Consider the following 53,590-nt stretch of genomic DNA (forward strand, 5'->3'; position numbering starts at 1 on the left):
CAACAGCCCGGTGCCGAACAGCGCCAGGACCGCGAGCAATGCGGTGACGGCGAAGGCGATCTGCAGGGCCGCGAGCCGGGACTCGGAGTTGACGGCGAGCACGGCGGTCGCGGTGGACTCGTCGATTCCGGCCTCGTCGAGCGCCGCCTCGAGTTGCCGGTCGGACAGGAACGGCACGCCGCCGGCCAAGTCGGTCGTGGCCTGCTGTTGCACCGCGGCCGGGACCGCCGGATTGTTCTCGATCCCCGCCACCACCGACGTCGTGAGGGTGGCGATCAGAATCGACCCGATGAGGGCGGTGCCGAGCGAGGCGCCGAGCGTGGTCGCGGTGTTCTGCAGCCCGCCGACCTCGGCGCTGCGGGAGTCCGGCACGGCGGAGACGGTGACGGCGCCGAGCTGGGACGCCAGCGCGCCGAGCCCGAGCCCCATCAGCACCATCGGGATCGCGATCACTTCGGCGTCGGCTCCGGGGTCCATGCCTGCCGCGAGCATGAGCACGCCGACGATCATCGCGAGCAGGCCCCACCGCACGACCCGGCGAGGGTTGGCGCGGGGCGCGAACTTCGGGATGCCCGCGGCGGCCAGGATGAGCGCGATCGACAGCGGCAGGATTCGCACGCCGGTGTCGACCGCGCTGAGTTCGAGCACGACCGACAGGAACAGCGGCACGGTGAAGAACACGCCCGCCTGCACGGCGAACTGCGCGAAGAACATGCTGGTCCCGCCGACGAGCTGCCGGTTGCGCAGCAGTGCCGGATCGATGAGCGGATCGCGGCCCCGCCGCACGAGCGCGCTCTGCCGGCGCAAGAACAGGAACAGGGTCAGCAGGCCGCCGGTCAGCAGCCAGAACACCGCGGACAGACCGAACAGGGCGGGACCGTCCGGTTCGGGGCGCACCCAGCCCCATTCGCTGGAGCGCAGTACCGCGAACACGATCGCGCCGAGTCCCACGGCGGACAGCACCGACCCGACGAGGTCGAGCCGGACCCGGGTGGCCGGCGTGTCCTCGATCCGGCGCAGCACGAGCAGGATGGCCACCACGATGACGACCTCGCCGAAGAAGACGTAGCGCCAGGACGCGAACGTGGTGACGGCGCCGCCGACGAGCGGGCCGACCGCGACGGCCATCGCTCCTGCCGCGGCGACGATGCCGTAAGCCGCGGAGCGGCGTTCGGGCGGGAAGTTCCCGGCCACGAGCGAGACGATCGCCGGCATGATCAGGGCGGCACCGATGCCTTCGAGCAGTGACCAGCCGAGCAGCAGCACCGTCAGATCGGGTGCCAGTCCGGTCACGAACGAGCCGACGCCGTATACGACGAGCCCGATCCCGAACACCCGGCGCCTGCCGATGATGGCACCGATCTTGCCGCCGGTGATCATCAACGACGCCATCACCAGGGTGTAGAGCGTGATGGCGGTCTGGATACCGGTGATCGTGGTGCCGAGATCCTGGGCGACGGTGGCCATCGACACGTTCATCACGGAACTGTCGAGCGTCATCAGGAACTGTCCAGAGGCCAGCACGAGCAGCACGACCGAACTCGACTTCGCCTGCGGTGCCGGCATCGCGTCTCCTCGGGTCAGTGGGTCAGGGCGATCTTGACGGTGACGACAATGGTGGCCGCGCTGATCCGCCCGGCGGCGGTGCGCCGGTCGAGTGGGGCCCTCCGGGAGAACAAGGGCCGGTGCAGCACATCGTGGGTGGGTTCCATCGTTGGTCGCCGTTCGTCGGCCCGACACGGGTTGCACTTCGGAAAGGGACTGCCGACTCCGAATATAGAACCCGAACCTGGTGCGGTGGGACGCTGCGCCCGCGGCAGACCGGGCCCGCGGCGACCGCGCCTTGGCCCGTCGGTGTCGTACCCCGGCGTTACCGTTGGCGCACAGCCCATATCGAGGAGGGTGGCCATGGCGGACAGTGTCGACGGTGTGCGGGAGCGAGCGCGATGCCCGGAGGATCTGGGCAGGCTCGTGGTCGAGCGGTTGAACGCCGGGGATGTGGACGGATTGGTGGAGCTGTACGAGGCCGAAGCGGTGCTCGCCCTGCCCGACGGGGTGGTCGCGACCGGCATCGAGGAGATCAGGGCCGCCTACACCAGGCTGGTCGCCGATCGCCCGGTGTTCCAGCCGGGCGCGCAGGCACCCGCGCTGCGGGCGGGTGATCTGGCGATGACCTCGACCCGGCTACCCGGCGGCACCGCCGCCACGGTGGAGGTGGCGCGCAGACAGCCCGACGGCAGCTGGCGGTGGATCCTGGATCAGCCGAACGTGCTCGGCTGAGCGAGACGGGGCCGCGGGGGAATTCGCGGGTCAGTTCTGGGTGAGCCCGGTCGAGAACACCACGACCACCTTCTCGTCGGTGACCTCGCTGACCCGCACGTCGGTGCCGTTGGACTCCTGGGTCTGGCCCACCGGCACCGTCAGGTTCTGGCCACCGATCTTCAGCGTGACCATGTCCCCGTCGACGGCGACCAGTTCGGCCTGGATCCCGAGTACCGAGGCCTGGGCGCTCACCCCGCGGTCGAAGGTGACGGTGCACCCGCTCACCGTGCACTCGGAGGTGTAGCCCTCGCCCGACATGGTGCAGGCAGCGGCGGCGAAGGGCAGCAGGAGGGCGAACGCGAGCAGCGTCATCAGCCGACGAACAGGCATGTCGGCCAGTGTAATGCGGTCGGGGCCGAGCGCGGCGCAGAGCATGACGCGGGATCGAAGGTGCAACGGAACGGTCTCGTCGTGTTGCGGGTCGGCCGCACCGGCAATACCGTCGCTGAGAGGTAACTGACATCGTGGCGTTGGTGCCGATCGTGTCCGGTCGCGTCGGGGTGACCAGGTCGGAATCGTCGATCCGGCGGTTCGGCCGGCCCGCCGGATGATCGCTCGGGCGGTGGCGGATGTGGGGAGGTGGACGATGATCGCGGGCGAGATGACGGTTGCCAGTCGCTGGTGGTGGCGGCCCGGATGGACCGAGGGACGATCCTTCTACGACTGGCAGGTCACGCCGACCCAGCCGGTCGCCGACAAACTGGTGGAGATCTTCGCGCCGACACTGTCCCGGCTGCCCTGGCTCGAACCGGTCGACGCCGCCCGGCTGCGGATCGGGTTGCAAGGCGTCGGTTTCGTCGACGGGGTGAAAGGCATGCACCTGGCGGCGCTGGTGCAGGGCGCGCGGGTGCGGCTGGCCGCGCACGCGCCGTTCCAGATCACGTTCGGCCCGCCGGTGATCGCCGCCGATTCGGTGCGCTTGCCGATCAGCATGCCCGCGCGGCTGCTCGATGTCAGGGCGGAGCTCACCGACGCGTTGACCGAGGTGTGGATTCGCGAACGCATCCCCGAATTCGGCGAGCCGCTGTGGCCGTATCTGACGCTGGCCCATGTGGTTACGCCGTCCCCGTCGCTGCAGCTGCGCGCGGCGCTGGTGGCCGATGGGCTCGCCGACTTCACCCTCGACGACACCGTCTCGGCCATTACATTGGCTGAATTGCAGCGTGCGAAAGGGCGTTACGATTTCGCCGAGGTGAGCTCCGCCGATCTGCTCCGGGTACCGGACCCGGTGCTGGAGCCGACCGTGTTCGACGATCCGCTGTTCGGCGCGCTCGGCCGTGCCGAGCGGGAGCTGGTACTGCGCGGTCAGTGAGCGGGCGCCGCGGCGACGCCGGGCGGTGTTCCCGCACGGGGCCGTTGGCGGTTCGCGATACCGGTCACGGTGCATTCGCCGAGCACGCCCGCCCGGTCGAAGAGGGTCGCCGAACTCACCGCGATCCCGTCGGCGGCTCGGTGGCTGTCGGCCTCCAGCCCGATCTCGTGTCCGGCCGGGAGCCGGGTCAGCGCGAGCGTGACGTCGCCGTTGATATAGCCGAGACCGCCGGTGCCCATATTGGTGACCAGGTTCGTCAGGTCCGCGGCCATGGCGGCCATGGCGAACGGTGTCGCCGGTTCGTCGTCGAGGACCGACCACCCGGTCGCCCACAGCCGTTTGCGGTGCGCGTTGTGCCAGGCGGGACCGTTGTGCGGCAGCGGAAGCCAATCTCCGTCGTCGCCGCTGGTGCCGAGCAGCCGGGCGCCCGGGTACGCGGTGCGCGGTGGTGGTTGCGGAACCCGGGTCCGGGTCCAGCGCGTACCGTCGGCATCGGCCGATGCCCGATAGTAGACGGCGCTCGCCCTGGCCACCGCCTCGCCCGCCTGGCACAGGTCGGCCTCGACGACCCGAATCCGGTTGCCCCACCGGATGATCCGGGTGGTGACGGTGACGTGGGCGAGGCGTACCGACCGGAACAGATCGGCGGTGAGACGGGTGGGGAAGAAGTCGCTGTCGCCGAACTCGGTATCGATGGTGCGGGCGAGCAACCCGAGTACCGCGGGCCCGGCCAGCATGTCCGGTCCCCAGGCGCTCGCGGCGGCCGCGGTGGGTGCGAAACCGGCACCGGCGCGGCGGAAGTACGGCCGCGCGATCGCGTACGGGCGCGGTGCCTCAGGCTCGTGGTCACCTGTCATCGCCGTGCTCTCCCTTCGCGCTTCGGCGATCCCGACGGCTCGACAGCGAGCTCAGCGGCCGCAACGTCGAATCGGGATGCGCCACTGTGCATACTGCCCGCCAGGTGCGATTCCCTCCACCGCGGGGGCGCCGGTGTCCGCCTGCGGCGGGTGCCTTGCGACCGGCGGCCACGCCGATTCCTCCTGGTCCCCGGGAATCCCGGCATAGGATCGCCCCTGCGTACCATCGGCCTGGCAGGGGCACGCACCGCCCCGATCGGATCGGTGCACCGCGCGATCGATCCGGGCGGATGGAACAAGATGGTCTACCGCCCTGGCGACGGCAGGCCCCTCACCCGGATGCTGTGGGCGAGTGCGTCCTTCCTGCTGCTGTTCCTAGGGTGGGGCTGGTGGGCGGTCGCCTGGGCCCGCGCGGGCGGGCGGCGGCGAGCTGGTCAGGATCGGCCGGAGCTCCGGCCGCGGTCGTAGAGGGCCGCGTAACGGCGCCAGCCGTAGAGGGTGAGCCCCATGGTGGTGGCGACGCCGAGGGCGGTCGGGACCCGCCGACGCCGCTGCGCCGCGACAATCGCTGCGCCGAGCGTGGCCAGGCCGACGGCGTTGAGCACGGTCATCGTGCGGTCCAGGGCGGGATCGGCCAGCCAGCGCTCCTCGCCGAGGATGGCGCGGGTGGCCAACGAGGTCCGATCGACCGGCTCCGGAGTGATGATCGGGTTGACCGCGAACCAGACCAGCACCGCGGCGGCCACATCCGCGCGCCTGGTCCAGAACGGGGCCACGACCAGCGGGGTGGTGAGCAGCCTGCTCCAGGCGCTGAGCGGGTGAGCGTGCCGGGCGAACATCCGGTGCCGCAAGTCCTGGTAGCGGTCCACGATCGTGCCCTTCACCTCGACGCCCGAAAGCCACCGCAGGAACCGCTGCGGCGTCGGTTCACTCGGCGGACGGTTCGGCACCGCGCGGCGCGCTGAGCCGGATCACCCCGGCGTCCAGATCGACCGCAAGGGTGGGGTCGTGGTCCTGGCCGTCGCTGTCCCCGCTGCCCTCGTTCTGCAGCTTCTTGCCGGGAAAGAGTTCGCCCATGATGCCCACGACTCCACGATAGCGAGCCGGGGCACGGACTCACCAGAACCGCGGGGTGAGGCCCCAGGCGGCGAACTCGGCGCGCAGCAGGTCCTGCAGGGCGGTGCGGGTGGGGAAACGGTCGGGGTCGCCGCCGGTGACCACCAGCGTCACGGTGTCGTCGTCGCAGGAGAAGGCCAGGTTGACGCCCACTTCGACCTGTCGGAACAACTCCACCGGACCCGGGTTCACGACCGGGCGCATGATCACGTCGCGGGCCCGATGCGGGCCGAGCACAGCGATGTTCTGGGCGGTCCGGCCCATATTGGTGCACAGGCATTCCGGCGCCTTGGCGGTGCGGGCGAACCGATGCAGTACCACCTTGGGCAGCAACATCTGCACCGGTTGCAGATGCTGGATCGGCGGAACGGTGGCCGGATCCTGATAGGCAAGACCCGCCGCTTTGAGTGCCGCGCGGATCGCGGGCAGGTCGGCGCGGGCACCGGCCCGGTAGGTGACGCTGATCGGCAGGCCGGTGGTGGCGTTGGCTCGCGGATCGTCGGGACGTCGCATCGAGTGCGGGATGTCGACCCGCACGTCGGCGCCGTCGGTGATCCGTCCGCTGCGCCCGAGCAGCCCCACCGCGACACCGACCAGCAGCCCGTTGGTGGTGCCGCCCGCGGCCGCGGCGACGGCGTCCCACTCGGCCAGCTCGAGCTGCACGATGGTCTCGGCCGCCTGCCACGTCGGCGCGTGCGGCAACCGCGGCTCGGCAGGGCGGGGATTGCGGGCCGGCTCACGTACGCCGCGGGCCCGCCGGGCCGCGCGCACACCCTGTGCCACGGCGCGCAGCTGGGCGCGAGCATCGCCGAGATCGGCGGCGAGCCGGCCGCCCGCGGCGACCGGACCGACCAGTCTGCCGGCGGACGCCGCCCGGTCGGGCTCGGCGCCGCGATTGAGCCGATCCAGCGCGTCGACGATCGCGTGCATCATCCCGCCACCGTCACACGCGACATGCGAGGCGACCAGGGTGACGACCGTGCCGCCCGAGGCGGTGTGCGCCCCGGCGAGCTGCCACACCAGGCCCCTGGCCGGATCGAATTCCACCGCGGCCTGTTCCAGGAACCAGGACAGGATCTCGCTGTCGGGCAGCGGCGTCGGCGACCACACCAGCGGCAGCGATTCGGTCGCCGGTTCCCAGTGGGCGCGCGCGAACGGGAACCGGGTGGTGCGGATCCTGCGGGCGATGAACCCGGTGGCCAGGTGTGCGTGCCAGCGGCGCAGCAGCTCCGGGTCGAGCCGTTCGTCGAACCGGTAGGCGAGCTGGTTGACCAGCGCGTTCGGGTACAGGCTGTGCAGTTTGAAGAACAGGTCGTCGTCGGCGGTGATCCGGTTCAGCGTGGTGGGCGCTGCCGCGACGGCGGGGGCGGTGACAGTCATCGACAGACTCCTCATCGGGAACGGAGAGTACGCACGGTCAAGGGCGCGAAGACGGCGACGACCGCCAGCGAGGCGACCAGCGACCAGCACGCATCGGCGCCGAGCGTGCCCTCGGCAGCCAGCGTGCGCACCGCCGAGACCAGGTAGGACACCGGATTGAGGTCCGACACGTGCCGCATCCAGGTCGGCATGGCCGACTCGGGAACCAGGGCGTTGGAGGCGAAGCCGAGGAAGGTGAGTACCAGCATGCACATGCCCTGCACGGCGGCGGGCCTGGCGACGGTGGCACCGATGAAGGCGAACAGCCAGCTGATCGCCGTCGTCGCGCACACCACCAGCGCCGCACCGGCCAGGAAGCCGCCGGGGTGCTCGGGCCGGTAGCCCATGCCGAACCCGACCAGTACCACGGTCGTCGCCGCGATCAGATAGCGCACGGTGCCTGCCAGCAACGCCCCGGCAACGGGGGCCGAGCGGGCGATCGGCAGGGCGACGAACCGGTCGAACACCCCGGAGTGGATGTCCTCGCACAGCTGGACACCCACCGCCACCGACGAGGTGAGCACGATCTGCACGAGCACGCCGGGAATCATCAGCGGCAGATAGGCTTCCATGCTGCCCGCGATGGCGGTGCCGAAGATGCTGCCGAACAGGATCGGCCCGACGATCGGCAGCGCGATGGCGTCGTAGAGCAGCTGCGGGCTGTGGCGGAAGGTGAGCAGGCCGCGCCAGGCCAGCAGCAGCGCGTGCCACAGGGCGGTGCCGGGGCCGACTCGTGTCACGCGCGGCGCGCGCGTGACACCGGTGGGAGCGGGTGCGGCGGTGAGGACGGTCATGACACCTCGACCCGGTCGCCGACACGGCCGGTGAGCGCGAGGAAGACCTCGTTGAGGTCGGGCCGTTCCACCGCGAATCCGCGCAGCTCGATACCCGCTGCCCGGCAGGCGGCCACGATCTCGGCCCCGACGGCGGTCTCGCGCAGCGCCACGGTGAGCGTTCCGGTGGCCGACCCGGTCGGCACGTCGCCGGTGAGGTCGACGATCAGCGCTTCGGCGCGCCGCAGGTCGACGCGATCGGGGATGTCGAGCCGCAGCACCTGCTCACCGACCGAGGACTTCAGCTCGCCCGCGGTCCCCTCGGCGACCAGCCCGCCACGGTCGATCACCGCGATCCGGTCGGCCAGCGCGTCGGCCTCCTCGAGGTATTGCGTGGTGAGCAGCACCGTCGCGCCACGCTCGACGAGTCCACGCACGATGCCCCACATCCGGTCCCTGGTGTGCGGGTCGAGACCGGTGGTCGGCTCGTCGAGAAAGATCAAGGGCGGCACCGTGATCAGCGTCGCGGCCAGATCGAGGCGCCTGCGCATCCCGCCGGAGAAGGTCGACACACTGCGCCGGGCGGCCGCCGTGAGCTCGAACTCCTCGAGCAGTTCCGCGCTGCGCAGCGCCGCGTCCCGGCGTGACAACCCGAGCAGGCGGCCGAACAGGCGCAGATTCTCCGCGGCGGTGAGGGTTTCGTCGACCGAGGCGTACTGCCCGGTGAGCCCGATCATCGACCGCACCGCGGTGGCCTCACGCACCACGTCGAACCCGAACACTTCGGCGTTGCCGCGATCGGGCCGCAACAGTGTCGCCAGCATCCGCACGGTCGTGGTCTTGCCCGCGCCGTTCGGGCCGAGCAGGGCGAACACCGAACCGGCGGCGATCTCCAGATCTATGGCGCCGACCGCGGTGAAGTCGCGGAAGGACTTGCCGAGTCCGCTGGTGCGGACGGCGAGGTCGGTGCTCACTGGAGCCTCCCGGCATGGTCGTAGCAGGAACTCGGAAAGGTCGCGAGGACAAGGGCTTCCACCTCGTCCGCGGCGCGGGCGAGCCCGTCGGTGGGGAACCGGCGGGCATACTCGGTGGCCCGCGCCGCCAGGGCAGGGTCGGCCACCCGGTCGAGCAGCGCGGACAGCTCGGCGGCGCGCAGGCCGTGGACGCGGCGAGTGACCGCCAGCCCGCGCCGTGCCAAGGCCTGTCCCCAGTACGGCTGATCGGCCTGCACCGAGCAGATCACCTGCGGCACCCCGGCGCGCAGCGCGGCCGCCGTGGTCCCGGCGCCGCCGTGATGCACGGCGGCCAGGCAGCGGGGCAGTACCGCGGCGTGGTCGACCTGGTCGACGATCGCCACCTGGGCCGACAGTTCCGGTGCGATCCCGGCCCAGCCCGCCGCGAGCAGTAGTCGCACGCCGCGTCGCTCGCACACCCCGCGCAGCATGCGCACCAGCGCGGCCGGGTCCTCGACGGCCATCGATCCGAAACCCACGTAGAGCGGCGCGGGACCCGCGGCGAGCCACCCGTCGAGCGCGGAATCGGCCGGGCAGGCGAGGATCGAGCCGGGATCGACGGCGAAGCCGGTGATCGGGTGCCGCCGCGGCAGCTCATCCGCCAGGCCGGGAAACAACCCGGCGTCGTAGGCCTGGATCGAGACCCGGCCCGGCAGTGGGTGTTCCACGATCCCGAAGTCGGCGAACGGCGCGGCCAGTGCGGCATCACGGGCTCGGCGCAGCCCGGACCAGATCCACCGGTTCAGGCCGCCGGGCACCCGGTGCCCCCACGGTGTCGGCAGCACCGGCACGGCACGATTCGGCACGATGGGGAAGAAGTGCACCGCCGCAAGCGGTATCCCGACCCGCCGCGCCACCTTCTCCGCGGCCTCCTCGCCGGCCATTCCGGTGACCAGCACGTCGTGGCCGGGTGCGAGGGTGAGCAGATCGCGCACCGCCTCGGCGACGCCACGCCGCTGCAGGTCGAGGACGGCTCGCCAGCGCTGCCGTGGACTCGGGCTGCGGAAGCGGCGATCGGCGTGCTGAGTGCGCAGCAGTTCGGCACTGTCGCAACCGAAGCCGACGGCGGGGATACCGTGCGCGGTGGCGAAGCCGACGAGGTTGGGTGCGAGCGCCAGCGTCACCGTGTGGCCGCGCGCGCGGAGTTCACGGGCCAGCAGCAGGCCGGGCTGGGCATCGCCGCGACTTCCCGTGAAGGCCAGCAGCACGCGCATGTTCAGCCCGCGCTCATGGCCGCCTGCGCGGCACCGGCGACCGGGACGGCGTCCTCGGCCGGTGCGGACAGCGCGGTGACCGCGTAGATGGCCCTGGCGAAGGCGAGCAGGAAGCGATCCATCACCTCGGCCGGCAGCCCGGCCGGATAGCGGGTGGAGACATAGAGTCCGTCGGGGCCGCGCACGACCCAGAAGTAGACCTCGTCGGTGGAGTACGAGACCGCGCGTAGGGTACGGCCGCGCAGGTCGGCGACCAGTTCGTAGTCCGGCAGCATGCGGATGTCGAGGAACGAGGCACCGAAGGTGGGGCCCTCGAGCGCACCCGCCATGGCCAGCGATCGCCCCCAGGAGGCGTCGTTGCACAGGTGGGCTCGTTTGAGCGCGGCTCTGGTGACCGCGAGCGCGGCGCCCATCTCGGCGTCGGCGGGCAGGGTGATGTCGACCGGAACCACATTCACGAACCAGCCCATCGATTCGAGCCAGCTCAGATCGGGCCTGGTGGCGATCGGCATGATGGTGCGGAACCGGTTGTCGCCGAACACCTCCCGTGACGCCATCGCGAGCGCGGCGAATACCGTCACCGAGAGCCGGTGTCGGTGGGTGTCCAGCGCCGCCTCGACCTCCTCGAGTTCGGCGAGGCTCAACAGCGTGCGCGAGACGCTGGGCTGGGCGTGCTCGCCGTCGAGCGGGACGACCAGCCCCTCGGCGAAGCGTGGCATCGGTGAGCCGGGCGTGCCGACGAAATCGCGCCAGACCGCGACCGCGGGGGAGTCGGGGGTGAGGTCCTCGGCGGCGGCGCGCTCGATGGCGGCGTAGTCGGCGGCGCTGCCGAAGGTCGCCGAATCACGGATCTCGCCGCCGGTGCGGACCGCGGTGTAGAGGGTGCGCAGTTCGAGGATGAGCACGGCCTGGGAGTAGGCGTCGAGCACGGAATGGTCCGCGCCGACCAGCACGGTGAAATCGTCGGTGTCGTGCGCGACGGTGGCCACCAGCAGATGCGGCCACACCAGCGGTGACAGGCGTAGTTCGAGTGTCTCGCAGAGGAACTCGTTGATCCGGTCGCCGTCGGTGAGGTCCTCGACCCCGACCGCAGCCAGTCGCACCGTGCCGGGATCGGTGGTGATGCGGTGGTACTCGCCGTCGCCGTTCGTCGAGACGGTGGTGCGGAACCCCTCGTGGCGGTCGTGCCAGAGTTCCAGCGTGCGGGCCCAATCCTGGTGGTCGAGCGGGGCGTCCATCTCGAACACGGTGCCGATCCAGCGGCCACGTCCCGGTCGCGGGTCCTCGGGGTCGAGGAAGCCGAGGTACTGGGAATGCACGCTGGCCAGCGGGCGCTCGTCGTCGTACCAGCGGCCGGGTCCGTCGATCTCGGGCGTCCAGACGGTGAGGGCGCCGTCGCGGATCTGGAAGTCGGAGAGATGGGTGTATTCCATCGGGTCACCTCGGGTGGGTACATGCCGGAACGGCGAACGGGAAGGGCGGTGCACGCGGGGGCGTCACCGGGTGTTGCTCTGGATCCCGCACCGGATGTAGCTGGCGAACCCTGGGCTACCGCCGAGTCTATTGCCTCGGCACTTTTCTGAAACAGCGGTTCTTCACAATTTGCCGATGTGAAGAACCTCACCCCATTTTGTCGGCGGATCGCCAGCGTAACCCGGTGCCCCTGAAGTAAGGGGCAGATCAGGCGCGAATCGCCTCGGGCTCGGCTGCCGGTGCCGACACCGGCAGCCGCGCGTCGATCACCAGGCCGACCAGGCCGAGCGAGAGGCAGACGGCCGACACGGTGATCGCGATCGGGTCGGTACCGCCCGCCAGGGACCCGGCCAGGACCACCGTCGCGATCGTGCCCGGCGCCGAGCCGGCGACCGTCGCGATCAGATAGGGCAGCACCCGCACCGACGACAGCCCGCAGCAGTAGTTGACGACCGAGAACGGTGCCATCGGGATCATCCGCAGCGCCGCGACCGCGAGCCAGCCCCGCTGCGCCAACCTGCTATCGATCGCGCGGACCGCCGGATGGTTCAGGTGCCCGGCGACCCGATCGCGGCCGAGCGCGCGAACACCGAGCAGGGCGATGGTCGCGCTCACCCCGCTCGCGCTCAGCGCGAGCACCGAACCGAGCACGGGACCGAACAACACCCCGCTGGTCACGGTGAGTACCGTGCGCGGCACCGGCGCGACGGCGACGAGGGCGTAGAAGACGAAGAACAGCACCGGAAGCAGCGGTCCAGCCCCACCGGCCCACTCCCGGATCTGCTGCGGACCCGGCAGCGGCGCGGTCGCCGCAACCGCGAACAGTGCGACGATCCCGGCCAGTGCCAGCAGCACGCGCGGGGAGCGGATCAGTCGGAGCACCGGGCAAGCGTACCGGCCGGTAGGGGATGGCCCGGGCGAGGTGACAGGCTGTCACAGTTAGCATCGACAATGGAACCGGACATCTCACCGGTTCGCCTGAGCACCCGCCCGGCTCGCTGAGCTGGGCGAACGCGTTGGAAGAGAGAACACCAGCTATGCCGATTGGTTCAGAGTCCGGGACGGGACTCGCACCGGATCCGGTGCCCGAGTACGCCGCCTGGCGCAAGGGTGTGGCAGGCGTGCTGGCCAAAGCGCGACGGGTCGATGCCGCCGAACTTCCCGACGAGCCCGAGCATCTGCTCGACGAGACCACCTACGACGGGCTGACCATCGCCCCGCTCTACACCCGCCGCGACGAGCTGCCGGAGCAGCCGCTGCCCGGCACCTTCCCCTATGTGCGTGGTGGCAGCGCCACCCGCGATCCACAGCGGGGCTGGTTCGTCGGCGCGTTCGCAGGTACCGGGGATGCCGAGGCCACCAACCGGACGATCCTGACCGGCCTGGAGAACGGCGTGAGCGCGGTCGCGCTCGGCGTCGGCGCCCACGGTGTCGCGGTCGCCGACATCCCGGTGGCGCTGCGCGGGCTGCTCTTCGAGCTCGCACCGCTCACCCTGGTCGCAGGCCCGGATGTCACCGCCGCGGCGGCGCGGGTGTACGAGGTGCTCGACGGCTACGCGCTCACCGATCGCGCGCAGATCCAGGTCGGTCTCGGCGCCGCCCCGCTCACCAGCGCTTTCAGCGGCGCAGCCGATATCGACCTGGATACCGCACTCGCCATGGCCGCCGGGTCGATCGCCAGGCCCGAGACCGTCCGGGCGATCACGGTGGACGGCATCGCCTTCCACAACGCGGGTGCCGCCGACGCGCAAGAGGTGGGCGCCGCCGTCGCGGCGGGCTTGGCCTACCTGCGCGCGCTGACCGCCGCCGGGGTCGACATCTCCGACGCCTTCGGCCAGCTCGAATTCCGCTTCGCCGCCACCGACGACCAGTTCGCCACCATCGCGAAATTCCGTGCCGCCCGGCGGCTCTGGGCCAGGGTCGCCCAGGTGTGCGGCGCGTCCGCGTTCGGTGCAGCACCGCAGCACGCCGTCACCTCGGCCGCCATGATGACCCAGCGCGACCCGTGGGTGAACCTGCTGCGCACCACGCTGGCCGCCTTCGGCGCCGGTGTCGGCGGCGCCGACTCGGTGACCGTGCTGCCGTTCGACTCCGCGCTACCCGTGGGCGAGCTCGGGGTGTCGGAGTCGTTCTCCGAGCGCATGGCACGCAATATCCAGCTGCTGCTGCTCGAGGAGTCCCGCCTCGGCCACGTCCAGGACCCGGCCGCGGGCTCCTGGTACGTCGACGCGCTGACCGACGAACTCGCCGCCAAGGCGTGGGAGTTCATGCAGGAGCTCGAGGCCGCAGGCGGCTACCAGGCCGCGCTGGAGTCGGGGCTGATCGCCGCGCGGATCGCCGAGACCGCTGCCGCGCGTGGCTCCGACATCGCCCACCGTAAGACCGCCGTCACCGGGGTCAACGAGTTCCCGAACCTGGCGGAGGCGCCGCTGTCGGAGCAGGCCCGCGCCGAGGCTTCGGCCGTGCGCTACGGCGCCGCGTTCGAGGCGCTGCGCAACCGGTCGGACGCGTTCCTCGCGGCCACCGGTGCCAGGCCCAAGGCCCTGATCGTGCCGCTCGGCCCGGTCGCCGAACACAACGCGCGCACCATCTTCGCCGCGAACGTGCTGGCCTCCGGCGGGATCGAGTCGGTGCATCCGGGGCCGCTCACCGTCGACGGGATCGCCGCCGCCGCTACCGATTCCGGTGCGCCGATCGCCGTGCTGTGCGGCGCGGACAAGCGCTACGGCGAGGAGGCGGGCGCCGCGGTCGACGCGCTGCGCGCCGCAGGCATCGCGACCGTGCTGCTGGCCGGACCGGAGAAGGCGGTCGCGCGGTACAGCGGGACCCAGCGTCCCGACGGATATCTGACCCTGCGCATCGACGCGGTCGCGGTGCTGTCACAGCTGCTGGAGAAGGTGGGAGCCTGATGACCAGATCCGAGATCGAGCACCGGATCGGCAGTTTCGCCGAGGTGCCGCTCACCGAGCACGCGCCCGCGGCCGCCGCGGTGGACGAGGCGCAGGTGCGCGAGTTCGTCGCGCAGGCCGCCACGGCCAACCAGACCACCGCCGACGAGCTCACCTGGGCCACCCCCGAGGGCATCGACGTGCCGCCGGTCTTCACCAAGGCCGACCGGGATGCCGTCGTCGCGCAGGGCTATCCGCTCGACACCGTGCCCGGTGTCGCACCGTTCCTGCGCGGTCCCTATCCCACCATGTACGTCAACCAGCCGTGGACCATCCGCCAGTACGCGGGCTTCTCCACCGCCGCGGACTCCAACGCCTTCTACCGCCGCAACCTGCAGGCCGGGCAGAAGGGCCTGTCGGTCGCCTTCGACCTGGCCACCCACCGTGGCTACGACTCCGACCATCCGCGTGTGCAGGGCGACGTCGGCATGGCGGGTGTGGCGATCGACTCGATCCTGGACATGCGCCAGCTCTTCGACCAGATCCCCCTGGATCAGGTGTCGGTGTCGATGACCATGAACGGCGCGGTGCTGCCCATCCTGGCGCTCTACGTGGTCGCCGCCGAGGAGCAGGGCGTGACGCCGGCACAGCTGGCCGGAACCATTCAGAACGACATTCTGAAGGAGTTCATGGTCCGCAACACCTACATCTACCCGCCCAAGCCCTCGATGCGGATCATCTCCGACATCTTCGCCTTCACCAGCGCCGAGATGCCGAAGTTCAACTCGATCTCCATCTCCGGCTACCACATCCAGGAAGCCGGAGCCACCGCCGATCTGGAACTGGCCTACACCCTCGCCGACGGTGTGGAGTACATCAGGGCCGGGATCGCGGCGGGTATGGACGTGGACAAGTTCGCCCCGCGCCTGTCGTTCTTCTGGGCCATCGGCATGAACTTCTTCATGGAGGTCGCCAAGCTGCGCGCCGGACGGCTGCTGTGGAGCGAGCTGGTGTCGAAGTTCGAGCCCAAGAGCGCGAAATCGCTGTCGCTGCGCACCCACTCACAGACCTCCGGCTGGTCGCTGACCGCGCAGGACGCCTACAACAATGTGGCGCGCACCTGCATCGAGGCGATGGCCGCGACCCAGGGACACACCCAGTCGCTGCACACCAACGCCCTCGACGAGGCCCTCGCGCTGCCGACGGACTTCTCCGCCCGCATCGCCCGCAACACCCAGCTGCTGATCCAGCAGGAGTCCAACACCACGCGCCCGATCGACCCGTGGGGCGGGTCGTACTACGTGGAGTGGCTCACCCACCAGCTCGCCGAGCGGGCGCGCGCCCACATCGCCGAGGTGGAGGCGCACGGCGGGATGGCGCAGGCGATTTCGGAGGGCATTCCGAAGCTGCGCATCGAAGAGGCCGCCGCTCGTACCCAGGCGCGCATCGACACCGGCCAGCAGCCGGTGATCGGCGTCAACAAGTACCAGGTCGAGGAGGACCACGAGGTCGAGGTCCTCAAGGTCGAGAACTCGCGGGTGCGCGCCGAGCAGATCGAGAAGCTGGAACGGCTTCGCGCGGAACGGGATCCGGCCGCCGTCGCGGCGGCGCTGGACAACCTGACCCGCGCCGCCGCCTCGTCCGAGGGCGGGATGGCGAACAACCTGCTCGCCCTCGCCATCGACGCCGCCCGCGCCAAGGCCACCGTCGGTGAGATCTCCGACGCACTGGAGAAGGTCTACGGCCGCCATCAGGCCGAGATCCGTACCCTCTCCGGTGTGTACCGTGACGAAGCAGGCAAGGCCTCCAATATCGGCGCCGCCATCGCGCTGGTCGAGGAGTTCGCCGAGGCCGAGGGCCGCCGCCCGCGCATCCTGGTCGCCAAGATGGGCCAGGACGGCCACGACCGCGGCCAGAAAGTGATCGCCACCGCCTTCGCCGACCTGGGTATGGACGTCGATGTGGGTCCGCTGTTCCAGACCCCCGAGGAGGTGGCGCGCCAGGCGGCCGACAACGACGTGCACATCGTCGGTGTGTCCTCGCTGGCCGCGGGTCACCTCACGCTGGTGCCCGCCCTGCGGCAGGCGCTGGCCGATGTCGGCCGCCCCGACATCATGGTCATCGTCGGCGGTGTCATCCCGCCCGGTGACTTCGACGAGCTGTACGAGGCGGGTGCCGCCGCGATCTTCCCGCCCGGCACCGTCATCGCCGACGCGGCCATCGACCTGCTGCGCAAGCTCGGCTCCTCGCTCGGGCACGAGATCGGCGGCGGCAGCCAGGGATGATCGGTCAGCGCCCGCAGCTCCGCGGCACCTCGGCGAGCGCCCGAGCACGCCGAGAGGGAACCGCATGAGTACCGCGGCCAGGGGAACCGGGGATGCCGCGGCGCATCCCCGGCTCGGCACCACCGCGGGCACCGGAGCGCCGCGCAACGACGGGCGGCCTGTCGCGCGTGCGGTGCGGACCATCGACGTCGACACGCTCGCCGACGACATCCGCGCCGGACAGCGTGCGGCGCTGGCCCGCGCCATCACCCTGGTGGAGTCGACCAGGGCCGATCATCGCGAGCTCGCCCAGCGCCTGCTGCTGCGGCTCGGGCCCGAACCCGGTGCGGTGGTGTCGAACCGGGTGGGTATCACCGGTGTGCCGGGGGTCGGCAAGTCGACCTTCATCGACGCGCTCGGGATGTACCTGCTCGGTAAGGGGCATCGGGTGGCGGTGCTGGCCGTCGACCCGTCCTCCACCCGCACCGGCGGGTCCATCCTCGGCGACAAGACCCGCATGGCCCGGCTGTCGCTGGAAGCCGACGCGTTCATCAGGCCGTCACCGACCGCGGGCACGCTCGGCGGTGTCGCCAAGGCCACCCGCGAGACCATCGTGCTGCTGGAGGCGGCGGGCTACGACGTGATCCTGGTGGAGACCGTCGGTGTCGGCCAGTCCGAGGTGACCGTCGCCGGTATGGTCGACGTGTTCTGCTTCTTGACGCTGGCCCGCACCGGTGACCAGCTGCAGGGGATCAAGAAGGGTGTGCTGGAACTGGCCGAGCTGGTCGCGGTGAACAAAGCCGATGGCAAGCACGAGATCGAGGCCAAGGCGGCGGCCAGGGAACTGTCCGGCGCGTTGCGCCTGATCCACCCGCACGACGCGCTCTGGCGGCCACCGGTGCTCACCATGAGTGGCCTCGAGGGTGTCGGCCTCGACAAGTTCTGGGACACCGTCCTCGAGCACCGCCGGGTGCTCACCGAGGCGGGGGAGTTCGCCGAGAAGCGGCGCCGTCAGCAGGTCGACTGGACCTGGACGATGGTGCACGACCAGATCCTGCGCCGCCTCACCGACAATCCGAACGTGAAATCCGTACGCGCCCAGGTGGAGTCGGCCGTGCGCGCGGGCACTCTCACCCCGGCCCTCGCCGCCGAACAGATCCTCGACGCCTTCGACGCCTGAGCCGCGTTCGCGGGTTGGTGGTCGGTGTGAGCGCAACCCTTCCGTAGCCCGCCCTTCGCGTGCTACGTTCGTTCCCAGATTAAGTTACCGGCCAGTAACAACGTGAGTGTTGTTGCTGGCCCGTGCTTCTGGGGACGGGGAGTGGACTGTGAGTACCGCGACAATCGCACTGGGGATCATCGGCATCGCCATCACCGCGTTCTGCTGGGGCACGCTACTGGTCGGAGTGACCCGGATGATCCGGGTGCTACGGGCGGGGCAGCCGGACCTGCCGCGGTGGCGTCCGGTACTGCCCCGGTTGCGGACCGTGGCGGTCGAGGTGGTGGCGCACACCAGGATGAACAAGTTCCGTACCGTCGGCTGGGCGCACTGGCTGGTGATGGCCGGGTTCCTGCTCGGGATGGTGTTCTACTTCGAATCCTATGGGCAGACCTTCGATCCGGGGTTCTCCTGGCCGCTGATCGGTGACACTTTCGGGTATCACCTGGCCGAGGAGGTACTCGGGCTCGGCACGGTGCTCGGAATCGTGACGCTGATCGTCATCCGGCAGCGCAACCATCCACGGCGGCCCGAGCGGTTGTCCCGGTTCGGCGGGTCGAATTTTCTGGCGGCGTACCTGATCGAGGGCATCGTGCTCGTCCACGGAATCGGTGATGTGCTGGTCAAGGCGGCCAAGATCGCCACCTACGGCGGTGGGCACCTGTCCAGCGATCTGGTGACCATGCAGGTCGCGAGGGTTCTGCCGGCGAGTCCGCTGCTGATCTCGGTCTTCGCGTTCGTGAAGATGCTCGCGGGAGCGGCGTTCCTGTACCTGCTCGGGAAGCGGCTCACCTGGGGTGTGGCCTGGCACCGGCTGTCGGCGTTCGTGAACATCTACTTCAAGCGTGCGGCCGACGGTGGCGTGGCCCTCGGCGCGGCCAAACCGATGATGTCGGGCGGCAAGATCCTCGATCTGGAGAATGTCGACCCCGATACCGACACTCTCGGTGCGGGCAGGGTGGAGGACTTCTCCTGGAAGGGCCTGCTGGATTTCACCACCTGCACCGAGTGCGGTCGCTGCCAGTCCCAGTGCCCGGCCTGGAACACCGGAAAACCGTTGTCGCCCAAGCTGTTGATCATGTCGCTGCGTGACCATACCTATGCGAAAGCGCCGTATCTGCTCGCCGGTGGAACCGAGATCTCCGAGGCCGCGCGGGCTGAGGCGGAGCGTCCGCTGGTCGGTGGTGAAGATGTCAACGGTGTGATCGATCCCGAGGTGCTGTGGTCGTGCACGAGTTGTGGTGCGTGTGTGGAGCAGTGTCCGGTCGATATCGAGCATGTGGACCACATCATCGATATGCGCCGCTATCAGGTGTTGATCGAGTCGGAGTTCCCGTCCGAGCTGGCCGGGTTGTTCAAGAACCTGGAGAACAAGGGCAATCCGTGGGGTCAGAACTCCAAGGACCGTTTGAACTGGATCTCCGAGGTCGATTTCGACATTCCGGTGTTCGGTAGGGACGCCGACAGTTTCGACGGCTACGAGTACCTGTTCTGGGTCGGTTGTGCCGGTGCGTATGAGGACCGTGCCAAGAAGACCACCAAGGCTGTGGCCGAGCTGCTGGCTACCGCGGGCACCAAGTTCATGGTGTTGGGTGCGGAGGAGACCTGCACCGGTGACTCGGCGCGGCGTGCGGGTAACGAGTTCTTGTTCCAGCAGTTGGCGATGCAGAACATCGAGGTGATCAACTCGGTGTTCGAGGGTGTGGAGCAGTCGCGCAAGAAGATCGTGGTGACCTGTGCGCATTGCTTCAACGCGCTCAACAACGAGTACCCGCAGGTCGGTGGCACTTACGAGGTGGTGCACCACACGCAGTTGCTGAACCGTTTGGTGCGGCAGAAGAAGCTGGTGCCGGTGGCGTCGGTGTCGCAGAACATCACCTACCACGATCCGTGCTATCTGGGTCGGCACAACAAGATCTACAACGCGCCGCGTGAGCTGATGGAAGCCTCCGGGTCGACGTTGGTCGAGATGCCGCGCCACGGCGAACGGTCGATGTGCTGTGGTGCCGGTGGCGCCCGGATGTGGATGGAAGAGCAGCTCGGTAAGCGCATCAACGTCGATCGTGTCGACGAGGCGCTCTCGACGAATCCGACCAAGATCGCGACCGGTTGCCCGTTCTGCCGGGTGATGCTCACCGATGGGGTGACCGCCCGTCAGGAGCAGGGTCAGGGCGAGGGTGTCGAGGTCGTCGATGTCGCGCAGTTGATGCTGGACTCGATCTCCCGGGTCGATGCGGCGGAGTTGTCGGCGAATCTGCTGGTGGTGCAGGAACCCAAGGCTGAACCCGCACCCGAACCCGAACCGGAGCCTGAGTCGGCGCCTGTGGCGCAGGCGGCTCCGGCTGCGGCGAAGGCGGCTCCGACCGGTGGCGGTTTGGGGATGAAGGGTGCCGCGAAGGCGCCCGGTGGTGGTCTCGGCATGAAGGGCGGCGCCAAGGCACCGGGTGCGAAGGCACCCGGGGCGGACGTCCCAGCCACGGCAGCGGCACCGGCCCAGACGCCTGCGGCCGCGTCGGAGTTCAAGCCGACGGTCGCGGCCAAGGGCCTGACCATGAAGTCGGGCCTCAAACGCCCCGGCGCCACGCCCTCCGGCCTCACTCCTGCGCGGCCGGACGAAATCTAGACAGGCCGGAGGAGGGTATCGCGTCTCATCCGGTGCGGCCGTGCAGCCAGCGCCGGTAGCGGCGCAGGGCGGTCCGCTGCAGGGTTTCACCCGCGAGATCTTCGAACGCGGTGGCATCGTTTCCTCGGTCTGCCACGGCTACTGCGGCCTGCTCAACACGAAGCTGTCCGACGGCTCCTACCTGGTCGCCGGACGCAAGCTCACCGGGTTCGCGTGGCAGGAGGAGGTCCTGGCCAGGGTCCACAAGCTCGTGCCCTACAACGTCGAAGCCGAGATGAAGAAGCGTGGCGCGCGATACGAGAAGGCCACGCTGCCGTTCGTCCCCTACGCCGTGGTCGACGGCAACCTCGTGACCGGGCAGAACCCGGGATCGGCCAAGAAGACGGCGAAGGAGATCGCCGCCCGGTTGTGACGAGTGCGGGTCGGCCGTTGACGTCGACGGGACGGCATCGACGACTGGCGCCGCGACCTCATCGTCCTCTCGGGGGTTGCGTTATCCGGGGTCGGCGTGAATACTTAGGTATGTGCCTAAGTATTCACGCGAAGTCGAGGAGGGTGGGTTGGACGCGGTGTTCCGCGCACTGGCCGACCCGACCCGGCGGGCGATCGTCGAGCGATTGGCCAGGGGTCCGGCTTCGGTGTCGGATCTCGCCGAGCCGTTCGGCGTGGCATTGCCCACGATCGTCCAGCATCTGAAAGCCCTGGAGGCGGGGCAGATCGTCAGCTCGGCCAAGCTCGGGCGCGTGCGCACCTATCAGCTGGCGGCGGGGGCCTTCGGGCCCGCGATCGCCTGGCTGAGCCGGCAGCGCCCGCACGCCGAGCGGCAGGTCGACCGGCTCACGGCACTACTCGAAAGAACCGCGAAAAACACCGAGGGAGAACAGCAATGACCGACACCACGACCCGTTCCATCAAGCACGCCCAGTTCACCATCGAGCGCGAGGTACCCGTTGCCCCCGCCGTCGCGTTCCAGGCGTTCGCCGACCCGGCGATCAAGGCCGAATGGTTCGGCGGCGAGGAAGGCTGGGAGCAGGGCGAGGTCGCCGTCGACTTCCGGGTCGGTGGCACCGAGGTCAACGAGGGCACCTTCCAGGGCACCGTGACCTCCCGATTCCTCGCCACCTACACCGATATCGTCGACGACGAGCGCATCGTCTACACCTACGACATGTGGCTCAACGGTGCCCACATCTCCACCTCGGTCGCCACCTGGGAATTCGAGCCGACCGCCGCCGGCACCAAGCTCACCCTCGTCGAATTCGGCGCCCACCTCGACGGCCACGACACCGGCGCACAGCGCGAGGAAGGCACCCGCGAGCTCGTCGACAACCTGGTGAACTACCTCAGCAGCAGGGCGTGACGGTCGCCGCGAACGTCCCGAACTCGCGGTGGCATCCGGGACGGCGGGTCACCGCGCCGGCCTGCTCCGGTCGGCGCGAATGATCGGCAGTGCGACGATCGCCAGCCCGGCGCCGATCACGCAGACCGAGGTCAGTGCCGCCCCGGCGGCGAGCGGGAGTGCGGCGAGCACCGGCGTGCCACTGATGCCGAGCTGGAACGCCGACACGGTGGTCGCTCCCGCCAGTGTCGGTGCCGCGCCCGCGATGGCGAACACCCGGCTGTAGAGCGCGGGATTGAGCACGAACGCCGCGATCCCGAGCAGGAACACGACGGGCACCACCCAGGCCGACGTCATCGTCACGGCGAGTACCAGCGACAGCAACGCGATCGCGCTCGCGCCCGCACCGAGTGCGAGATGCGGTCGCCGGTCGGCGATTCGCCCACCCATCCAGAGTCCGGCGAACGCGCCGATGCCGAACAGGGCGAGCACGGCCGGGATCCATACCCCGGCCAGGCCGGTGATGTCGGCGAGCATGGCCGCCAGGTAGTTGAAGGTGATCATGTACCCCGCGGTCGTCAGGATCGTGATCGCGTAGATGCCCCACAGTTTCGGGGTGCGCATCGTCCGGAGCTCGCCGCGCACATCCGGCTTCGCTGCCCCGCCGGAATCCGCTGCCGCCGCGGGGATTCCGAGCAGGCATCCGGCGATGCCGGCCAGCGTCAGCAGCACCACCACCCAGAATCCGCCGCGCCAGCCGGTGAAGTGGCTGAGCAGCGTGCCCGCCGGACCTCCCGCCACCATCGCGACGCTCAGTCCGCTCACCACCACCGCGGAGGCGCGCGCCGTACGGTCCGGCGTCACCATGCCGACGGCGGTGACGGTCGCGACCGCGAAGAACCCCGCGTAGGCGACACCCGAGACCACCCGGGAGATCAGGAGCACCTCGTAACCGCCGAACAGCCCGACCGCGATACTCGCCGCGAACACCGTCTGGGTGCCGAGCAGCGCGGTGCGCCGTGGCCAGCGCAGGCTCAGCACCGCCAGCGGTGGCCCACCGAACACCACGCCGAGCGCGAACGCGGTGATGAGCAGACCCGCCGCCGACAGCGGGACACCGAGGTCGGCGGCCACCTCCGGGAGCACGCCCGCGAGCAGGAATTCCGCTGTGCCCATGGCGAACAGGCTGAAGCCGAGCAGATACACCCCGGCGGGCAACCTGCCACCCCGGCTCGGCGCCGGTGTCGATCTCGTCGCAGTATCCGTTGTTTCGGTCATTCGGATCACCTCCGCGACGAGCGTCGGCGACCGCGTGCTGTTTCAGCAAAGAACGTTGCCGAAACGGGGACGGGTTGGTGAACTGGTCCCATGCAGCATCAGCCCAGTATCAGCGCGGTGATCGAACAGATCGCGCCCCGGTTGCGCCGCGCCCGCGAGCGGCGCGGCCGCAGCCTGGCCGAGCTGTCCCGGCTCACCGGCCTGTCGACAAGCACCTTGTCGCGGCTGGAATCGGGGCAGCGCAAGCCGAGTCTCGAACTGGTCCTGCCGGTCACGGTCGCGCTCGGGGTCCGGCTCGACGAGATCGTCGCCGCACCACGCCTGCTCGAGGCCGGCGTGCCGCCGCAGCCGCGCAGAGCGGAGGGCCCGACAGTGATCCCGCTGTCCCGGCAGCAGGGTGGGCCGCGCGCCTACAAAATGATCATGCCCGCCACCGATGGCGAGCCCGCTCCCCGCTCCCACGACGGCTACGCCTGGCTGTTCGTCCTGCGCGGCAGGCTGGGGGTGCGGCTGGGCGAGCGTGAGTTCGTGATGGGAGCAGGCGAGGTGGCGGAGTTCGACTGCCGGATTCCGCACTGGTTCGGCGCCGCCGACGGCCACGCCGCCGAGATCCTGAGCCTGTTCGGCGCGCACGGCGAACGCATCCATGTGCGGGCCCGCGGCGCGGTGCCGGGGTGACGGGCCCCGCTCACCCGTGGTCCATCCCCGCCATCGCCATCGCGCGCGGTGTCGCGCTCATACCGGGCGCGAGAACCAAGAACTGACCCATCATGCCCTGGTCCTCGTGATGGAGCAGATGGCAGTGGTACATGTACGGGAACGTGGGGTCGGTGTGGTCGGCGAAACGCATGGCGAGGGTGTAGGTGACCCCGGAGCTGGTGTAGACGGTGTCCTTCCAGCCGGCCAGGGCGGGCGGTGGCGGGGCGCCGTCGACGGTGAGGATCTGGAACTGCACATCGTGGATGTGGAAGTTGTGCGGCCAGTTGTCGTGGTTGCGGACCTGCCACACCTCGATGGTGTCGACGGGCACGGTGAGGTCGATGCGGTTCATGTCCATGCGCTGGTTGTTGATCATGAACCACTGCAGGTCGAAGGTCCTGGTCGGTGGGGTGTGCGCGGGGACGAGCGGTGCCAGCGGAATCAGCGACGTCGGTAGTGCGGGGGAGGAGCGCAGATCTGCCGCGGCGCGCAGCTCGAGCAGGTCGAAGGTGTCGTCGAAGCCGAACTCGGCCGCACGGTCGATGCCGGCCCGGTCGGTGATCGGCAGCGAGCGCAGCACGGCGGTCTCGCCGGGCCGCAGCGTGACCACCAGCTCGGCGCGTTCACCCGGGCTGAGCTGGAGTCGCCGCAGTTCGACGGGCTCGGGGAGCAGGCCACCGTCCGTCGCGATCAGCGCGAACGCGCGGTCGTCGGCGAACGCGAGGTTGTAGAGCCGCCCCGGCGACCCGTTGAGCACCCGCAGCCTGACCCGCTCCGTTCCCACCGCGAGATGCGCACCCGCGATGCCGTTGGTGACGATGGTGTCGCCGAGCAACCCGATATCGGTGGGATCGGATTCGTCGATCTCCCCGGCGGGGGTGAACCGGCGGTCCTGCAGCACGAGGGGAATGTCGTCCACCCCGTAGTCGTCGGGCAGCCCGAGCGCGTCGGCCGCGTCGTCGTCGATCAGGAAGAACCCGGCGAGCCCGCGCTGGACGTGCTTCTCGGTGGCACCGTGCGGATGCGGGTGATACCAGAGCGTGGCGGCCTGCTGCCCGATCGTCCAGGACGGGCGCCACACCGCGCCGGGCGCGATCATCTGATGCGGTCCGCCGTCACTCGCGGCGGGCAGGTGCATACCGTGCCAGTGCACCGAGGTCGCCTCCGGCAGCGTGTTGGTGATGGTGAACTCGACCTGCTCGCCGCGGCGTGCCCGGATGGTCGGACCGAGAACCGACCCCGAGTAGCCCCAGGTGGGGGTGGACCGGCCGGGCACCATCTCGGTGCTGCCGGCCCGCGCGTCGAGGGTGAACCGGCGGACGCCGTCGGTGCCGACCGCCGACGGCAGCAGCGGGGGGATCGGCAGCGGCCGGGTGGCAGGCCCCGGACCGGATGTCGGCGTCGAGGTCCCGCCCGCGCAGCCGACCGCGAAGGCCGTCGGGACCAGGACCGAACCGAGGAGAAAACCTCGCCGCGAAACCACTATGCGCTCCTTGCGTCTGGGGAACCTCCAGCCTTGCCGGACCGCGGCAGGCGCGGCCCGGCCGCGAGGTCGGCGACCACGGCCCGGATTCCGGCCGTCGGACGGTTGCCGGCACCCGGTTGCTGTGCTAGCGCAGCCTGCCTCCAGGTCTTCGCTTGCCGTCCCGTGCGGTGATCACCGGGCGCGCACGAGAGGTCGCATACCGTGGACGGGTGATCGACATCGGCGCCACCCGCCTCCGGCCACTGCTGCGCTGGCTTCCACTCGTCGTGACGCCGGTGCTGCTGCTGGCGAGCACTTATCCCGGGCTGTACCGTGTCCCGCCGCACTACTGGGTGCTCGCGATAGCCGCGGCGGTGGTGTTCGGCGCCGGGGCGCGGTGGCCGCTGGCGGTGTCGCTGGTGGTCTCGGCGCTGGCGGTGCCGATGCTGCGTACCCCGGCATGGGGCGTCTCCGGGCTGGTGCCCTATCTGGGTGCGGTGGCGCTGGTCGACGTCGTCGCGCGAACCAGGGGGCGCGCGACGGTGTGGGTGGCGACGGCCGGGTGGGCGGCCGCGGTGGCGCTCGGGCAGACTTCGGCGCACGACACCTCCGTCGGGCGGGCATCCACCGTCGTCGAGGCGATGGCCTATGTCGGGCTCCCGCTGCTACTCGGGCTGTACCTGCGCGGGCAGCGTGACCTCGCGGAGAATCTGCGCCTGCGCGCGGCCGAAGCCGAGGCACGCACCAGGATCGACGAACGCGCGGCCGTGGCCCGCGAGCTGCACGATGTGGTCGCCCACCACATGGCCTCGATCATCCTGCGGGTCTCGGTGGCCGGGCGGGTGATCCGCGACGCCGACCCGCGGGTGATCGCGGTGCTCGACGACGTCCGCGGTACCGCCGCCGCGGCACTCGCCGACATCCGCCGCTTCCTCGCGGCACTGCGCGACCCCGCACTCGGCTCCGTCGCCCTGGTCGAAGCCGAAGCGGTGGACACCGAGATCGCGGCCGCGGTGAACCGGGCAAGGGCGGCCGGGTTCACCGTGACCACCGAGATCGACCCGCTGCCGGTTCCGCTCGACGCGATGAGCAGGCTCACCCTGGTGCGGGTGGTCCAGGAATCGCTGACCAACGTCATGAAACACGCGGATCGCGCGGTGGCGGTGCGCGTGCGGGTCGGCGCATCCGACGACGGCATCACCCTCGAAGTGCGCAGCGGCGGACCGGCCGGTGCCGCGGGGCCGGGGCACGGCGTGGTCGGAATGCGGGAACGCGTCGCGCTGGCAGGCGGCACTGTGACCATCGGCCCGCAGGACGGGCAGTGGGTGGTGCGCGCCTGGCTCCCCGCGGTCGCGAGCGAGGTGGCGGCGTCGTGATCACGGTCTTGCTGGCAGACGACCAGCGGCTGGTCCGTGCGGGTCTGCGGATGCTCATCGACGACACCGACGATCTGACCGTGGTCGGCGAGGCCGCCGACGGGGTCGCGGCGGTCCGCAGATTCGCCGAGCTCAGCCCCGACCTCGTCGTCATGGACCTGCGGATGCCCGGCCTCGACGGTGTCGCCGCGACCCGGCAGATCCTGGCCCACTCCGCCCGCGCGAAAGTGCTGGTGCTCACCACTTTCGACGACGACGAGCACCTGTTCCCCGCGCTCGCGGCAGGCGCCGCCGGCTATTTCGTCAAGGACACCGACCCCGAGGTCCTGCTCGACGCCATCCGGCGCACCGTCGAGGGCGACCTGCTGTTCTCGCCCGCGCTGCTGCGCCGCGTGGTCGACCGTGCGCTCACCGTGCCCGCACCGCCGGTCGCCGCACCCGACCTCACCGCGAGAGAACTCGATGTCCTACGGCTCCTCGTACAGGGCGAGGGCAATCAGGCGATCGCCGACCGGTTGCACCTGGGTGTGAGCACGGTGAAAGGGCATATCGCGAATCTCCTGGACAAGACCGGCACCGACAATCGGGTACGGCTGGCGGTGTATGCCTCCAGGCTGCTCGAGTCCTGAGCTCGCAGCGGGGTCAGCGCAGGTCGAACAGGGCGACGGCGTTGTCGTGGCACACCTGACGCAGCCAGTCCGGCCCGAGGTCGAGCCGTTCGAGCGCCTGGACGGCCTCGGCGTAGGAGTACGGGATATTCGGGAAATCGCTACCGAAGAGGATGCGATCACCGAAGCGGCGCAACCGATCCCGTTCCGCGGGCGGGAACGGGGCACCCGATTCGCTGAAGTCGGTCCACACCATCGTGGTGTCCAGCCGTAGCAGCGGGTATTGCTCGGCCAGATCGAGGAATTCGGTGTATTCGGGGGTGCCCATGTGCGCGATGATCAGGCGCAGTCCAGGAAACCGCCGCAGGAGTTCGGCGATGGGCTCGGGTCCGGTGAATTCGCCGGGGGCGGGCCCGGATCCGCAGTGGATCAGCACGGGGACACCGGTTTCGGCGAGGATCGCCCAGACCGGGTCGAGCAGTGGATCCAGGGGCGAGAAGGCACCGACCTGGATATGCACCTTGAACACGCGCGCGCCGTTGGCGATCGCGGCCCGCACGTAGTCGGGGGCGGTCGGCTCCGGGTAGAAGGTCGCGGTGTGCAGGCAGTCCGGGGTGCGGGCGGCGAAATCGGCGGTCCACTCGTTGAGCCAGGCCGCCATCTGCGGCTTGTGCGGGTACACCAGCGACGTGAACGCGCGAACACCGAAGTCGCGCAAGGTCTTCAGCCGTACCTGCTCGTCATCGCGATAGGTGATCGGCCACGGCCGGCCGGTGAGCGGACCGGCCTGATCGAAGTACGCCCATACCTTGCGCATCACCTGATCGGGCATGAAATGGGTGTGCACATCGACGATCGCGGGCAGCGCGAGGCGCCGCCGGAAGTCGGCGAGATAGGCGACGGTGTCGACGGTCATGCGGGCGGCTCCGGGTACAGGCGGCGCGCGTAGGCGCCGACGCGGGTGATCAGTCGGTCGAAGAACACGGCGGGATCGGTGCCGACGGCGATGTCGGCATTGGGCTGCCTGCCCCACATACCCGCCCAGTCGGCGACCGTGGTCGCCCTGGTGATGGTGCCTGCCAGTTCGACATCGACGGTCGCGGGCCTCGTGGTGACCAGCGCAGGGTCGAGCGCGACGGCCGCCGCGAAGGGATCGTGCATGTGGGCGAGATAGCCGAGGTCGTAGCCGTGGTGGAAGTCGAAGTAGAAGCGCACCGCGTCGACCAGATAGCGGAGCACCGGATTGCTCGCCGCCGAACGCCATGCGGCGCCCTGGCCGGCGGCGGGCAGTTCGACCGGCGCGCTGCCCGCGGCCTCGGCCAGCCGGGCCAGATGCGCGGGCCGCATCTCGATGGTCTCGGTGATGTCGAGCGCGCACACCAGCGGCCTGCGCTGCGGCGGCGCCGCCGAGAACGCGTCGAAGACCTCCTTGGCGGCCTCCGGATCGACGTGGATGTTCCATTCGTTGGTCGGCGTGGTGTTGCCCGGATGCTGGAACGCACCGCCCATGATCACCAGCCTGCCGAGCAGCCGGGGCAGTTCCGGTTCCAGCCGCAGGGCCAGCGCGAGATTGGTGAGCGGCCCGGTGCACAGGCCGATCGCACCCGGATGCGCCCTGGCCAGCTCGGCCCACATCCTGGCCGCGGACCGACCCGACAGCGCACGCGCCGAGACCGGCAGCTCGGCGTACCCGAGCCCCTGCGGGCCGTGGGTGTCCTCGGTGGTGCGCAGCGGAATCGCCAGCGGTCCGTCCGCGCCTGCCGCGACCTCGATCTCGCCTGCGCCACCCAGATCCAGCATGGCCAGGGTGTTGGCGGCCACCTGCGCGGTGCCGACATTGCCCGCGGTCGCCGCGATCCCGAGGATCTGCGCCTCGGGTGAGGCCAGCAGGTACAGCAGCGCCAGCGAGTCATCGATTCCGGTATCGACGTCGAGGATCATCGGCTGCGGCACAGCTCGAGGGTAACCGGGCCGGATTCGCGTCGTGTCGCTGACCGTGGCGCGGTCGGTGGCGCCCGGTCGATTACTCTCGCAGAGAGATTTGCAGACCGGTAGCTCAACACTTGGCGAAGGTAGGTGCATCTTGACGGGGTCGACCGCCGCGAAATTGGCGCAGTTGCGCAAGAATCTGGCCGCAGCACAGGAACCGGCGGGCGACGTCGGTGTCGCCAAACGCGCCGCCAAGGGCATTCCCAGCCCGCGCGAGCGCATCGGGATGCTGCTCGACCCCGGCAGTTTCGTCGAGATCGGGGCGCTGGTGCGCCAGCCCGGCGTGTCCGACAGCCTCTACGGGGACGGCGTCGTCACCGGGCACGGCGCGGTCGACGGACGGCCCGTGGTGGTCATCGCGCACGACCAGACCGTTTTCGGTGGCTCGGTGGGGGAGATGTTCGGCCGCAAGGTCGCCAAGGCCATGGACCTGGCCGCGGAGATCGGCTGCCCGTTCGTGGCGATCAACGACTCCGGCGGCGCCCGCGTACAGGACGCGGTCACCTCGCTCGCCTGGTACGCCGCGATGAGCCGACGCCAGCTCAGGCTCTCCGGTGTCGTGCCGCAGGTGTCGATCATGCTGGGCAAATGCGCGGCGGGCGCGGTGTACGCGCCGATCAACACCGACGTGCTGATCGCGACCGAGAACGCCTACATGTTCGTCACCGGGCCCGAGATCATCCGCGAGACCACCGGGGAGGAGGTGACCCTGGAGGAACTCGGCGGCGCGTACAACCAGGCGAACAACGGCACCATCCACCATGTCGCACCCGACGAGCGTGCCGCGTTCGACTGGGCCAGGAACTACCTGAGCTTCATGCCGTCGAACTGCTTCGACCAGCCTCCGGTGCGTAACCCCGGCCTCGAACCCGACCGCACCGACTCCGACCGCGAACTCGACAGCCTGATCCCCGACTCCGACCGCGCCGGGTACGACATGTACGACGTGCTGCTGCGGATCTTCGACGACGGCGAACTCCATGAGGTCGGGGAGTCGGCGGCGCGCAATCTGATCACCGGATTCGCCAGGGTGGACGGACGTAGCGTCGGCGTGATCGCCAATCAGCCGCTGGTGTTCAGCGGCGCGATCGACGCCAGGTGTTCGGACAAGGCCGCGCATTTCATCCGGTTGTGCGACGCGTTCGGGCTGCCGCTGGTGTTCGTCGTCGACACGCCCGGTGTGCTGCCTGGTGTGGAGGAGGAGAAGATCGGCGTCATCAAACGGGGTGGGCGCTTCTTCTACGCGGTGGTGGAGGCTACGGTGCCGATCGTGACCGTGGTGGTGCGCAAGGCCTACGGCGGTGGGTACGCGGTGATGGGCTGTAAGCAGCTCGGCGGTGACATCAACCTGGCCTGGCCGACCGCGCGGATCGCGGTGATGGGTGCCGAGGCCGCGATCGGGCTCACCCAGCGCAGACAGCTCGCCGCGGTGCCTGCGGACCAGCGCGACACCGTGCGGCAGCAGATGGTCGACTACTACAACACCGCCGTCGCCACGCCGTGGACCGCGGCCGAGCGCGGCTATATCGACGCGGTGATCGAGCCGTCGCGGACTCGGCTAGAGATCCGCAAGGCTTTGCAGCTGCTGCGGGACAAGCGCGTCGAGCAGGGGCCGCGCAAACACCACCTCATTCCGCTGTAGCGGGGAATCAGCACTCCGGCAGGGCGAAGTCATCGGTGTGGCCGAAGTAGATCCGCTTGGTGAGTGGCCGCATCGGGCGCGACATCATGATCCGCACGTTCAGTCTCGCCAGTGCCGTCATCAGCCGGGTGTTCGGCAGCATCATCGCCACACTGCCACCCGGAATGTCCTTGGTCGTGGCGAGGAACGGCATGATGGCATCCTGGTAGCGCTGCTGCGCGCCGCCGAGATCGCCGGGGGTCGCGGCGATCTCGGCGGCGAGCAGGTACGCGCCGACCAGCGCGGTCGCCGTGCCCATCCCGCTCAGGGGTGAGCCGCAGGAGCAGGCGTCACCGATCAGCGTGACCCGGCCCCGCGACAGCGCGGGCACGTCGACCCGGATCAGCTCGTCGAAATAGAAGTCGGTGGTTGATTCCATCGCCGCCAGTACCGCGGGCGCGTGCCAGCCCGCGTCGGCGAATGCGGTGCGGATCAGTGCCCGCTGCGCGTCGGGGTCGCGGCGCAGGGCCGGGTCTGGGGCGGCCCGCACGGTGAGGATGGCCTTGCTGGTGGCCGGGTTCCGGTCGGGCCGGATGCCCATCATCGCGCCGGGAACCATCCGCATGGCGAACCAGCCGGGTTCGATATCGGCGGGGCTCGGCATCGTGAAGAAGGCGCCGTAGCCGCCGAGCGGGGTGGCGAACTCGCTTTCCGGGCCGAACGCGAGGGCTCGGGTAGCGGAGTGCACGCCGTCGGCGCCGATCACCAGGTCGAACCGTGCGTTGGGGCCGGCGGTGAAGGTGACCTCGACACCGGTGCCGTCCTGGTCGATCCGCTCGATCCGGTCGCCGTAGCGGTAGTCGAGATGCCCGGCGTCGGCGGCGGCCACCGCGTCGAGCAGGACCTGGTTCAGATCGCCGCGGGTGATCTCGATGTCGGCGACCGCCCCGCGGCCGTCGAAATCCGCCATCGCCATCCGGGCGTAGATCGCGCCGTCGCCGTCCACATAGGACATGCCGCGCTCGTCGAGCTGGTACTGCGCGATCGCGTCGAGCAGGTCCATCCGCTCGGCAGCCGCCTTGCTCGGGCCGCGCAGGTCGACCGCCTGCCCGCCCGGCCTCGGCGCGGTGGCGCGCTCGACCACCGTCGTGCGAATCCCGTTGCGCAGCAGCTGTAGTGCGACCGCATTTCCCGCGATCCCGCCGCCGGCGACCAGGACGTGCGGGGAGCTGGAGGTGCTCATGAGGTTTCCCATCGTGAAGAACGAATGTCTAAGACGTATGTCTAATCCACATTCGCACGAATGTCTAGTACAAACGTCTTAGACGTTCGGGCTACGCTCGGGACATGGGAAATCGGGAAGATCTGTTGGCGGGGGCGCGCAAGGTCATCATGGAGCGCGGTGTGGCCAAGGCGACCGCCCGTGATATCGCCGCCGCGGCTGGGGTGAGCCTGGCCGCCATCGGCTATCACTTCGGCTCGAAGGAACGCCTGGTCACCGAGGCGCTGAGCGAGGCGCTCGGCACCGCGATCGGCGATGCGATGGACGACCTCATCGCTGACGGCGCCGGTGGGTCACCGCTGGCTGGATTCATCCGGTTGTGGAACGCCATGCCCGCCGTCTTCGCGGCCAATCACGAAGCCATGCTGGCCAGCCTGGAGAACATCGTGCGGATCGTGCGTTCGGACGAGGCGCGAGCCCAGCTGGGCGATCAGCTCGGTGCCGCGTGGGCCGATCTCGCGGCGAACGTGCGCGCCGCGCATCCCGACCTCGACGCCGCGCAGGCCGAGGCCATCGGCAGGCTGTACTTCGTGCTCGCGCAGGGACTGGGTGTGCTGTGGCTGCTCGATCCGGGAAAGGCGGCGGCCGACGGCGATCAGATGGCCGAGGCTGTCAGGGCGATCGTGGGCGAATAACGCTCAGCCCGCACCGATTTCGGTGAGATAGCCGCGGACCGCGCGCTTGGTCTCGCTGATCAGCGCGGTCCGTTCCGGCTCGTCGACGGTGACGATCGCCGGGGTCATGCCGCGCACGATCTGCACCGCGACCGCCGCGCTGCGGCGGAGGTCGGCGGGTGGGTGGTCGTCGGGAAGGCGGGCGGCGAGCACGGCCTCGACCCGGCCGAGCACGGCCTCCTGGAGTGGCTTGGTGCCCGCGGCGAGGTCGGCGGGCATCTCGGGGCTGCCGAAGAGGGCCTTGGCGCCCGGGTTGTCGAGATTGAACGCGATGAGCGGGTCGAGGATCCGGTCGACCAGCTCGTCGACCGGCAGGCCGGCCGCGTCGTCGATGCTGAAGGCCGAGGAATGCGCGGCGCGGAACTGGTCGACCAGGCGGGCCGACAAGGCCTCGGCGATCGCGGATTTGTTGCCGAAGAACTGGTACAGCGAGCCGGGCGAGATGCCCGCTCTGGCGGCGATGGCATTGGTCGAGGTCGCCGCGTAGCCGAGCTCGCCGAACAGCTCCAGCGCCGCGTCGAGGATCTGCGCCATCCGTTGTCTGCCGCGCTCCTGGCGCCGCACTGCTCCGGCCTCGGCCACTGGTCCTCCGGCGTCGTCGTTGACAAATACGAGAGGTTGCTCGTATTTTCGAATTTGCGAGACATCGCTCGCGTTTTCGACGTTAGCAGACACATCGGAGTTCCCATGCCCGTACTGCACCGGCTCGGCACCCTTCTAGCGCACCGGCCCAAGCCGGTCCTGCTCCTCGGCCTGTTACTCACCCTCGTGCTCGCCGTCGTCGGATCGGGGGCGATGGGCGAGCTGATCCTCAACCGGTGGGAGGCGCCGGGTACGGAATCGGTACGCGCCCAGGAGGTGCTGCAGCGCGACTTCCACACCGGCAATGCCAATCTCATCCTGCTGATCACCGCCGAACACGGCACGGTCGACGACACCGCCGTCGCCGCGGCCGGAACCGCGCTCACCGAGGAGTTGCGCGCGGACCGCGCCATCACCGACGCCTGGTCCTACTGGACCGAGGACGCCGATCCGACCATGCGCAGCACCGACGGTCGCCAGGCGGTGGTGCTGGCCAATGTCGCAGGCGACGCCACTGCCGCGCGCGCCGAGATCGGCGAACGGCTGCTGCCCGGCTTCACCCGCGCCGACGACCTGGTCACGGTCCAGGTGGCGGGGGCGGAGGCCGCCTCCAGCCAGATCAGCAGCAGGGCGGCCCAGGACTTTCTGCGTGCCGAGATCATCATCATCCCGCTGCTCGTGCTGTTGCTGCTCGGGCTGTTCCGGCGGTTCCGGCTCGCGGTGAGCACCCTGGCCGTCGGGCTGTTCGCGGTGTTCGCGACGCTGGCCGCGCTGCGACTGCTGGCCCAGTTCACCGAGGTGTCCACGTTCGCCGCGAACATCACCCTCGTCATGGGTATCGGTCTCGGCGTCGACTACTGCCTGTTCGTCATCGCCCGCTTCCGGGAGGAGCTCGGGCACGGTGCCGAGGTGCCCGACGCGGTGGTCACCGCGGTGCGGTCGGCGGGCCGCACGGTGCTGTTCAGCGCGGGCACCGTGGCCGCCGCGCTGGCGGTGCTGCTGGTGTTCCCGTACTCGTTCCTGCGGTCGTTCGCCTATGCCGGGGTGCTGGTGGTGGTGATGGCCTCGATCGGGGCGCTGGTGCTGTTGCCCGCCGTGCTCGCGGTACTCGGTCACCGGGCGCTGCCGCGGCGCGCGCGTCCGGCTCGGCCCGCCGAATCCGGCTTCTGGTACCGCTTCGGCGGACTGGTGATGCGCCGTCCCGTCGCACTCGGGCTGGCCGGGCTGGTGCTGGTCGGCCTGCTCGCGGCACCGGCCGCGGGTCTGCGGATCGGCCTGCCCGACGATCGGGTGCTGCCGCCGACCGCGTCGACCAGACAGGCCTACGACGAGTTGCGGGCGAATCTGCCCACCGAGCCCAACGACGCCATCCAGTTCGTCGCGCCGGACGGTGGTGCGGTGCCGGTTGCGGAGGTGGGTCGCTACGCGGCCGCGCTGTCGGCGATCGACGGTGTCGCCCAGGTGAATTCGACCGCGGGCGTGTACGTCGACGGACAGTGGACCAGGGACGCGCCACGGCCGGAACGGCTCCGCGGCGACACCGGACTGCGGCTGGAGGCCGTGCCGGAGCGGGAGGTCCTGGCCGGCACCGAGGTGCCCGCGTTCGTCGGTGCGCTGCGCGCGGTGCCCGCGCCGTTCGACGAGGTGCTCGTCGGTGGGTATCCCGCCGAACTCGCCGACTTCCGGGCGGTGCTCACCGAGCGTATTCCGCTCGTCGTGCTGTTGATCGCCGCGGTGACCTTCGCGGTGCTGCTGTTGATGTCGGGTAGCGTCCTGCTGGCGGTGAAGGCGATCGTGCTGAACCTGCTCGGCCTCGCGGTGATGTTCGGGGTCCTGGTGTTCGTGTTCCAGAACGGTGCCTTCGCCGAGGTGCTCGGCTTCACCCCGATCGGCACGCTCGATCCCGCGTTCCCGATCCTGCTGTTCTGCGTGGCCTACGGGCTGTCGATGGACTACGAGGTGTTCCTGCTGTCCCGGATCATCGAGCGCTACCGCGCGACCGGCGACAATCGTCGCGCGGTGCTGGAGGGCCTGCAGCGCGGTGCGCCGGTGGTGACCGCCGCCGCGCTGATCCTGGCCGTGTCGTTCTCGCTCTACGCCACCGGTCAGGTGATGTACCTGCAGATGCTCGGCCTCGGCATAGCCGTGGCCATCGCGGTCGACGCCACCGTGATCCGCGCCGTCCTCGTCCCGGCGTTCATGCGCCTGGCCGGGCGCGCCAACTGGTGGGCACCCGGACCGATCGCGAAGTTCGCGCAGCGGTGGGATCCGCACGGAACGGACGCGGTCGCGGGTGCCAAGGCTGATCCGGCCCGCACCCCGGCGATGGAGATCGGCAGACCGTGACGGAGCGGCTCGGCCGGGACGGACGGATGTCTGTGGCTCGGCTCGTGACGCGAGACATGGCGGTTCGACCCGGCCGGTGCGGCGTCGCGAACTCAGGACGCGATCAGTGGTCCGGCCAGTCCGGCACGGCCGAACCGTAGGCAGGCGCGGGGTGCGGGTAGTCGGGATGATCGGGGAAAGCCGGTGCGGCGGTGCGGGTGTCGCCGTGGCGGACGGTGACAGCTGGATCCGGTGCCGTGGCGCTCGGGTGGTTCGGGGTGCGGGCGCCCGCGGCGAGCAGCCAGGACGCGGTGCGGGCCAGCGCTACCCGGACCTCTCGACCGCGGCCGTCCTCGGCGCCCAGGCGCAGGGCGTCGATGACGCCCGCGGCGAGCAGGTAGCCGGAGCCGTGGTCGAGCGCCTGGGCAGGCAGTGCGCCGGGCCGGTCGGTGGTGCCTTCGATCAGGGCGATACCGGAGGCGGCCTGCACGATGCTGTCGAAACCGCGCCGAGCACCCCACGGTCCGGTCTCGCCCCAGGCCGAGACCCTGGCGTGGATCAGGCCGGGGTGGTCTGCGGTGTCGACTCCCGCCGCGGCCAGCGCGCCCGGCCGATATCCGGTGACCAGTACGTCGGCCTCGGCGAGCAGGGCGGCGAAGACCGCTGGATCGGTGCGCAGGTCGAGCAGCGTGGACCGTTTGCCCTGGCAGGTGTCACGGAACTGCCAGTCGATCTCGGACAGCCACGGCGGATCGACGCGCAGCACGTCGGCGCCGAGCAGGGCGAGGGTGCGGGTGGCGACCGGGCCGGCGAGGACCCTGGTGAGATCGAGGACGCGAATCCCGAGCAGCGGTCGTTCGGTGGTGAGCGGCTGCCGTGCCGAGTGCCGGATGCCGTTCGCACGCCCGCTGGTGTGCCACCGCGGATGAGACGGCGTGCCGCGCGACGCGGTGTCCGGCACCGGTCCCTGCCCGCTGTCGACGGCGAAGCCCTGCTGATCACCGCCGCCGGATGCACCGTCGACGGTGGACCCCGCGCCCACGGGTCGGGCGAGCGGGCGCACGGCTTCGGCGGCGGTCGTCTCGAACACCGCGGCCGGCGGGTCGATGGCGACCAGCGGACCGACGGCGGCGGCGCGGCCGGGCGCGCTCGATGTCCACTCCTGCTCGGTGCGCACCCGGACCGCGATGGCGTCATGACCGGCGGCGAGCTCCTCGACCTCGGCCGCCGTCAAGCGTGCGAAGAGCGCCGCCGCCGCTGCGGCGCTCGCGTCGACGGGCAGGCCGACAGCGGCAGCCAGGCGGTCGCGATGGTGCGGATAGTTGGCGTGGGTGCGGATCCAGCCGTCGGCGGTGCGGAAGAAGCCGGACAGCTCGGCGAAGATGTCGGGCGCGTGTCCGTCGCGCAGGAACAGCCGTTCGCTGCCGAACGCGGCGGCGATGCGTGCCGGGTCGAGCCGGACCGGTGCGGTCGGCAGCCCGGCGGCGACGCGGAACCGGTTCGCGGCGCGGGCCACCGTGGCCACCGATCCGGCGGCCAGCGCCCACACCGGTAGCGTGGCAGCCAGCCGGGCACCGGGATCGGGCTCGTCGGCCGATGCCGACGGCGGGAACCCCAGTCCGGACTCGTAGGCGTGTACGAGCTGGCGCGGGGTGGTCATGTCGCTCAGCCTATCCGCGAAGATCCACGGTGAGGAGTGTGATGTCGGCGTGAATACCGCTGCGACGGAGTGGGTTCGGGTGCTGCGCGCCGAGCGTGCCGCCCGCGTGCGGCTCGTGTGTTTCCCGCCGGGTGGTGGCTCGGCCGCCGCCTACCGCGACCTGGCCGGGCACCTCGGACCCGCCCAGGCCGAGCAGTGGCAGGCCGTCACCACCGGGCCGTTCCACCTCCGGACCTACCCCGGCGGACACTTCTACCTGGACGAACAGCCGACGGCCGTAGCCGAGGAGATCACGCGGCACCTGAGCTGAGCCGGCGCTGCCGGTGCGACAGCCGCAGATAACCGGCCCACGACACGAGCACCGTGGCCGCGGCGAGCAGCTGCACGGCGCCCAGCGCGCTGTCCGGGTAGAGCACGCCGGTCAGATAGTGGTCGATGAACCCGGCCTCGGGCAGCGGGGCCACCCCACCGCGGATCCGCGCCCAGTTCTCGGCGTAGGTCAGCGGGCAGTCGAACCCGATCAGGATCGTGCCGAACCCCCACGCCACCGCAAGCAGATGCAGACCGATGGTCCGTGGCCACCGCCACGCCAGAAAGCCACCGGCGACCACGTACGCGATGAACGCGACGTGGGTGACGGCGATCAGATCGGCCAACACCGGGAACGGCACAACTCCAGGATAGGGACCGGATCAGCGAACTTCGATCGTGCTCGACATTCCGGTTCGGCAACGCCGGCGTCTCACCAGGGGGAGGGCCGGTAGTCCTTGAGGAAGCAGCCGTACAGGTCGACGCCGTTCTCGCCCTGCACGATCGGGTCGTACACCCTGGCGGCGCCGTCGACCAGATCCAGCGGCGCGTGGAAACCCTCCTCGGCCAGCCGCACCTTCGTGTAGTGCGGGCGCTCGTCGGTGATCCAGCCGGTGTCCACCGCGGTCATCAGGATCGAGTCGGTTTCGAACATCTCCAGCGCGCTGGTGCGGGTGAGCATGTTCAGCGCCGCCTTGGCCATGTTCGTGTGCGGATGGCCCGGCCCCTTGTAGCCGCGACCGAACTGGCCCTCCATCGCCGAGACGTTCACCACGTACTTGCGCCGCCCCGCCGCGGCCGCCAGCGCCGGCCGCAACCGTGACACCAGGATGAACGGCGCCACCGAATTGCACAGCTGCACCTCGAGTAGTTCGGTGGCATCGACCTCGGCCACCGTCTGCACCCAGCTGTTGGTGTGCGCGAGATCGGGGACGAGCCCGCCCGCGTCGATCGCCACTCCCGCCGCGATCCGCTCCGGGGTGGCCGACCCGGCTACGAGCGCCAGCTCGGCGACCTCGGCCGCCGACAACGACGGAGTGAGCGAGGCGGTCAGCGCGGTGGGATGGGCCTGCATGGTCTTGCCGAAGGTGACCATCTCCGGCAGCGCGCCCGCAGGCAGCGGCGCGCTCTCCGCGTCGACCAGCGCGCTGTAGGCGCCCGCCGAACGGCGCACGGTCTGGGCGGCGTTGTTGATCAGGATGTCGAGCGGGCCGTGGGCAGCCACATCGTCGGCGAGCGCGACCACCTGGGCCGGATCGCGCAGATCGATGCCGACGATGCGCAGCCGGTGCAGCCAGTCGGCGCTGTCCTCCATCGCGGCGAAGCGGCGGATCGCGTCGTTGGGGAAGCGCGTGGTGATGGTGGTGTGCGCGCCGTCGCGCAGCAGCCGCAGCGCGATGTACATGCCGATCTTGGCGCGGCCGCCGGTGAGCAGGGCGCGCTTGCCCGTGAGATCGGTGGTGGCATCGCGCTTGGCGTGACTGGCGGCCGCGCAGTCCGGGCACAGCTGGTGATAGAACGCGTCGACCTGGGTGTAGCGCTGCTTGCAGATGTAGCAGGGCCGCGCGCGCAGCAGGGTGCCCGCGCTGGCTCCGGTACTGGCCGAGCTGATCGGGATGCCCGCGGTCTCGTCGTCGATCCGCTGCGGCGACCCGGTGGCGGTGGCCGCGATGACCGCGCGATCGGCGGCGGCGACCTGCTCCCTCGCCTCCACCCGGCGGCGCTGCTTGAGCTTCTTGAACATGTGCCCGACGGCGCGCTGCACGGCGATCGAATCGGGGTGGTCTTTCTCGAGTTGCCCCGCCTGCTCCAGTACCCGCAAACAGGTCGCCAACTCGGCCGGATCGATCGTGTTCTCGGTCATCGGGGCGCGCGGCATTCCTTCGTGCGGGTGCGGGGGACGACACACATTGTCGCATTGGCCGCCCGGCCGACCCGCTGGGTATCGTGGTGGACCGCCGTCGCAACCGTGCGGCAGCCACCGATCCCGACGGAGCAGCCCGATTTCCCCGCTCGACAGCGATACCGCAGACGCGCCGCGCCGGCGCAGGCTCGAACCCGACGAGCGACGCGCGCAGATCCTGGCCTGTGCCATCGACATGTTCGGGGAACGCCCGTACGCGGCGGTGTCGACTGCGGAACTCGCCCAGCGCGCCGGCGTGGCCCGCGGGCTGATCAACCACTACTTCGGCAACAAGCGCGATCTGTATCTCGCGGTGGTGCGGCGCATGGTCACCCTGCCGCGGGCCGACAAGGTCGCCATTCCCGCAGGCACCCCCGGTGAGCGGGTCGACGCGATCGTCACCTGGCTGCTCGACACCATCGCCGAACACGGCACCACCTGGGTGAAGGTCACCAGCCACGAGGGCGTCGGCGACGACCCCGAGGTGCAGCAGATCCTCGATCAGGCCGATGACGCCGCGGCCGAACGCATGCTGATGATGATCGGCCGCGCCGACATGGCAGACAGTGCACAGTTGCGCGCACTGGTCCTCGCCTACGCGGGACTGGTCAAGGTGGCGGGCCGCGAATGGATCACCCGCGGCACGCTCACCCGCGATCAGGTGCACCGGTTGCTGACCGACACGCTGCTCACCGTGATCACCGAGACCATGCCGAGCGTGGAACCGCGCGCGGTCAGGCGCTGAGGCTGCGCCGCCCGGTATCCGGCAGCGCGATCTCGCGCACGCTGTAGCGCTGTGGCCCGATATGGCCCGGCGCGTGGCCGCTGCGTCCGTAGGCGAGCTCGATCTGCTCCTCGCGTCGATGCTCGAACCAGAGGCCGCCGATGCCGCCGAGCAGGAAGACGGCGGTGGCGATCCCGGCCAGCACCGCCCACCCGGCATGCCCGGAGCCTGCCGCGACGAGCGCACAGGCCAGGCCGATGACGCCGATCGCGCACGCGATGATGCCGGGCACGTTGTAGTCGTCGGCGAGTAGATCCCCGGCCTGGGCATGCCAGCCGGGACGGTCTGCGGGGGTGGTGCTGCCTGCCATCGGGTTCTCCTCGCGGGCTCGGAACGCGCGCTGTGGTCCGCTTGATGACCAGCATGGACCCGGATCGCGTCGGCGGGCAAAGGTGTTTGCCGGTTCGTTACCCGTGTCGATCCCCCTGGATCGGGCGCGGGCCCGCGCTGCGGGCGTTTGCCGTTTGTCCTGAACAACGGGCCCCGAGTCCCTATCCTCGTCGCGTAACCCGGTGCCGCATGATGTTCGTTTCCGCATCGGGGGGATCGGAGAGGGACCCGGGGTTGATGGCACGGTACGACGAATGGGACGACGACCCCGTGGACGAGCGCGACGACCGGCGCTGGAACGGGCAGCGGTGGCCGCAGGTCGGCGAGGACGACGGCGGGCAGGCGTCAAGGGGCGGGGACCGGCCGCGCGTGAATCCGTATGCGATGGTCGCGCTCGCCGCCGCACTGGTCCTGCTGTTCCCGATCGCCATCGTCTTCGGTCTGCTGGCGTACGGGCATCCGCGTGGCCGCGGGATCGCGACCTTCGCCCTGCTGCTCGGCCTCACCGAGGTCGCCGCGGTCGCTACCGTCGGGCTCGTCCTGTTCGGCGGTCTCGACCTCGACGTGCCGAGGCTGGCGCAGGAACCTGCGACGACGGTCACCTCGGTGGCGACCACGGTGCCCTCGCAGGGCGCGCCGACGGCCACCGGCACCGTCCCGGTGGTGAGCCCGGCCACCACCGGAGTCGTGGAGAAGGGCACGCCGTGTGCGGCGGACCGGGTGGGCCTGCTCGGCGTCGCCGCCGACGGCGCCACTCTGCTGTGCCTGCGCGTCGACGGCGACTACACCTGGTCGGGCCCGTTCACGGTCTCGGGCTCCTATTACACCGAGGGCGCCCGCTGTGATCCCTCGGTCGCCAAATCCGGCCGCACCTCGGAGAATCGCGCCCTGGTGTGCGAGGGCACCCAGGGCGCGACCACCTGGGTGCCCTGGACGACCGAGTAGCTCAGCCGCCCTTCTTGGCCCGGCTCGGCTGCACGCGCGGTGGTTCGTTGGGCATCTTCGGATACTGCGGCGGCCACGGTGCGTCCATGAGGCCTGCGGCCATATCGCGCTCCGACATGGCCAGCAGTGGTTCGATGGACTGCGGGGTGCGGTCGGCCCACGGGTCGCCGCCGGCGGCGAGCCTGGCAGGCACGGTGGCGAGGGTGAGTTCGTCGGGGACGACGGCATCGAGCTCCGCCCACGCGATCGGGGTGGAGACCTGTCCGCCGACCTTGGGGCGCACGGACCAGGCGCCGAACACGGTCTTGTGCGGCGCGTTCTGATTGAAGTCGACGAACACCCGCGTGCCGCGCTCCTCTTTCCACCACTGGGCGGTGATCTCCTCGGGGTAGCGGCGCTCGAGCTCCCTGGCCAGCGCGACCGCGGCCGCCCGCACCTGGTAGCCGTCCCAGCGTGGTGCCAGCGCGGCGTAGATGTGCAGCCCGCGTGACCCCGAGGTCTTGATCCGGCTGTCGATGCCGAGCTCGCCGAGCAGGTCGCGGGTGCGTACCGCGGCGCTGCGCAGCTCGTCGAAACCGATGCCAGGGGAAGGGTCGAGGTCGATGCGCAGTTCGTCGGCGACGGTCAGATCCGGGACGTGATTGGGCCAGACGTGAAAACCGAGACAGCCCTGGTTGACCGCCCACAGGATGTGGGAAAGATCGTGGGCGACAAGCGCGTCGCTGGTGGTGCCGTTGGGCGTGGACACCTCCACGGTCCGCAGCCAGTCCGGCGCCGACGCGGGCACCCGCTTCTGGAACCAGGACTTGCCCGACGCGCCGTCCGGATACCGTTCCAGCAACAGCGGTCGACCACCGATCACGTCGAGCAGCGGTCCGGCGACGGCCTGGTAGTAGCGCACCAGGTCGAGCTTGGTCTCGCCCCGCTTGCTGAAGTAGACCTTGTCGGGGTTGCTGATCGTCAGGGTACGGCCGTCGACCTCGAGCTCCGCGCCCGCGCTCATCGGGCGCCGCCGAAGATCGCATCCAGCTCGGCCGGGGCGACCTCGTCGAGCTGGGCGTAGGTGCACGAGTCCGGCGTGCGGTCGGACCGGAACCGCACCAGCCTGCCGCCGTGCCGGAACCGCCCCGACTGCACGTGTTCGTAGCGCACTTCCGCCACCAGTTCGGGCCGTAGCGGCTCCCAGGACAGATCCTTGCCGCCGGTCCACCGGCTCACCCCGCCCGGCATCTTGCCCCCGGCGGTGGCCTGGGCCATGGCGTCGGCCCAGTCGCGCCACGGGTGGTCGGCCAGGGCGTTCTCCCGCAGCGGGGCCAGCTCGCCGAGCAGCTCCCTGCGCCTGGCCGCGGTGAAACTCGACGCCACTCCGACGTGGTGCAGATTGCCCGCGTCGTCGAACAACCCGAGCAGCAGCGAGCCGACGCCCTCGCCGTCCTTGTGCATCCGGTAGCCCGCGACCACGCAGTCGGCGGTGCGCTCGTGCTTGATCTTGAGCATCACCCGCTTGTCCTGCAGGTACGGCAGGTCGTCGGATTTGGCCATCACCCCGTCGAATCCCGCGCCCTCGAATCGGGTGAACCAGTCCTGCGCCACCGCGGGATCCTGGGTGATCGGGGTGAGATGGATCCGGCCCGGTGCCGCGTCGAGCAGCTTCTCCAGCTCGGCGCGGCGGGTACCGAACGGCTCGCCGGTCAGGTCGCGCTCGCCGACCGCGAGCAGATCGAAGGCGACGAAGCTGGCCGGGGTCTCGGCGGCCAGCTTGTCGACCCGCGAGGCCGCCGGGTGCAGCCGCTGCTGCAAGGTGTCGAAATCGAGGCCGTGCTCGGTGACCACCACGATCTCGCCGTCGACGACGCAGCGGGGCGGCAGTGCGGCGCGCAACAGCTCGACCAGTTCGGGGAAGTACCGGGTGAGCGGCCGGTCGTTGCGGGAACCCAGTTCGATCTCGTCGCCGTCGCGGAACACGATGCAGCGGAAGCCGTCCCATTTGGGCTCGTAGCTGAGGCCGGGGTCGCGGGGTAGCGACGGTGTCGACTTGGCCAGCATCGGGCGCACGGGCGGCAGCACCGGTAGATCCATCCGATCCTCCTCGCGGGTGGGTTCACCCGTGTCGACGGCGCGAGCACACCGGATTCATCGGTGCGGGATCGATCGTAGGGCGCCCCACCGACACGGGTGCGGATCCCGGCGCCACGGTGTCGCCGTCAGCTGTCGAGCCAGCCGTGCTCGTCGGCGAAGGTGGTGAACCGGTCGCGGATGGTGATGATCTCGGCCGCGGTGAGCGCGGGGGACGCGTCGAGCAGCAATTCGGTGATCTGCCGGCGCATCTCCTCAGGACCGAGCCGCCCGCCCGGCCGCTCCTTGCGGACTTTGGGGGCGGTCGTCGGGTGGCCTACGGCGGTCAGGTTGATCGCCTTCGGGCCGCGATCGCCCTCGGTGACCTCGAACTCGAACATCCTGCCCTGGCGCAGCTCGTCCTCGTCGAGGCCGATGTCGTTGACGTGGACGAACACATCGGGCCCGCCGTCGTCGGGCCGGATGAACCCGAAACCCCGTGACCCGTCGAACGACACCAATTTCCCGATGGACACCGACCTGCTCCTCGCTCCGCTTCCCCGAGCCACTCTAACGCGGCTTTTGGGCGTTTTTCCGGGAAAGGGCGAGACGCCGGATCCCGCGCTTCTCGGCGCGGCCGACCCGACGGAGCCCGGTCACAATCCGGTAACTGATTGTTCATATCCGCTCATTAGCGTTTCGAATCTGTTCGGCACACAGGTGTGGAGGTTGCGAGGCGTGTTCGACCCCGGGTCGGGGATCAGGTCGGGGGGATACGGCGCCGGTCGCGGCGTGCTGACGGCGCAGCGGCGATCCGGCGGGCCGACCGGTTCCTTCCGGTCCGCCGTGCCACCGCTGGTATCGCCCGCGCCGCAACCCCGCCCGGCGCACGTGCCGCTCGCCCCCGCCCAGGAGCGGATGTGGCACGCCGCCCGGCTCGGTAGGTCCGCGGACTGGAACGTGGCCAGGGCGGTGCGGCTGCGCGGGGCCGCCGTCGACGCCGGTGTCCTGCGTGCGGCGCTGGCCCAGGTCGTCGCGCGCCACGAACCGCTGCGTACCCGCTATCCGCTCACCGAAGCCGGCCCGGCCCAGCGGGTGGCCGACCCGGACACGATCGACCTCGATGTGGCCGAATCGGCCTGTAGCACTGCCGAACTCGGCGGGCTGGTGGCCGAGCTGGCGGCGCGGCCGTTCGACCTCGCCCGTGACCTGCCGGTGCGGGCAAGGGTGTTCGTGCTCGGCCCTGACGAGGTGGTGCTCGCGCTGGTCGTGCACCACATCTCGGTCGACGGCCGCTCGCTCGGTCCACTGCTGCGCGACCTGGTGACGGCCTATCTGGCCTGCCGTGCCGGAACCACCCCGCAGTGGCCGCCGCTGCCGATCAGCTACACCGACTACACCCTGTGGAAGCACGCCCAGCTCGGTGAGTTCTCCGACGAGTGGAGCCGGGCGACCCATCAGCTGCGCTACTGGGCCAACGCGCTCGCCGGACGGCCCGCGCTGCTGGATCTGCCCGCGCGCGAACCACAGTCGCCGCCGGTCGACCCCGCCGCCGGTGCGCTGATTCCGGTCACCTTCGATCGCGGTGCCCACGCGGGGCTGCTCAGGCTGGCCATGGACGCGCGCGCGAGCCTGTTCATGGTCCTGCAGGCCGCGTTCGCGGTGACCGTCGGCGCGTTCGCCCGCTGCGCCGATGTCACCGTCGCCACCGCGGTGTCCGGGCGGGGGCACCGGCTGCTCGATGATCTGGTCGGCAACTTCGCCGACGACGTGCTCATGCGCGTGCGGCTCGACCGCGCCGCCGACGTCGACGAACTGCTCGATCAGGTGCGCCGGGTGGCGCTGGCCGCCTACGCCCATCCCGACACCCCGAATCCCCGGCTCAAGCGGTGCCTGCTGCAGGACCCGGCATTGCCGCTGTTCCAGGCGACGCTGATCCTGCAGCGGGCCGAGGCGCCGCAGCCGGAATCGGCGGTGGCGCCCGGCTTGTCGATCACCGACCTGCCGACCGGGGTGGTCAGGGCCAAGCACGATCTCGAATTCGGGCTCACCGAGCACTACGATCGGCACGGCGCGCCCGCCGGTGTCGACGGCTCGTTCCGGTATCCGATCGCGCGGTTCGACGAAGACACCGCGCACCGGTTCGTCGAGCGATTCACCGCGGTCGTCGGGCTGCTCGCCGACGGCTATCGCGGACCGCTCGCACCCTTGCTCGCGACGGCGGGCAGGCGCCGCGCCCTGCCCCCGGCGCGCCGGGCCGTGCGCGTACCTGCCTGATCAGCCGCCGCGTTCGAGCGGATAGCCGGCATCGCGCCAGGCGACGATGCCGCCGGCGAGACTGAACGCGTCGTAGCCCGCGCCGTGGGCGAGTGCGGCGAACCGCAACGAGGCCGCACCGACCGGGCACACGAACACCACCGGTCGCGAGCGCGGGAACGGCACGCCCTGGCCGAACATGTCGTCGAGCTGGTCGTCGCGGACATTGATCGCGCCAGGCACGTGCCCGACCCGGTAGGCCATGGCGCCGCGGGTGTCGACCACGGTCGGCCTGCCGGTGCGGTCGAGGTCGGCCAGTTCGGCGGCGGTCAGCGTCGGTGCCGCCGACAGATCCGGCGGTGCGGGTGCGGCCGCCGCGCCGAACAGGTCGGGCCTGCGTTTGGCGAAGTAGGACAGGTACGGTTCGAGCCGGTCGCACACGATCAGGACCGCGACCAGCGGCCGGTCGGCCGGGCGCGGCGTGTCGGCCAGGACGCGGTGCGCGGCAGCGTATCCCGCGCCGCTGGTCGGTCCGGCGAGCACGCCGAAGGCGCGGGCGAGGGCGAGGGTGGACTCGATGGCGGCGGCGGAGTCGACGGTGACGATCTCGTCGTAGAAGTCGGGCCGGAACAGGCCGACCTCCCACATCTCGCGTTCGGAGCGGATGCCGGGGATGAAATCGTCACGATCCGACACCACCCCGACGGTGCGCAGCGCCGGATGGTGTTTGCGCAGTGCGGTGGCGGTGCCACGGGTGGAGCCGGTGGTGCCGAGACCGCCGACGAGCACATCCAGGTGCGTGATGCCCGCCGCGGCCAGGTCGGCGGCGATCTCGGTGCCTGTCCCGTCGTGGTGGGTCTCGATATTGCGTTCGTTGGTGTACTGCGAGGGGTGGAACCAGCGGTCCGGTGCCTGGCCGATCGTCTGGGCGATGACCGCCGAGACATCGTCGGCGGCGTGCGGATCGGGGCATTCCGAGAGCCCCGGCAGCTCGACGATCTCGGTCCCGAGCAATTGCAGCAGCTGCTTGACCTCGGCCACCCTGATCCGGTTCGTCACCGCGCGCAGCGGAATGCCGTGCAGTGCGCCGAGCACGCGCAGCGCCTTGGCGGTGTTGCCGCTCGAGGCCTCGATGAACGACCGCCCGTCCGCGGCGACCCGGTCGATGTCGTCGGCGATCATGGCGAGCGCGACGCGGTCCTTCACCGAGCCGAAGGGGTTGTGCGACTCCAGTTTCGCGTACAGCTCGACCCCGTCGAGCCCGTGCCCGGCCGGGTCGAGCCGCAACAGCGGTGTGTTGCCGATCAGCTCGGTGATGTGCTGGTAGACCATCACACCACCACCCCGTCGGGCCGGTAGTCCGCGTCCGGGCACAGCGTGAACCCGCTGTCGTCCCGGCAGACCGCGACTTTCGCGGGCAGCGGGTGCATTCCGGCGATGGCCGCGGACAGGTCCATGTGATAGGCGGCGGTATTGGCGAACACCACCCGATCGCCCGGCGCGGGCACGCCGTCGAGCCGCACCTGCCGCTGGGTGATCAGATCCCGTTCCAGGCACAGTCTGCCCGCGAAGAACACCCCTACAGGTTCGTCGCGCGCGGTGGCCGACAGCACGATCGGGTCGATGAGCACCTCCTGGTCGGCGGCGGTGACGGTATCGCGGCTCAGGTCCAGATGCACCAGGGTCGCGCCGTTGCCCGCCTGCTTGACGAATTCCACCGTGGCGATCGTGATGCCGGCCTGATCGACGAGTGCCTTGCCCGGCTCCAGCCACAGGTCGAGCAGGTTGTCGGCCAGCACCCGGTCCATGGTGTGTCCGCCGTGTCCCGGGAGCGGGGTGGCGAGCAGGTCGGCGAGGATCGCGGCGGCCGGTTCGGTGTTGGCGTACTTGTGGTAAACCGGTCCGCCGTGAATCGCGCCGCCGCAGACCTGGTACCCGAAGGTGGCCGCGCCCCACTGTAGTGCGGGCCCGGTGCCCCGCAGGCCGGCGCGCAGCGCCGCGTCGTAGGCGTCGTAGGCGGTGGCGTCGGCGGTGAACACCTGGCGCAGGCCACCCCCGATATCGAGAACGCTCGGGGCCAGCTCCCTGGTGTAGGCCAGTTCGATCAGGCGCAGGCAATCGGTGACCGCGCCGATCCGTTCGGCGGTGGCCGCGGTGTCGAGGTGAAAGGCGAAGCCGAGCAGCCGCAGCCGGGCGCGGTGCCGGACGAGCAGCTCCAGCGCCGCACCGGCAGCGCCGAGATCGATCCCGAACCGGCTCGGGGCGCCCTCGGCGAATCCGGAGATCCGCAACAGCACCGGCACCGGCGAATCCGGCCCGGCCATGGCGACCAGCGTCTCCAGCTCCCACAGGTTGTCGACGTTGATCGTCGCGCCCGCGGCCACGGCCTCCCGCAGCAGTGCCACGCCCTTGGGCCCGGTCACCTCGATCCGGTCGCCGGCGAACCCGGCCGCTTGCGCTGCCCGCAATTCCCACACCGAGGCCACATCGATGGCGATCCCCGCGGCCGCGGCCGCGCGAGCGAAGGCGCCGGAGCGATTCACCTTGTGCGCGTAGCAGATCCGGTAGCGCGGTGCGGCCGCGTCGAGCACTGTGCGCAGCGCGGTCAGGTTCGCGTCGAACACCTGCGGGAAAACCAGGTGCACCGGGCTGCCGAAACGGCGCAGGGCCGCGTCGACGGCGCCGCGATCGGCGAGGAACGCCGCGACCACCGGGGCCACGGCGGCGGGGACGGCGGGCGGGGTCATCCCACCGCCGCGCCCGGCGCCTGCGCGCCCGCCTGGTCGACCGGGTTGTAGCCGCCGTCACGCAGCGCCTCGAACACGCGGAACCGGTTGCGCGGGCTGCGGATCCTCGCCTCGACCCGCTTGGCGGCCAGATCGATGCCGAGCACCGGTATGTCCATCGAGGTCAGTAGCGCGGTGATGGTGCGGACACAATGCTGACAACTCATGTCCGGCACGTAGAACACCCCGTCGTCCCCCTGTCCCTCCCCTGGATCGAGGACCGTGGCATCCTCGACCACTCGCACCGTAGGCGCCAGCGCCGCGAAGGTCGTCACGAAGTGATCGACCACCGTCGCCAGCACGTGCACCGCCTTCCCGTCGACCGTCTGCGGTGTGGCCGCGAGGCAGGCAGGCCTGGTTCCGGTGGGCAACAGGGCGTACTGCCGCGAGATCAGGTCCAGATCGTCGTGGTACCTGGCCACGGCGGCCGCTACGTCCATGCCCTCCTCGGTGGTGGCGCGGTGCATCACCGCCTCGGCGTCGGCGAGCGTGGCGTCCTTCATGGCTCGCAGGAGCGCGATCGAATCGGGGGAGTAGCGCACACTGCCGTCGGGCTGGGTGACCAGCCGCACCGGGATCATGCCGCGCCGGTAGGTCGAGGCCTGTAGCTCCCAGAACCAGCGGGTCGCCACTGCCGCGAAGATGCCGGAATCCCGCATCCCCCTGGCGAATTCGACGATGTCGCGGTATGGGGTGTCGCCGGCGATCAGGCCGTGTTGGGTCAGTGCTCGTCCCGCCGCCTCGACGCCGACCCGGAAGATCTCGGGCGGCTCGTGGTCGGTGGTCGTGGCGGCGAGCACCGCGCGGTCACGCTCGGACAGCGCCGCCGACCGTTCCGGCACGCCGGAGCCGGCCAGCGCTCGCCACAGCGTCAGCACGGTCTCCCTGGCCAGCACTGCGAGCTCGGGACCGGCGCCCTCGGTGTGGTAGTACCCGGTGTTGGGGATGCCCGCGCTGTCGGTCCAGGTGAGGCGATGGGTCGCGCTGGTCACCTGTTCGGGTCGGCACGGCCGCATGAATCGTTCGAGATACATCCGCTGCGACTGGGTCAGCGCGCTGCCTGGTTCCGGCCGCAACGGGGTGGCGCGCACCGCGATCCGGGTCGGCGCCTGCGGCTCGGTGTCGGCGAAGAGCCCGGGCGCGGCCAGCCCGGCCAGTACCCGGGACGCGGCGCGGCGATCGTACGGCTGCGTGGAAACGGTGCCCATGGATGCTCCTCGGTTTCGGTGACAGGGGAGTGTTCACGACCCCGCGATGCGGGTCAGGTAGGCGGCGAACCGGTCGATCTCGTCGAGGGTGTTGTAGAGGTGGGTGCTCACCCGGACCGAGCCGGCCCCGGCCTCGGCCGATGGCACACAGTGCGCCCCGGTGCGGACCAGGAACCCGGCATCGGCCAGGACGAAACCGAGGTCGGCGGCGCTGATCCCGTCCAGGGTGAACGAGACGATCCCGTACCCGACGGCACGGCCCGCGTGTGCGGGTCCCGGCAGGAATTCGAGTCCGGGTACCGGGCGCAGCCGGGCGATGAGCCGCAGGGTGAGCTCGCGGTTGTGCGCGGCGACCGCGGTCGGATCCAGCTCGTCGAGCAGGTCGAAAGCCGGTGCCAGCGAGAGGATACCGGGAATGTTGGCGGTACCGCCTTCCAGTAGCCGCGGCATTCCCGACCCGACCAGCCCGTCGGCACCGACCCGTACCCCGGAGTTCCCGCCGGGCAGGAACGGCCGCAGCCGATCGTGCACCCGCCGGTGGCAGTAGAGCAGCCCGACGCCCGGCGCCGCGAACATCTTGTGCCCGGCGAACACCGCGAAGTCCGCGCCGAGGTCGCGGACATCGACCGGCAGGTGACCGCCGCTCTGCGAACAGTCGAAACACAGCAGGATCGCCGGATCGATCCGGCCGCGCAGCTCCGCCAGCGTGGTCAGGCCACCGTAGACATGATGCAGGTGGCTCGTGGTGATCAGCCGGGTCCGCGGCCCCACGGCGGCCAGGATGTCGGCGACGTCGGCCTCGCCTGCCGCCGTCGTGCGGTAGGGACGCAGCACGATCCGGTGCCCGAAGCGGGCCATGGTGTCGCGCAGGTGATGCCACGGCAGCACATTGGCGGCGTGGTCGGCCGGGCTGTAGAGGATCTCGTCCCCGTCGGCGAGCTGGGCCGTTCCCCAGCTGTGCGCGATCGCGCCGAGCGCGGCCGTCGCCCCGCTGGTGAAGACGATCTCGTCCGGGTACTCCGCGCCGACGAATCCGGCGGCCCTGCCACGGATCGCCTCGATCCGCGCGGCCAGCGCGGTGGCCCAGCCGTAGGTGCCCCGGCCGGCGTTGGCGGTCTGCGCGGAGTGATAGGCGGTGACGGCGGTGATCACCGCCTGTGGCTTCTGTGTGGTGGCGGCACTGTCGAGATACACCACCGCCGGATCGGCCAGCGCGGGGAACCGGTCGCGCACCGACGCGGGGACCGGGGTGGGCGCGTGCGTGGTCACCGGGACGGCGGCGAGCTCGGGCCGGAGAGGGTGCACCAGATCAACGATACGCGCGGGCAACGATTTTCGGCCCGCGGTCAGTACCTGCCCTGCAGATAGTCGACCAGGTGGCCGCGTTCGGTGGCGAGTTCGGTGATCTCGCTCTTCACCACGTCGCCGATGCTGACGATGCCGACGAGCCGACCACCGTCGACCACCGGCATGTGCCGGATCCGGTGCTCGGTCATCACCGCGTGCAGCGAGGCGACATGGTCGTCGGGGGCGCAGGTGCGCACCCGTTCGGTCATGATCTCGGTGACCGGGCGGTCGAGCAGCTCGGCGCCGTGCCGGTCGAGGTGGCGGACCACATCGCGTTCGGAGACGATGCCGCTGATGGACGCCCCGTCCGAGGAGACGAGCACGGCGCCGATATTGCGCTCGGCCAGCACCGTGAGCAGCGCCCGGACCGTGGTGCCAGGGGGCACCGTGGTCACCGCCGTACCTTTGTTCCGCAGGATTTCCGCTATCCGCATGTGCCGCTCACCTGTATCCGCACCCGACCGTTGTGGTCCAGAATGCCCGGACCCGGGTACGGTGACCAGCACGAAGACGTTACAACCGGTTACTCGTCGTCCAGCCCGGCCGAGAGGTAGGCAGCTGCGGCCAGCCACTGCCTGCACTGCGGACCGTGCACGTCGTGCTGGGTGAGCATTTCGCGGGCCTGCCGGTAGGTGAGGGCGTGCGGCTCGTCGTTGCACGAGCTCGACGGTGTGCCGTAGGCGCCGGGGTGACGCGAGACCTCGAGGCCCGTGGTCGCGGCCGTGACCCGGTGGGGTGTGCGAAACGACGTGCTCATCGGCAGCCCCTCGTATCCGGTGAGTGGAAGGCCGGCTCGACGCGCTCCGCCGACGTTCCTTCCGTGATCTTGCTGCCCGAGTCTACGGTGCGTTCTTTTGCAGATGCAAGCACATCTGCACACTCGGTTCGGGCGTGTCGCACCGTAGAAGAGGTTGTGGCGCTTCGGAATTCAGGGGGCTGGACGGCTCTGGTCGAGGTCGGCTCCCGATCGTGTCGTCGGGTAAGTACCGACCGGTGCGCGGTGTGGTGAACCGTGTTAATGTCCCGGGCGAACCGTGCAGATGCAAGAACATCTGCGCGCACATCTGCAACTTTCGTACCGATGGTCGACATTCGATATCGAGGAGTGCTGCGTGTCCGGAATGCACCATGATCAGCGTGAACGCCCCGCCACCGGTGTGTGGCGCAAGAGTACGTTCAGCAACCCCAGTGGCAACTGCGTGGAGGTGGCCGAGGCGTCGGACGGTTCGGTGGCCGTGCGCAACTCGCGCGACCCGCAGGGCTCGGTCATCTTCTACACCCGCCCCGAGATCGACGCCTTCATCCGCGGCGCGAAGGCCGGAGAGTTCGACTACCTGACGTCGTGATCGGTAATATCACGGTCCATGACGGCTGAACCCGACGAGATCGGTCGCGTGCAACCCGTTGTCGACCGTGGCCCTACCGTGCTGCGAATCGCCCTCGGTGGCCAGTTGCGCAAACTGCGCGAGAGCAAAGGCATCACCCGTGAGGCCGCGGGCGAGGCGATCCGTGGCTCACACGCCAAGATCAGCCGGCTCGAACTGGGACGCACCGGCTTCAAGGAACGCGATATCCGGGACCTGCTCACGCTCTACGGTGTGCACGACACCGTAGAGCGTGAGTCGTTCTTCGAGCTGGCCAGGCAGGCGAGCGAACCGGGCTGGTGGCACCGCTACAGCGACCTGCTGCCGTCGTGGTTCAGCACCTACCTCGGGCTCGAGCAGGCCGCCAGCCAGATCCGCACCTACGAGGCCCAGCTGGTGCCCGGTCTGCTGCAGACGCCGGAGTACACCAGGGCCATTGTCACGCTCGGCCTCGACGACGCCGATACCGAGCGCCGTGTCCAGGTCCGCCAGCTGCGCCAGGACGTCTTGCACCGGATCGATCCGCCGGTGGTCTGGGCGATCATCGACGAGGCAGTCCTGCACCGCCCGATCGGTGGCCGCGACGTACACCGAAGACAGCTGCACTACCTGGCCGAGCTTGCGGACCTGCCGCATGTCACGGTGCAGGTACTGCCGTTCGCGGCGGGTGTGCCCGCCGCCGCGGGCAGTTCGTTCAGTATCCTGCGGTTCGCCGAGCCCGAGCTGCCCGACATCGTCTATCTCGAACAGCTGACCAGTGCGCTCTACCTCGAGCGCAGGCAGGATCTGGCGCTGTACCTGTCGGTGATGGACCAGCTCAGTGTGCAGGCCGTCCGGCCCGATCGCTCGCGCGAGATGCTGCTGGAGTACGCCGACCGGCTCTGAGGTGGGCCGCGCGGAAGTGGTGGGCGC

The 53,590-nt window shown here is 70.3% G+C and carries 51 protein-coding genes and 1 pseudogene (1 of these 52 only partly in view); 21 read left to right on the plus strand and 31 right to left on the minus strand.

From position 1 onward, the window contains the following. Together ACFOW8_RS24730 and ACFOW8_RS24735 are read right to left on the minus strand one after the other, a co-directional pair. On the minus strand, positions 1-1,566 hold the 5' portion of the coding sequence (locus tag ACFOW8_RS24730; protein ID WP_378553863.1) for an MFS transporter. The gene continues 54 nt to the left of window position 1, outside the view; 1,566 of the gene's 1,620 nt are visible here — the first part of the coding sequence; its start codon is at positions 1,564-1,566; its stop codon lies off the left edge, out of view. Between the two features lie 14 nt (positions 1,567-1,580). Beyond that, positions 1,581-1,712 carry a hypothetical protein gene (locus tag ACFOW8_RS24735; RefSeq protein ID WP_378553864.1) on the minus strand — a complete coding sequence of 44 codons (132 nt, stop codon included), beginning with the start codon at positions 1,710-1,712 and terminating at the stop codon, positions 1,581-1,583. Positions 1,713-1,908: 196 nt separating this feature from the next. Between ACFOW8_RS24735 and ACFOW8_RS24740 the strand changes: the two genes are divergently transcribed. Beyond that, positions 1,909-2,280, plus strand: coding sequence for a YybH family protein (locus ACFOW8_RS24740; protein WP_378553865.1), 372 nt, complete (start codon positions 1,909-1,911; stop codon positions 2,278-2,280). 30 nt (positions 2,281-2,310) lie between these two features. Here ACFOW8_RS24740 and ACFOW8_RS24745 read toward each other — a convergent pair whose 3' ends face one another. After that, the gene (locus ACFOW8_RS24745) at positions 2,311-2,652 is read right to left on the minus strand and encodes a hypothetical protein (protein WP_378553866.1); all 342 of its coding nucleotides are present in this window, start codon (positions 2,650-2,652) and stop codon (positions 2,311-2,313) included. Positions 2,653-2,923: 271 nt separating this feature from the next. On the opposite strand from ACFOW8_RS24745, the gene ACFOW8_RS24750 reads away from it, so the two are divergent. Further along, a complete protein-coding gene (locus tag ACFOW8_RS24750) occupies positions 2,924-3,634 on the plus strand; it encodes a 2'-5' RNA ligase family protein (RefSeq protein ID WP_378553867.1) in 711 nt (236 codons plus the stop codon). Here the strand turns inward: ACFOW8_RS24750 and ACFOW8_RS24755 are convergent. The 9 genes from ACFOW8_RS24755 to ACFOW8_RS24795 form a co-directional block, all read right to left on the minus strand. Beyond that, the gene (locus tag ACFOW8_RS24755; RefSeq protein WP_378553868.1) at positions 3,628-4,491 is read right to left on the minus strand and encodes an acyl-CoA thioesterase domain-containing protein; all 864 of its coding nucleotides are present in this window, start codon (positions 4,489-4,491) and stop codon (positions 3,628-3,630) included. The two genes, ACFOW8_RS24750 and ACFOW8_RS24755, sit on opposite strands and share 7 nt — an antisense overlap. A gap of 434 nt (positions 4,492-4,925) precedes the next feature. Then, entirely contained in the window at positions 4,926-5,375 is a 450-nt protein-coding gene (locus ACFOW8_RS24760) for a DUF6653 family protein (RefSeq protein WP_378553869.1), read from the minus strand. A 43-nt stretch (positions 5,376-5,418) separates the two neighbouring features. Further along, positions 5,419-5,577: a hypothetical protein gene (locus tag ACFOW8_RS24765; RefSeq protein ID WP_378554706.1), complete on the minus strand. Its 159-nt coding sequence runs from the start codon at positions 5,575-5,577 to the stop codon at positions 5,419-5,421. Positions 5,578-5,607: 30 nt separating this feature from the next. Continuing rightward, positions 5,608-6,987 (minus strand): hypothetical protein, encoded by a 1,380-nt coding sequence (locus ACFOW8_RS24770; RefSeq protein ID WP_378553871.1) that lies wholly within the window; start codon positions 6,985-6,987, stop codon positions 5,608-5,610. Between the two features lie 11 nt (positions 6,988-6,998). Next, positions 6,999-7,820, minus strand: a complete 822-nt coding sequence (locus tag ACFOW8_RS24775; RefSeq protein WP_378553873.1) for an ABC transporter permease — start codon at positions 7,818-7,820, stop codon at positions 6,999-7,001. After that, positions 7,817-8,773, minus strand: a complete 957-nt coding sequence (locus tag ACFOW8_RS24780) for an ATP-binding cassette domain-containing protein (protein WP_378553875.1) — start codon at positions 8,771-8,773, stop codon at positions 7,817-7,819. The genes ACFOW8_RS24775 and ACFOW8_RS24780 overlap by 4 nt, the downstream gene beginning before the upstream one ends. Beyond that, positions 8,770-10,026: a glycosyltransferase gene (locus tag ACFOW8_RS24785; RefSeq protein WP_378553876.1), complete on the minus strand. Its 1,257-nt coding sequence runs from the start codon at positions 10,024-10,026 to the stop codon at positions 8,770-8,772. Before ACFOW8_RS24785 ends, ACFOW8_RS24780 begins: the two co-directional genes overlap by 4 nt. A gap of 2 nt (positions 10,027-10,028) precedes the next feature. After that, positions 10,029-11,459 carry a condensation domain-containing protein gene (locus ACFOW8_RS24790; protein ID WP_378553877.1) on the minus strand — a complete coding sequence of 477 codons (1,431 nt, stop codon included), beginning with the start codon at positions 11,457-11,459 and terminating at the stop codon, positions 10,029-10,031. A gap of 247 nt (positions 11,460-11,706) precedes the next feature. Next, positions 11,707-12,381 carry a TVP38/TMEM64 family protein gene (locus ACFOW8_RS24795; RefSeq protein WP_378553878.1) on the minus strand — a complete coding sequence of 225 codons (675 nt, stop codon included), beginning with the start codon at positions 12,379-12,381 and terminating at the stop codon, positions 11,707-11,709. A 155-nt stretch (positions 12,382-12,536) separates the two neighbouring features. Between ACFOW8_RS24795 and ACFOW8_RS24800 the strand changes: the two genes are divergently transcribed. The 7 genes and pseudogenes from ACFOW8_RS24800 to ACFOW8_RS24830 all read left to right on the plus strand — a co-directional run bounded on the left by ACFOW8_RS24800 (position 12,537) and on the right by ACFOW8_RS24830 (position 21,853). Continuing rightward, positions 12,537-14,408: a methylmalonyl-CoA mutase family protein gene (locus tag ACFOW8_RS24800; protein ID WP_378553879.1), complete on the plus strand. Its 1,872-nt coding sequence runs from the start codon at positions 12,537-12,539 to the stop codon at positions 14,406-14,408. Continuing rightward, positions 14,408-16,672, plus strand: a complete 2,265-nt coding sequence (gene scpA, locus ACFOW8_RS24805) for a methylmalonyl-CoA mutase (RefSeq protein WP_378553880.1) — start codon at positions 14,408-14,410, stop codon at positions 16,670-16,672. Before ACFOW8_RS24800 ends, scpA begins: the two co-directional genes overlap by 1 nt. A 64-nt stretch (positions 16,673-16,736) precedes the next feature. Next, entirely contained in the window at positions 16,737-17,831 is a 1,095-nt protein-coding gene (gene meaB, locus ACFOW8_RS24810) for a methylmalonyl Co-A mutase-associated GTPase MeaB (RefSeq protein ID WP_378553881.1), read from the plus strand. 148 nt (positions 17,832-17,979) lie between these two features. Then, a complete protein-coding gene (locus ACFOW8_RS24815; protein ID WP_378553882.1) occupies positions 17,980-20,493 on the plus strand; it encodes a (Fe-S)-binding protein in 2,514 nt (837 codons plus the stop codon). A gap of 76 nt (positions 20,494-20,569) precedes the next feature. Then, positions 20,570-20,905, plus strand: a pseudogene (locus tag ACFOW8_RS24820) (type 1 glutamine amidotransferase domain-containing protein); the annotation flags it as partial. A gap of 157 nt (positions 20,906-21,062) precedes the next feature. Then, a complete protein-coding gene (locus tag ACFOW8_RS24825) occupies positions 21,063-21,383 on the plus strand; it encodes an ArsR/SmtB family transcription factor (RefSeq protein ID WP_378554667.1) in 321 nt (106 codons plus the stop codon). Next, positions 21,380-21,853, plus strand: coding sequence for an SRPBCC domain-containing protein (locus ACFOW8_RS24830; RefSeq protein ID WP_378553883.1), 474 nt, complete (start codon positions 21,380-21,382; stop codon positions 21,851-21,853). The genes ACFOW8_RS24825 and ACFOW8_RS24830 overlap by 4 nt, the downstream gene beginning before the upstream one ends. A 48-nt stretch (positions 21,854-21,901) precedes the next feature. Here the strand turns inward: ACFOW8_RS24830 and ACFOW8_RS24835 are convergent, their stop codons facing one another. Next, positions 21,902-23,110, minus strand: coding sequence for an MFS transporter (locus tag ACFOW8_RS24835; RefSeq protein ID WP_378553884.1), 1,209 nt, complete (start codon positions 23,108-23,110; stop codon positions 21,902-21,904). A gap of 90 nt (positions 23,111-23,200) precedes the next feature. On the opposite strand from ACFOW8_RS24835, the gene ACFOW8_RS24840 reads away from it, so the two are divergent. Beyond that, positions 23,201-23,788 carry a helix-turn-helix domain-containing protein gene (locus ACFOW8_RS24840; protein WP_378553885.1) on the plus strand — a complete coding sequence of 196 codons (588 nt, stop codon included), beginning with the start codon at positions 23,201-23,203 and terminating at the stop codon, positions 23,786-23,788. 10 nt (positions 23,789-23,798) lie between these two features. On the opposite strand, the gene ACFOW8_RS24845 is transcribed toward ACFOW8_RS24840, so the two are convergent. Beyond that, positions 23,799-25,292, minus strand: a complete 1,494-nt coding sequence (locus ACFOW8_RS24845) for a multicopper oxidase family protein (protein ID WP_378553886.1) — start codon at positions 25,290-25,292, stop codon at positions 23,799-23,801. A gap of 212 nt (positions 25,293-25,504) precedes the next feature. On the opposite strand from ACFOW8_RS24845, the gene ACFOW8_RS24850 reads away from it, so the two are divergent. Both ACFOW8_RS24850 and ACFOW8_RS24855 read left to right on the plus strand, forming a co-directional pair. Then, entirely contained in the window at positions 25,505-26,650 is a 1,146-nt protein-coding gene (locus ACFOW8_RS24850; RefSeq protein ID WP_378553887.1) for a sensor histidine kinase, read from the plus strand. Continuing rightward, positions 26,647-27,279 (plus strand): response regulator, encoded by a 633-nt coding sequence (locus ACFOW8_RS24855; RefSeq protein ID WP_378553888.1) that lies wholly within the window; start codon positions 26,647-26,649, stop codon positions 27,277-27,279. Before ACFOW8_RS24850 ends, ACFOW8_RS24855 begins: the two co-directional genes overlap by 4 nt. A gap of 13 nt (positions 27,280-27,292) precedes the next feature. On the opposite strand, the gene ACFOW8_RS24860 is transcribed toward ACFOW8_RS24855, so the two are convergent. Beyond that, complete coding sequence (locus tag ACFOW8_RS24860; protein ID WP_378553890.1) at positions 27,293-28,174, minus strand: amidohydrolase family protein; 882 nt, start codon at positions 28,172-28,174, stop codon at positions 27,293-27,295. Further along, on the minus strand, positions 28,171-29,199 hold the full coding sequence (locus tag ACFOW8_RS24865) for a nucleoside hydrolase (RefSeq protein ID WP_378554669.1): 1,029 nt from the start codon (positions 29,197-29,199) through the stop codon (positions 28,171-28,173). Before ACFOW8_RS24865 ends, ACFOW8_RS24860 begins: the two co-directional genes overlap by 4 nt. A 142-nt stretch (positions 29,200-29,341) precedes the next feature. Here ACFOW8_RS24865 and ACFOW8_RS24870 point away from each other — a divergent pair, with 142 nt between their 5' ends. Next, complete coding sequence (locus tag ACFOW8_RS24870; RefSeq protein WP_378553891.1) at positions 29,342-30,889, plus strand: acyl-CoA carboxylase subunit beta; 1,548 nt, start codon at positions 29,342-29,344, stop codon at positions 30,887-30,889. A 7-nt stretch (positions 30,890-30,896) separates the two neighbouring features. On the opposite strand, the gene ACFOW8_RS24875 is transcribed toward ACFOW8_RS24870, so the two are convergent. Next, on the minus strand, positions 30,897-32,111 hold the full coding sequence (locus ACFOW8_RS24875; RefSeq protein WP_378553892.1) for an FAD-dependent monooxygenase: 1,215 nt from the start codon (positions 32,109-32,111) through the stop codon (positions 30,897-30,899). Positions 32,112-32,215: 104 nt separating this feature from the next. Between ACFOW8_RS24875 and ACFOW8_RS24880 the strand changes: the two genes are divergently transcribed. Next, positions 32,216-32,785, plus strand: a complete 570-nt coding sequence (locus ACFOW8_RS24880) for a TetR family transcriptional regulator (RefSeq protein WP_378553893.1) — start codon at positions 32,216-32,218, stop codon at positions 32,783-32,785. 3 nt (positions 32,786-32,788) lie between these two features. Here the strand turns inward: ACFOW8_RS24880 and ACFOW8_RS24885 are convergent, their stop codons facing one another. Continuing rightward, positions 32,789-33,406, minus strand: coding sequence for a TetR/AcrR family transcriptional regulator (locus ACFOW8_RS24885; RefSeq protein WP_378553894.1), 618 nt, complete (start codon positions 33,404-33,406; stop codon positions 32,789-32,791). Between the two features lie 105 nt (positions 33,407-33,511). Here ACFOW8_RS24885 and ACFOW8_RS24890 point away from each other — a divergent pair, with 105 nt between their 5' ends. Beyond that, the gene (locus ACFOW8_RS24890; protein WP_378553895.1) at positions 33,512-35,752 is read left to right on the plus strand and encodes an MMPL family transporter; all 2,241 of its coding nucleotides are present in this window, start codon (positions 33,512-33,514) and stop codon (positions 35,750-35,752) included. Positions 35,753-35,855: 103 nt separating this feature from the next. On the opposite strand, the gene ACFOW8_RS24895 is transcribed toward ACFOW8_RS24890, so the two are convergent. Next, positions 35,856-37,391 (minus strand): CoA transferase, encoded by a 1,536-nt coding sequence (locus tag ACFOW8_RS24895; protein ID WP_378553896.1) that lies wholly within the window; start codon positions 37,389-37,391, stop codon positions 35,856-35,858. A gap of 49 nt (positions 37,392-37,440) precedes the next feature. Here ACFOW8_RS24895 and ACFOW8_RS24900 point away from each other — a divergent pair, with 49 nt between their 5' ends. Then, entirely contained in the window at positions 37,441-37,701 is a 261-nt protein-coding gene (locus tag ACFOW8_RS24900; protein WP_378553897.1) for a hypothetical protein, read from the plus strand. Here the strand turns inward: ACFOW8_RS24900 and ACFOW8_RS24905 are convergent. Together ACFOW8_RS24905 and ACFOW8_RS24910 are read right to left on the minus strand one after the other, a co-directional pair. Next, complete coding sequence (locus ACFOW8_RS24905; protein ID WP_378553898.1) at positions 37,682-38,062, minus strand: DUF2784 domain-containing protein; 381 nt, start codon at positions 38,060-38,062, stop codon at positions 37,682-37,684. The two genes, ACFOW8_RS24900 and ACFOW8_RS24905, sit on opposite strands and share 20 nt — an antisense overlap. A gap of 71 nt (positions 38,063-38,133) precedes the next feature. Beyond that, positions 38,134-39,564 (minus strand): SDR family NAD(P)-dependent oxidoreductase, encoded by a 1,431-nt coding sequence (locus tag ACFOW8_RS24910; RefSeq protein ID WP_378553899.1) that lies wholly within the window; start codon positions 39,562-39,564, stop codon positions 38,134-38,136. A gap of 235 nt (positions 39,565-39,799) precedes the next feature. Here ACFOW8_RS24910 and ACFOW8_RS24915 point away from each other — a divergent pair, with 235 nt between their 5' ends. Beyond that, positions 39,800-40,348, plus strand: coding sequence for a TetR/AcrR family transcriptional regulator (locus ACFOW8_RS24915; RefSeq protein WP_378553900.1), 549 nt, complete (start codon positions 39,800-39,802; stop codon positions 40,346-40,348). On the opposite strand, the gene ACFOW8_RS24920 is transcribed toward ACFOW8_RS24915, so the two are convergent. Further along, entirely contained in the window at positions 40,338-40,697 is a 360-nt protein-coding gene (locus tag ACFOW8_RS24920) for a hypothetical protein (protein ID WP_378553901.1), read from the minus strand. The genes ACFOW8_RS24915 and ACFOW8_RS24920 overlap by 11 nt on opposite strands. 257 nt (positions 40,698-40,954) lie before the next feature. Here ACFOW8_RS24920 and ACFOW8_RS24925 point away from each other — a divergent pair, with 257 nt between their 5' ends. Beyond that, on the plus strand, positions 40,955-41,662 hold the full coding sequence (locus tag ACFOW8_RS24925; protein ID WP_378553902.1) for a hypothetical protein: 708 nt from the start codon (positions 40,955-40,957) through the stop codon (positions 41,660-41,662). A 1-nt stretch (position 41,663) separates the two neighbouring features. Here ACFOW8_RS24925 and ligD read toward each other — a convergent pair whose 3' ends face one another. From ligD to ACFOW8_RS24940, 3 genes are all read right to left on the minus strand, one after another. After that, complete coding sequence (ligD, locus tag ACFOW8_RS24930) at positions 41,664-42,665, minus strand: non-homologous end-joining DNA ligase (protein WP_378553903.1); 1,002 nt, start codon at positions 42,663-42,665, stop codon at positions 41,664-41,666. Continuing rightward, positions 42,662-43,741: an ATP-dependent DNA ligase gene (locus ACFOW8_RS24935; RefSeq protein WP_378553904.1), complete on the minus strand. Its 1,080-nt coding sequence runs from the start codon at positions 43,739-43,741 to the stop codon at positions 42,662-42,664. Before ACFOW8_RS24935 ends, ligD begins: the two co-directional genes overlap by 4 nt. A 125-nt stretch (positions 43,742-43,866) precedes the next feature. Beyond that, positions 43,867-44,253 (minus strand): cold-shock protein, encoded by a 387-nt coding sequence (locus ACFOW8_RS24940; RefSeq protein WP_378553905.1) that lies wholly within the window; start codon positions 44,251-44,253, stop codon positions 43,867-43,869. 202 nt (positions 44,254-44,455) lie between these two features. Here ACFOW8_RS24940 and ACFOW8_RS24945 point away from each other — a divergent pair, with 202 nt between their 5' ends. Then, positions 44,456-45,994 (plus strand): condensation domain-containing protein, encoded by a 1,539-nt coding sequence (locus tag ACFOW8_RS24945; RefSeq protein ID WP_378553906.1) that lies wholly within the window; start codon positions 44,456-44,458, stop codon positions 45,992-45,994. On the opposite strand, the gene ACFOW8_RS24950 is transcribed toward ACFOW8_RS24945, so the two are convergent. The 6 genes from ACFOW8_RS24950 to ACFOW8_RS24975 all read right to left on the minus strand — a co-directional run bounded on the left by ACFOW8_RS24950 (position 45,995) and on the right by ACFOW8_RS24975 (position 52,071). Beyond that, entirely contained in the window at positions 45,995-47,305 is a 1,311-nt protein-coding gene (locus ACFOW8_RS24950; protein ID WP_378553907.1) for a pyridoxal-phosphate dependent enzyme, read from the minus strand. After that, the gene (locus tag ACFOW8_RS24955) at positions 47,305-48,720 is read right to left on the minus strand and encodes a decarboxylase (protein WP_378553908.1); all 1,416 of its coding nucleotides are present in this window, start codon (positions 48,718-48,720) and stop codon (positions 47,305-47,307) included. Before ACFOW8_RS24955 ends, ACFOW8_RS24950 begins: the two co-directional genes overlap by 1 nt. After that, a complete protein-coding gene (locus tag ACFOW8_RS24960) occupies positions 48,717-49,967 on the minus strand; it encodes a copper chaperone (protein ID WP_378553909.1) in 1,251 nt (416 codons plus the stop codon). Before ACFOW8_RS24960 ends, ACFOW8_RS24955 begins: the two co-directional genes overlap by 4 nt. A gap of 33 nt (positions 49,968-50,000) precedes the next feature. After that, a complete protein-coding gene (locus ACFOW8_RS24965) occupies positions 50,001-51,272 on the minus strand; it encodes an aminotransferase class V-fold PLP-dependent enzyme (RefSeq protein WP_378553910.1) in 1,272 nt (423 codons plus the stop codon). A 41-nt stretch (positions 51,273-51,313) separates the two neighbouring features. Next, entirely contained in the window at positions 51,314-51,748 is a 435-nt protein-coding gene (locus ACFOW8_RS24970; protein ID WP_378553911.1) for a CBS domain-containing protein, read from the minus strand. A gap of 89 nt (positions 51,749-51,837) precedes the next feature. Then, the gene (locus ACFOW8_RS24975) at positions 51,838-52,071 is read right to left on the minus strand and encodes a hypothetical protein (RefSeq protein WP_378553912.1); all 234 of its coding nucleotides are present in this window, start codon (positions 52,069-52,071) and stop codon (positions 51,838-51,840) included. 364 nt (positions 52,072-52,435) lie between these two features. Between ACFOW8_RS24975 and ACFOW8_RS24980 the strand changes: the two genes are divergently transcribed. Both ACFOW8_RS24980 and ACFOW8_RS24985 read left to right on the plus strand, forming a co-directional pair. Beyond that, positions 52,436-52,660, plus strand: coding sequence for a DUF397 domain-containing protein (locus ACFOW8_RS24980; protein ID WP_378554670.1), 225 nt, complete (start codon positions 52,436-52,438; stop codon positions 52,658-52,660). 18 nt (positions 52,661-52,678) lie between these two features. Next, on the plus strand, positions 52,679-53,563 hold the full coding sequence (locus ACFOW8_RS24985; RefSeq protein ID WP_378553914.1) for a helix-turn-helix domain-containing protein: 885 nt from the start codon (positions 52,679-52,681) through the stop codon (positions 53,561-53,563). The last annotated feature ends 27 nt before the right edge of the window (positions 53,564-53,590 follow it).

Source organism: Nocardia rhizosphaerae (genome assembly GCF_042650365.1).
GTDB lineage: Bacteria > Actinomycetota > Actinomycetes > Mycobacteriales > Mycobacteriaceae > Nocardia > Nocardia rhizosphaerae.

Excerpts from the sequence above, each read along its gene's own strand:
- ACFOW8_RS24735 (WP_378553864.1), bottom strand. The coding sequence starts at position 1,712 with ATGGAACCCACCCACGATGTGCTGCACCGGCCCTTGTTCTCCCGGAGG.
- ACFOW8_RS24740 (WP_378553865.1), top strand. The coding sequence starts at position 1,909 with ATGGCGGACAGTGTCGACGGTGTGCGGGAGCGAGCGCGATGCCCGGAG.
- ACFOW8_RS24745 (WP_378553866.1), bottom strand. The coding sequence starts at position 2,652 with ATGCCTGTTCGTCGGCTGATGACGCTGCTCGCGTTCGCCCTCCTGCTG.
- ACFOW8_RS24750 (WP_378553867.1), top strand. The coding sequence starts at position 2,924 with ATGACGGTTGCCAGTCGCTGGTGGTGGCGGCCCGGATGGACCGAGGGA.
- ACFOW8_RS24755 (WP_378553868.1), bottom strand. The coding sequence starts at position 4,491 with ATGACAGGTGACCACGAGCCTGAGGCACCGCGCCCGTACGCGATCGCG.
- ACFOW8_RS24770 (WP_378553871.1), bottom strand. The coding sequence starts at position 6,987 with ATGACTGTCACCGCCCCCGCCGTCGCGGCAGCGCCCACCACGCTGAAC.
- ACFOW8_RS24775 (WP_378553873.1), bottom strand. The coding sequence starts at position 7,820 with ATGACCGTCCTCACCGCCGCACCCGCTCCCACCGGTGTCACGCGCGCG.
- ACFOW8_RS24785 (WP_378553876.1), bottom strand. The coding sequence starts at position 10,026 with ATGCGCGTGCTGCTGGCCTTCACGGGAAGTCGCGGCGATGCCCAGCCC.
- ACFOW8_RS24790 (WP_378553877.1), bottom strand. The coding sequence starts at position 11,459 with ATGGAATACACCCATCTCTCCGACTTCCAGATCCGCGACGGCGCCCTC.
- ACFOW8_RS24800 (WP_378553879.1), top strand. The coding sequence starts at position 12,537 with ATGCCGATTGGTTCAGAGTCCGGGACGGGACTCGCACCGGATCCGGTG.
- scpA (WP_378553880.1), top strand. The coding sequence starts at position 14,408 with ATGACCAGATCCGAGATCGAGCACCGGATCGGCAGTTTCGCCGAGGTG.
- meaB (WP_378553881.1), top strand. The coding sequence starts at position 16,737 with ATGAGTACCGCGGCCAGGGGAACCGGGGATGCCGCGGCGCATCCCCGG.
- ACFOW8_RS24830 (WP_378553883.1), top strand. The coding sequence starts at position 21,380 with ATGACCGACACCACGACCCGTTCCATCAAGCACGCCCAGTTCACCATC.
- ACFOW8_RS24835 (WP_378553884.1), bottom strand. The coding sequence starts at position 23,110 with ATGACCGAAACAACGGATACTGCGACGAGATCGACACCGGCGCCGAGC.
- ACFOW8_RS24840 (WP_378553885.1), top strand. The coding sequence starts at position 23,201 with ATGCAGCATCAGCCCAGTATCAGCGCGGTGATCGAACAGATCGCGCCC.
- ACFOW8_RS24860 (WP_378553890.1), bottom strand. The coding sequence starts at position 28,174 with ATGACCGTCGACACCGTCGCCTATCTCGCCGACTTCCGGCGGCGCCTC.
- ACFOW8_RS24865 (WP_378554669.1), bottom strand. The coding sequence starts at position 29,199 with ATGATCCTCGACGTCGATACCGGAATCGATGACTCGCTGGCGCTGCTG.
- ACFOW8_RS24875 (WP_378553892.1), bottom strand. The coding sequence starts at position 32,111 with ATGAGCACCTCCAGCTCCCCGCACGTCCTGGTCGCCGGCGGCGGGATC.
- ACFOW8_RS24880 (WP_378553893.1), top strand. The coding sequence starts at position 32,216 with ATGGGAAATCGGGAAGATCTGTTGGCGGGGGCGCGCAAGGTCATCATG.
- ACFOW8_RS24890 (WP_378553895.1), top strand. The coding sequence starts at position 33,512 with ATGCCCGTACTGCACCGGCTCGGCACCCTTCTAGCGCACCGGCCCAAG.
- ACFOW8_RS24895 (WP_378553896.1), bottom strand. The coding sequence starts at position 37,391 with ATGACCACCCCGCGCCAGCTCGTACACGCCTACGAGTCCGGACTGGGG.
- ACFOW8_RS24910 (WP_378553899.1), bottom strand. The coding sequence starts at position 39,564 with ATGACCGAGAACACGATCGATCCGGCCGAGTTGGCGACCTGTTTGCGG.
- ACFOW8_RS24915 (WP_378553900.1), top strand. The coding sequence starts at position 39,800 with ATGTTCGGGGAACGCCCGTACGCGGCGGTGTCGACTGCGGAACTCGCC.
- ACFOW8_RS24920 (WP_378553901.1), bottom strand. The coding sequence starts at position 40,697 with ATGGCAGGCAGCACCACCCCCGCAGACCGTCCCGGCTGGCATGCCCAG.
- ACFOW8_RS24925 (WP_378553902.1), top strand. The coding sequence starts at position 40,955 with ATGGCACGGTACGACGAATGGGACGACGACCCCGTGGACGAGCGCGAC.
- ligD (WP_378553903.1), bottom strand. The coding sequence starts at position 42,665 with ATGAGCGCGGGCGCGGAGCTCGAGGTCGACGGCCGTACCCTGACGATC.
- ACFOW8_RS24935 (WP_378553904.1), bottom strand. The coding sequence starts at position 43,741 with ATGGATCTACCGGTGCTGCCGCCCGTGCGCCCGATGCTGGCCAAGTCG.
- ACFOW8_RS24950 (WP_378553907.1), bottom strand. The coding sequence starts at position 47,305 with ATGGTCTACCAGCACATCACCGAGCTGATCGGCAACACACCGCTGTTG.
- ACFOW8_RS24955 (WP_378553908.1), bottom strand. The coding sequence starts at position 48,720 with ATGACCCCGCCCGCCGTCCCCGCCGCCGTGGCCCCGGTGGTCGCGGCG.
- ACFOW8_RS24960 (WP_378553909.1), bottom strand. The coding sequence starts at position 49,967 with ATGGGCACCGTTTCCACGCAGCCGTACGATCGCCGCGCCGCGTCCCGG.
- ACFOW8_RS24970 (WP_378553911.1), bottom strand. The coding sequence starts at position 51,748 with ATGCGGATAGCGGAAATCCTGCGGAACAAAGGTACGGCGGTGACCACG.
- ACFOW8_RS24975 (WP_378553912.1), bottom strand. The coding sequence starts at position 52,071 with ATGAGCACGTCGTTTCGCACACCCCACCGGGTCACGGCCGCGACCACG.
- ACFOW8_RS24980 (WP_378554670.1), top strand. The coding sequence starts at position 52,436 with ATGCACCATGATCAGCGTGAACGCCCCGCCACCGGTGTGTGGCGCAAG.
- ACFOW8_RS24985 (WP_378553914.1), top strand. The coding sequence starts at position 52,679 with ATGACGGCTGAACCCGACGAGATCGGTCGCGTGCAACCCGTTGTCGAC.